The organism is Tabrizicola soli, assembly GCF_015999335.1.
GTDB lineage: Bacteria > Pseudomonadota > Alphaproteobacteria > Rhodobacterales > Rhodobacteraceae > Tabrizicola > Tabrizicola soli.
In genome coordinates this window covers 113,266-166,676 of record NZ_JAEACP010000002.1, presented here as the reverse complement: position 1 = coordinate 166,676, position 53,411 = coordinate 113,266, and the positions used below count along the sequence as shown (strand labels likewise).

55 protein-coding genes and 2 tRNA genes (2 of these 57 only partly in view) are annotated in these 53,411 nt (G+C 69.1%); 33 read left to right on the top strand and 24 right to left on the bottom strand.

Annotation, left to right across the window (positions count from 1 at the left end; genetic code table 11):
- Both I7S92_RS02765 and I7S92_RS02760 read right to left on the bottom strand, forming a co-directional pair.
- Positions 1-1,816: the 5' portion of a helicase-related protein gene (locus tag I7S92_RS02765; RefSeq protein ID WP_197641944.1), read on the bottom strand. Its footprint begins 1,031 nt before the window's first position; the window shows 1,816 of its 2,847 coding nt (coding positions 1-1,816); it begins with the start codon at positions 1,814-1,816; its stop codon lies beyond the left edge, outside the window.
- Positions 1,817-1,819: 3 nt separating this feature from the next.
- Entirely contained in the window at positions 1,820-2,383 is a 564-nt protein-coding gene (locus I7S92_RS02760; protein WP_197641943.1) for a tetratricopeptide repeat protein, read from the bottom strand.
- 64 nt (positions 2,384-2,447) lie between these two features.
- On the opposite strand from I7S92_RS02760, the gene I7S92_RS02755 reads away from it, so the two are divergent.
- Together I7S92_RS02755 and I7S92_RS02750 are read left to right on the top strand one after the other, a co-directional pair.
- Positions 2,448-2,735 (top strand): SCP2 sterol-binding domain-containing protein, encoded by a 288-nt coding sequence (locus I7S92_RS02755; RefSeq protein ID WP_197641942.1) that lies wholly within the window; start codon positions 2,448-2,450, stop codon positions 2,733-2,735.
- Positions 2,736-2,743: 8 nt separating this feature from the next.
- Positions 2,744-3,676 (top strand): alpha/beta fold hydrolase, encoded by a 933-nt coding sequence (locus tag I7S92_RS02750; RefSeq protein ID WP_197642031.1) that lies wholly within the window; start codon positions 2,744-2,746, stop codon positions 3,674-3,676.
- A 136-nt stretch (positions 3,677-3,812) separates the two neighbouring features.
- Here I7S92_RS02750 and I7S92_RS02745 read toward each other — a convergent pair whose 3' ends face one another.
- The 5 genes from I7S92_RS02745 to cobS form a co-directional block, all read right to left on the bottom strand.
- Positions 3,813-4,199, bottom strand: coding sequence for an META domain-containing protein (locus I7S92_RS02745; RefSeq protein WP_197641941.1), 387 nt, complete (start codon positions 4,197-4,199; stop codon positions 3,813-3,815).
- A gap of 42 nt (positions 4,200-4,241) precedes the next feature.
- A complete protein-coding gene (nusB, locus tag I7S92_RS02740) occupies positions 4,242-4,709 on the bottom strand; it encodes a transcription antitermination factor NusB (RefSeq protein WP_242070035.1) in 468 nt (155 codons plus the stop codon).
- Positions 4,706-5,206, bottom strand: a complete 501-nt coding sequence (locus tag I7S92_RS02735; RefSeq protein ID WP_197641940.1) for a 6,7-dimethyl-8-ribityllumazine synthase — start codon at positions 5,204-5,206, stop codon at positions 4,706-4,708. Before I7S92_RS02735 ends, nusB begins: the two co-directional genes overlap by 4 nt.
- Positions 5,207-5,210: 4 nt before the next feature.
- Positions 5,211-6,302, bottom strand: coding sequence for a 3,4-dihydroxy-2-butanone-4-phosphate synthase (ribB, locus tag I7S92_RS02730; protein ID WP_197641939.1), 1,092 nt, complete (start codon positions 6,300-6,302; stop codon positions 5,211-5,213).
- A 75-nt stretch (positions 6,303-6,377) separates the two neighbouring features.
- On the bottom strand, positions 6,378-7,106 hold the full coding sequence (cobS, locus tag I7S92_RS02725) for an adenosylcobinamide-GDP ribazoletransferase (protein ID WP_197641938.1): 729 nt from the start codon (positions 7,104-7,106) through the stop codon (positions 6,378-6,380).
- A gap of 132 nt (positions 7,107-7,238) precedes the next feature.
- Here cobS and cobT point away from each other — a divergent pair, with 132 nt between their 5' ends.
- Positions 7,239-8,249: a nicotinate-nucleotide--dimethylbenzimidazole phosphoribosyltransferase gene (gene cobT / locus I7S92_RS02720; RefSeq protein ID WP_197641937.1), complete on the top strand. Its 1,011-nt coding sequence runs from the start codon at positions 7,239-7,241 to the stop codon at positions 8,247-8,249.
- Positions 8,250-8,413: 164 nt separating this feature from the next.
- Here the strand turns inward: cobT and I7S92_RS02715 are convergent, their stop codons facing one another.
- Complete coding sequence (locus I7S92_RS02715; RefSeq protein ID WP_197641936.1) at positions 8,414-11,224, bottom strand: translation initiation factor 2; 2,811 nt, start codon at positions 11,222-11,224, stop codon at positions 8,414-8,416.
- A gap of 161 nt (positions 11,225-11,385) precedes the next feature.
- Here I7S92_RS02715 and I7S92_RS02710 point away from each other — a divergent pair, with 161 nt between their 5' ends.
- From I7S92_RS02710 to I7S92_RS02700, 3 genes are all read left to right on the top strand, one after another.
- Entirely contained in the window at positions 11,386-12,081 is a 696-nt protein-coding gene (locus I7S92_RS02710; RefSeq protein WP_197641935.1) for an SIMPL domain-containing protein, read from the top strand.
- Positions 12,082-12,178: 97 nt separating this feature from the next.
- On the top strand, positions 12,179-13,234 hold the full coding sequence (locus I7S92_RS02705) for a hypothetical protein (RefSeq protein ID WP_197641934.1): 1,056 nt from the start codon (positions 12,179-12,181) through the stop codon (positions 13,232-13,234).
- Positions 13,234-14,004: a hypothetical protein gene (locus I7S92_RS02700; RefSeq protein ID WP_197641933.1), complete on the top strand. Its 771-nt coding sequence runs from the start codon at positions 13,234-13,236 to the stop codon at positions 14,002-14,004. The genes I7S92_RS02705 and I7S92_RS02700 overlap by 1 nt, the downstream gene beginning before the upstream one ends.
- Positions 14,005-14,021: 17 nt before the next feature.
- Here I7S92_RS02700 and I7S92_RS02695 read toward each other — a convergent pair whose 3' ends face one another.
- Positions 14,022-15,305 (bottom strand): O-acetylhomoserine aminocarboxypropyltransferase/cysteine synthase family protein, encoded by a 1,284-nt coding sequence (locus I7S92_RS02695; protein ID WP_197641932.1) that lies wholly within the window; start codon positions 15,303-15,305, stop codon positions 14,022-14,024.
- Positions 15,306-15,552: 247 nt separating this feature from the next.
- Between I7S92_RS02695 and I7S92_RS02690 the strand changes: the two genes are divergently transcribed.
- A complete protein-coding gene (locus I7S92_RS02690; RefSeq protein ID WP_197641931.1) occupies positions 15,553-15,708 on the top strand; it encodes a hypothetical protein in 156 nt (51 codons plus the stop codon).
- A gap of 2 nt (positions 15,709-15,710) precedes the next feature.
- Here I7S92_RS02690 and I7S92_RS02685 read toward each other — a convergent pair whose 3' ends face one another.
- Positions 15,711-16,685 carry a GT-B fold glycosyltransferase domain-containing protein gene (locus I7S92_RS02685; protein ID WP_197641930.1) on the bottom strand — a complete coding sequence of 325 codons (975 nt, stop codon included), beginning with the start codon at positions 16,683-16,685 and terminating at the stop codon, positions 15,711-15,713.
- A complete protein-coding gene (locus tag I7S92_RS02680) occupies positions 16,682-17,476 on the bottom strand; it encodes a dimethylarginine dimethylaminohydrolase family protein (protein ID WP_197641929.1) in 795 nt (264 codons plus the stop codon). Before I7S92_RS02680 ends, I7S92_RS02685 begins: the two co-directional genes overlap by 4 nt.
- Before the next feature lie 138 nt (positions 17,477-17,614).
- Here I7S92_RS02680 and I7S92_RS02675 point away from each other — a divergent pair, with 138 nt between their 5' ends.
- On the top strand, positions 17,615-18,055 hold the full coding sequence (locus I7S92_RS02675) for a PACE efflux transporter (protein WP_386003232.1): 441 nt from the start codon (positions 17,615-17,617) through the stop codon (positions 18,053-18,055).
- A 65-nt stretch (positions 18,056-18,120) separates the two neighbouring features.
- Here I7S92_RS02675 and I7S92_RS02670 read toward each other — a convergent pair.
- A tRNA-Tyr gene (locus I7S92_RS02670) sits at positions 18,121-18,204 on the bottom strand.
- 119 nt (positions 18,205-18,323) lie between these two features.
- Here I7S92_RS02670 and rlmB point away from each other — a divergent pair.
- On the top strand, positions 18,324-19,112 hold the full coding sequence (rlmB, locus tag I7S92_RS02665; protein ID WP_197641928.1) for a 23S rRNA (guanosine(2251)-2'-O)-methyltransferase RlmB: 789 nt from the start codon (positions 18,324-18,326) through the stop codon (positions 19,110-19,112).
- Between the two features lie 158 nt (positions 19,113-19,270).
- Entirely contained in the window at positions 19,271-19,678 is a 408-nt protein-coding gene (locus tag I7S92_RS02660) for a CoA-binding protein (protein ID WP_197641927.1), read from the top strand.
- 69 nt (positions 19,679-19,747) lie between these two features.
- Here the strand turns inward: I7S92_RS02660 and I7S92_RS02655 are convergent, their stop codons facing one another.
- From I7S92_RS02655 to hisA, 3 genes are all read right to left on the bottom strand, one after another.
- Positions 19,748-20,053 (bottom strand): phosphoribosyl-ATP diphosphatase, encoded by a 306-nt coding sequence (locus I7S92_RS02655; protein ID WP_197641926.1) that lies wholly within the window; start codon positions 20,051-20,053, stop codon positions 19,748-19,750.
- Positions 20,050-20,811 (bottom strand): imidazole glycerol phosphate synthase subunit HisF, encoded by a 762-nt coding sequence (hisF, locus tag I7S92_RS02650; protein ID WP_197641925.1) that lies wholly within the window; start codon positions 20,809-20,811, stop codon positions 20,050-20,052. Before hisF ends, I7S92_RS02655 begins: the two co-directional genes overlap by 4 nt.
- Before the next feature lie 303 nt (positions 20,812-21,114).
- Positions 21,115-21,834, bottom strand: a complete 720-nt coding sequence (gene hisA / locus I7S92_RS02645; RefSeq protein ID WP_197641924.1) for a 1-(5-phosphoribosyl)-5-[(5-phosphoribosylamino)methylideneamino]imidazole-4-carboxamide isomerase — start codon at positions 21,832-21,834, stop codon at positions 21,115-21,117.
- Positions 21,835-21,978: 144 nt separating this feature from the next.
- On the opposite strand from hisA, the gene I7S92_RS02640 reads away from it, so the two are divergent.
- From I7S92_RS02640 to I7S92_RS02630, 3 genes are read left to right on the top strand one after another with little or no spacing between them, the layout of a single operon-like run.
- Positions 21,979-22,368, top strand: a complete 390-nt coding sequence (locus I7S92_RS02640; RefSeq protein WP_197641923.1) for a DUF2147 domain-containing protein — start codon at positions 21,979-21,981, stop codon at positions 22,366-22,368.
- Positions 22,369-22,417: 49 nt separating this feature from the next.
- Entirely contained in the window at positions 22,418-23,287 is an 870-nt protein-coding gene (locus tag I7S92_RS02635; RefSeq protein ID WP_197641922.1) for a DMT family transporter, read from the top strand.
- Positions 23,288-23,318: 31 nt separating this feature from the next.
- On the top strand, positions 23,319-23,726 hold the full coding sequence (locus I7S92_RS02630) for a VOC family protein (RefSeq protein ID WP_197641921.1): 408 nt from the start codon (positions 23,319-23,321) through the stop codon (positions 23,724-23,726).
- Here the strand turns inward: I7S92_RS02630 and I7S92_RS02625 are convergent.
- From I7S92_RS02625 to I7S92_RS02610, 4 genes are all read right to left on the bottom strand, one after another.
- Positions 23,723-24,631: a glutaminase gene (locus I7S92_RS02625; protein ID WP_197641920.1), complete on the bottom strand. Its 909-nt coding sequence runs from the start codon at positions 24,629-24,631 to the stop codon at positions 23,723-23,725. The genes I7S92_RS02630 and I7S92_RS02625 overlap by 4 nt on opposite strands.
- Complete coding sequence (gene hisH, locus I7S92_RS02620; RefSeq protein WP_197641919.1) at positions 24,628-25,269, bottom strand: imidazole glycerol phosphate synthase subunit HisH; 642 nt, start codon at positions 25,267-25,269, stop codon at positions 24,628-24,630. The genes I7S92_RS02625 and hisH overlap by 4 nt, the downstream gene beginning before the upstream one ends.
- A gap of 73 nt (positions 25,270-25,342) precedes the next feature.
- A complete protein-coding gene (hisB, locus tag I7S92_RS02615) occupies positions 25,343-25,930 on the bottom strand; it encodes an imidazoleglycerol-phosphate dehydratase HisB (protein WP_197641918.1) in 588 nt (195 codons plus the stop codon).
- Positions 25,931-26,040: 110 nt separating this feature from the next.
- Positions 26,041-26,115, bottom strand: a tRNA-Gly gene (locus tag I7S92_RS02610).
- A 298-nt stretch (positions 26,116-26,413) separates the two neighbouring features.
- On the opposite strand from I7S92_RS02610, the gene I7S92_RS02605 reads away from it, so the two are divergent.
- A complete protein-coding gene (locus I7S92_RS02605) occupies positions 26,414-26,662 on the top strand; it encodes an EF-hand domain-containing protein (RefSeq protein ID WP_197641917.1) in 249 nt (82 codons plus the stop codon).
- A gap of 164 nt (positions 26,663-26,826) precedes the next feature.
- A complete protein-coding gene (locus I7S92_RS02600; RefSeq protein ID WP_197641916.1) occupies positions 26,827-27,024 on the top strand; it encodes a CsbD family protein in 198 nt (65 codons plus the stop codon).
- Between the two features lie 46 nt (positions 27,025-27,070).
- On the opposite strand, the gene I7S92_RS02595 is transcribed toward I7S92_RS02600, so the two are convergent.
- Positions 27,071-30,532: a pyruvate carboxylase gene (locus I7S92_RS02595; RefSeq protein ID WP_197641915.1), complete on the bottom strand. Its 3,462-nt coding sequence runs from the start codon at positions 30,530-30,532 to the stop codon at positions 27,071-27,073.
- Positions 30,533-30,731: 199 nt separating this feature from the next.
- On the opposite strand from I7S92_RS02595, the gene I7S92_RS02590 reads away from it, so the two are divergent.
- A complete protein-coding gene (locus I7S92_RS02590; protein WP_197641914.1) occupies positions 30,732-33,134 on the top strand; it encodes an ATP-dependent helicase in 2,403 nt (800 codons plus the stop codon).
- A 51-nt stretch (positions 33,135-33,185) separates the two neighbouring features.
- On the opposite strand, the gene I7S92_RS02585 is transcribed toward I7S92_RS02590, so the two are convergent.
- Positions 33,186-34,331, bottom strand: a complete 1,146-nt coding sequence (locus I7S92_RS02585; protein ID WP_197641913.1) for a benzoate/H(+) symporter BenE family transporter — start codon at positions 34,329-34,331, stop codon at positions 33,186-33,188.
- 458 nt (positions 34,332-34,789) lie between these two features.
- The gene (locus tag I7S92_RS02580) at positions 34,790-35,005 is read right to left on the bottom strand and encodes a DUF1127 domain-containing protein (protein WP_197641912.1); all 216 of its coding nucleotides are present in this window, start codon (positions 35,003-35,005) and stop codon (positions 34,790-34,792) included.
- Between the two features lie 251 nt (positions 35,006-35,256).
- Between I7S92_RS02580 and I7S92_RS02575 the strand changes: the two genes are divergently transcribed.
- From I7S92_RS02575 to I7S92_RS02510, 14 genes are all read left to right on the top strand, one after another.
- Positions 35,257-36,330, top strand: coding sequence for an Mrp/NBP35 family ATP-binding protein (locus tag I7S92_RS02575; RefSeq protein WP_197641911.1), 1,074 nt, complete (start codon positions 35,257-35,259; stop codon positions 36,328-36,330).
- A 95-nt stretch (positions 36,331-36,425) separates the two neighbouring features.
- Positions 36,426-36,902 (top strand): VOC family protein, encoded by a 477-nt coding sequence (locus I7S92_RS02570; RefSeq protein WP_197641910.1) that lies wholly within the window; start codon positions 36,426-36,428, stop codon positions 36,900-36,902.
- Between the two features lie 9 nt (positions 36,903-36,911).
- Entirely contained in the window at positions 36,912-37,370 is a 459-nt protein-coding gene (locus I7S92_RS02565; protein ID WP_197641909.1) for a VOC family protein, read from the top strand.
- A gap of 65 nt (positions 37,371-37,435) precedes the next feature.
- Entirely contained in the window at positions 37,436-37,999 is a 564-nt protein-coding gene (locus tag I7S92_RS02560; RefSeq protein WP_354001296.1) for a TetR/AcrR family transcriptional regulator, read from the top strand.
- A gap of 606 nt (positions 38,000-38,605) precedes the next feature.
- Positions 38,606-39,112 carry a division/cell wall cluster transcriptional repressor MraZ gene (locus I7S92_RS02555; protein WP_197641907.1) on the top strand — a complete coding sequence of 169 codons (507 nt, stop codon included), beginning with the start codon at positions 38,606-38,608 and terminating at the stop codon, positions 39,110-39,112.
- Positions 39,113-39,115: 3 nt separating this feature from the next.
- Positions 39,116-40,120, top strand: a complete 1,005-nt coding sequence (rsmH, locus tag I7S92_RS02550) for a 16S rRNA (cytosine(1402)-N(4))-methyltransferase RsmH (protein ID WP_197641906.1) — start codon at positions 39,116-39,118, stop codon at positions 40,118-40,120.
- On the top strand, positions 40,120-40,473 hold the full coding sequence (gene ftsL / locus I7S92_RS02545) for a cell division protein FtsL (RefSeq protein WP_197641905.1): 354 nt from the start codon (positions 40,120-40,122) through the stop codon (positions 40,471-40,473). Before rsmH ends, ftsL begins: the two co-directional genes overlap by 1 nt.
- The gene (locus I7S92_RS02540; RefSeq protein WP_197641904.1) at positions 40,470-42,263 is read left to right on the top strand and encodes a peptidoglycan D,D-transpeptidase FtsI family protein; all 1,794 of its coding nucleotides are present in this window, start codon (positions 40,470-40,472) and stop codon (positions 42,261-42,263) included. Before ftsL ends, I7S92_RS02540 begins: the two co-directional genes overlap by 4 nt.
- Before the next feature lie 13 nt (positions 42,264-42,276).
- Positions 42,277-43,761, top strand: coding sequence for a UDP-N-acetylmuramoyl-L-alanyl-D-glutamate--2,6-diaminopimelate ligase (locus I7S92_RS02535; RefSeq protein WP_197641903.1), 1,485 nt, complete (start codon positions 42,277-42,279; stop codon positions 43,759-43,761).
- A 178-nt stretch (positions 43,762-43,939) separates the two neighbouring features.
- Positions 43,940-45,373 carry a UDP-N-acetylmuramoyl-tripeptide--D-alanyl-D-alanine ligase gene (locus tag I7S92_RS02530; RefSeq protein ID WP_197641902.1) on the top strand — a complete coding sequence of 478 codons (1,434 nt, stop codon included), beginning with the start codon at positions 43,940-43,942 and terminating at the stop codon, positions 45,371-45,373.
- Positions 45,374-46,456 carry a phospho-N-acetylmuramoyl-pentapeptide-transferase gene (mraY, locus tag I7S92_RS02525; protein ID WP_197641901.1) on the top strand — a complete coding sequence of 361 codons (1,083 nt, stop codon included), beginning with the start codon at positions 45,374-45,376 and terminating at the stop codon, positions 46,454-46,456. It begins immediately after the preceding gene.
- A 174-nt stretch (positions 46,457-46,630) separates the two neighbouring features.
- On the top strand, positions 46,631-47,725 hold the full coding sequence (locus I7S92_RS02520) for a transporter substrate-binding domain-containing protein (protein ID WP_197641900.1): 1,095 nt from the start codon (positions 46,631-46,633) through the stop codon (positions 47,723-47,725).
- A 57-nt stretch (positions 47,726-47,782) separates the two neighbouring features.
- A complete protein-coding gene (gene murD, locus I7S92_RS02515; protein ID WP_197641899.1) occupies positions 47,783-49,192 on the top strand; it encodes a UDP-N-acetylmuramoyl-L-alanine--D-glutamate ligase in 1,410 nt (469 codons plus the stop codon).
- Positions 49,193-49,210: 18 nt separating this feature from the next.
- Positions 49,211-49,789, top strand: a complete 579-nt coding sequence (locus I7S92_RS02510; protein WP_197641898.1) for an NYN domain-containing protein — start codon at positions 49,211-49,213, stop codon at positions 49,787-49,789.
- A gap of 1 nt (position 49,790) precedes the next feature.
- Here I7S92_RS02510 and I7S92_RS02505 read toward each other — a convergent pair whose 3' ends face one another.
- Together I7S92_RS02505 and I7S92_RS02500 are read right to left on the bottom strand one after the other, a co-directional pair.
- Positions 49,791-50,846: a Gfo/Idh/MocA family protein gene (locus I7S92_RS02505; RefSeq protein WP_197641897.1), complete on the bottom strand. Its 1,056-nt coding sequence runs from the start codon at positions 50,844-50,846 to the stop codon at positions 49,791-49,793.
- Positions 50,846-51,631 (bottom strand): ThuA domain-containing protein, encoded by a 786-nt coding sequence (locus I7S92_RS02500; protein WP_197641896.1) that lies wholly within the window; start codon positions 51,629-51,631, stop codon positions 50,846-50,848. Before I7S92_RS02500 ends, I7S92_RS02505 begins: the two co-directional genes overlap by 1 nt.
- Positions 51,632-51,745: 114 nt before the next feature.
- Between I7S92_RS02500 and I7S92_RS02495 the strand changes: the two genes are divergently transcribed.
- The 3 genes in view from I7S92_RS02495 to modB are tightly spaced (at most 58 nt apart) and all read left to right on the top strand, a layout consistent with a single transcriptional unit that may run on beyond the window.
- Positions 51,746-52,108 carry a winged helix-turn-helix domain-containing protein gene (locus I7S92_RS02495; RefSeq protein WP_197641895.1) on the top strand — a complete coding sequence of 121 codons (363 nt, stop codon included), beginning with the start codon at positions 51,746-51,748 and terminating at the stop codon, positions 52,106-52,108.
- 58 nt (positions 52,109-52,166) lie between these two features.
- Entirely contained in the window at positions 52,167-52,913 is a 747-nt protein-coding gene (gene modA / locus I7S92_RS02490; protein WP_197641894.1) for a molybdate ABC transporter substrate-binding protein, read from the top strand.
- Positions 52,914-52,925: 12 nt separating this feature from the next.
- Positions 52,926-53,411 carry the 5' portion of a molybdate ABC transporter permease subunit gene (modB, locus tag I7S92_RS02485; RefSeq protein WP_197641893.1) on the top strand. 213 nt of this gene lie beyond the right edge of the window, so only the first 486 of its 699 coding nucleotides appear in the window; its start codon is at positions 52,926-52,928; the stop codon falls past the right edge of the window.

Below are 53,411 nucleotides of genomic sequence, written 5' to 3'. Positions count from 1 at the left end.
AGTGCTGCAGGCGGCGGCGCACCTTTTCCGCGACCTCGGGACCGGCTTCCTCGTCCACGAAGGCCTCGACCGCCGGTTTCGCGGGCTCGGCGCCCTTGACCAGCTTGCCGACGGCATTGCTGCCCCACATCAGGCCGCCCTGTTCGGTGAAGTCCAGCTCGGTGTCCGGCGCGTTGTAGAAGCGGTCGGCGCGCAGGTGGAACTCGGGCTTCAGCGCCTGGAGCGCGGCCTGCGCCAGCGTGCGCGCGGCATCGCCCGTCGCGCTGGCATCCTGGCGGAAGCGGAATCCCTCCAGCCGGCCGGCGAATTCGCCCTCGACCGTCACTTCGCCCTTGTCGTTCACTTCGGCCACCAGAGCCTCCTTCTGCTTCAACCGGCGAAGCAGGACAGACGTCCGCCGGTCGACAAATCGTTGCGTCAATGCCGCATGCAGGGCATCCGACAGGCGGTCTTCTACAGCGCGGGTTTCCTCGCGCCAATGGCTTTCGTCCTGGACCCAGTTTTTCCGCTGACTGACATAGGTCCAGGTGCGGATATAGGCCAGCCGGCGCGAGAGCGCGTCGATGTCGCCCTCGGTCCGGTCGATGCGCTTGATCGCCTGCGCGAGCCAGTCCGAGGGGATGCGGCCGCCGCCAAGGCCCCTGCCGACCAGGAATTCGTAGATCCGCGCCAGCAGGGTGGCATGTTCCGTGCCGGAGGAGGAACGGAAGTCCGGAATGCGGCAGACGTCCCAGAGAAGCTGCACGCGCTTCGGTTCGGTCAGCCGGTCCCGCACCTCGGGCATGGCGGCCAGCGCCTTCAGGGCCAGAAGGTCGTCCGCCTCGCGCGCGCGGGTCAGCCAGTCGTTTGACGTGGGCTCCTCCAGGCTGCGGATCAGCCGCTCGGCGCTGCCGAATTCCAGCGATTCGTTGCGCCAGTGCAGTTTCTTCACCGGGGCGAAGCGGTGGGTCTCGATGGCCTCGACCAGGTCCTCGTCGAAGGGCCGCGCCTCGCCGGTGACGCCGAAGGTCCCGTCCTCGGTATGGCGGCCCGCCCGGCCCGCGATCTGCGCCAGCTCGTGCGGATAAAGCGCCCGCATCCGTCGCCCGTCGAACTTGGCCGTGGCCGAGAAGGCGACATGCTTGATGTCGAGGTTCAGCCCCATGCCGATGGCATCGGTCGCGACCAGGTAATCCACGTCGCCGTTCTGATAGAGCGCGACCTGAGCGTTCCGTGTCCGGGGGGAAAGCGCCCCCATCACCACCGCGCAGCCGCCCTTCTGCCGCCGGATCAATTCGGCGATGGCATAGACGTTTTCAACGGAGAAGCCGACGATGGCCGACCGGGGCGGCATCCGGCTGATCTTCTTCGACCCGGTGTAGGTCAGCGTCGAGAGCCGGTCGCGGCGCAGGAAGGTGACATGCGGCACCAGCGCCGCAATCGCCCCGCGCATGGTGTCCGACCCCAGGAACAGCGTCTCGTGCAGCCCGCGCGCCCGCAGGAGCCGGTCGGTGAAGACATGCCCCCGGTCGGCGTCGGCGCAAAGCTGGATCTCGTCCACCGCGACGAAATCCGCGCCGATCTCCAAGGGCATCGCCTCGGTGGTGCAGACCCAGTACTGCGTCCGCTCGGGCACGATCCGTTCCTCGCCGGTGACCAGGGCCACGACCGAGGGGCCGACGCGGGCCACGATCCGGTCATAGACCTCCCGCGCCAGCAGCCGCAACGGCAGGCCGATCACCCCGGTGCGGTGCGCCAGCATCCGCTCGATCGCATGGTGGGTCTTGCCGGTGTTGGTCGGCCCGAGGACCGCCGTCACCCGCCGCTGGGCGTCCATCGGTTAAAGCTCCTGCCCCTCGGCCTCGGTCTCCAGCCGCTCCACCGCCTCGGGGATGCCCTCCAGATGCGGATGGATCGCCAGCGCCGCCCGATAGGCCGCCAGCGCCTTGTCCGGCCGGTCGCTGTCCTCGAAGATCGCGCCCAGGCCCGCCAGCGCCCCGAAATGGCGCGGGTTCAGCGTCAGCACATGCGCGATGTCGGCAAGCGAGGGTCCGAACTCCCCCGCCTGGAAATAGGCCGTGGCCCGCCCGTTCCAGCCCTCGGCGAAATCGGGGTCATGGTCGATGACGGCTGTGAAATGCGCGATGGCCTGCCCGGTATCGCCCAGCTCCAGCGCATCGCGCCCGCGCTGCAGAAGAAGGTCGATCGCGGGCGAGCCGGATTTCGACCATTCGATCCAGATCTCGCTCTCGATCCGGGCGGCCTCTGCAGGCTCGGCGGTCTGCAGCCGGGTGAACAGATCGTCCAGCCGGGCACTGTCCCCGGCCGCAGCCAGGCCGCAAGTCAGGAAAAGCGGAACAAGTGCCGCAACGATACGATTGAGAATGGCGGCACGGACACCCATAACGTGAAGGTAACCGATCCGCGCGGGATTGCCAGTGTCGCCCGGGTCACGAAGGAGAGATGCGATGAGCGAACTGATCGATGCGGCGGTGAAGGCACTGTCGGCGAAACTGTCGGGCGGCTATGATGGGGTGGCCAAGTTCGTCATCCCGGGCGAGGGGACGATCATGCTGGACCACGCCGGCGTCCGCGCCGGGGATGAGGAGGCCGACGTGACCCTGACCGCTGAGGCCGATGTGTTCCGCGCGATCCTCGACGGCGCGATGAACCCGACCATGGCCTTCATGTCCGGCAAGCTGAAGGTGGACGGCAGCATGGGCCAGGCGATGAAGCTTGGCGCGGTGCTGGGGTGATCCAGGGACTGACGCCTGCGCCCTTTCACGAAGGGATCGCCGACTCCCCGCCGGGCGCGGTCGCGGTCTGGGCGCGGGCGGGTGCTGTGCGGATCCGGCTGGCCTGGTGGCAGGGCGGGGCGAAGGGGACGGTGTTCCTGCTGCCCGGCCGGACCGAATGCGTCGAGAAATACGGCCGCGCGGCGGGCGACCTCATCGCGCGGGGCTGGTCGGTCATCACGATAGACTGGCGCGGCCAGGGCCTGGCCGACCGGGCGCTGCCCGATCCGATGGCGGGCCATGTCGGCGATTTCTCCGAATACCAGCAGGATTTCGACGTGATGCTGGCCGCCGCGCGGCAGGCCGGCCTGCCCGAGCCCTGGCATATCCTGGCCCATTCCATGGGCGGCTGCATCGGCCTGCGCGGCCTGATGCGCGGCCTGCCTTTCCGCTCGGCGGTGTTCTCGGCGCCGATGTGGGGGATCTCGATGGCCGCCTGGCTGCGCCCGGTGGCGCATGTGGTCTCGGCGCTGGCCGGCCCCTTGCGCTATGCCCACCGCTATGCCCCGACGACGGGGGGCGAGTCCTACATCCTGACCGCGCCCTTCGAGGGCAATGTGCTGACCACGGACCGCGGGATGTGGGACTACATGGCCGCGCAGCTGCATGCGGTGCCGGGGCTGGCGCTGGGCGGGCCGTCGATCGCCTGGCTGCGCGCGGCGCTGCGCGAATGCGCGGCACTCGCGGCGCGGCCTGCGCCGGACCTGCCGGTGATCTGCGCCATGGGGTCGCGCGAGAAGGTGGTGGACCTGGCCCCGGTGCATCTGCGGATGGCCCACTGGCCGGGGGGAGAGCTGGACATCTATCCGGGGGCCGAGCACGAGATCATGATGGAAGGCCCCGAGGTCCGCCGCCGGTTCTTCGACCGCGCCGCCGCGCTTTTCGAGGCCTCCCGCCCGTAGGGTGGGCGAATCGCCCACCTTAACCCGCGCCCGGATTTCGCAGGGCAGGGTGGGTGAATCACCCACCTTACGACAGGGTCCGCACCCTGCCGTGGCCCGCGCAGGGTGGGCGATCCGCCCACCTTGCGGCCCAGGGTCACTCGGCCCCGACGCTTCCGAATTCCAGGCTCCGCCCTTCCGGCCCCGTCAGCACCAGTCTCCCGTCCTCCGACACCTCGGCCCGGGTCATCGCCTCCAGCGCCGCGAAGAAGGCCGCTTCCTCCCCCAGGCGGTCGCAGGCCATCCGGGTCGCCCGGATGCCCTGCACATCCAGTTCCGGCAGGGCTGCCCCGTTCAGGCTGGACCAGCTGTTGCACGGCGCCTGCCCGGACAGGCCGCCATCCGCCGCGATCCGCAAGGTGGCGGGATAGTCGACCGCCACCCCGTCGACCGAGACGAGCCGCCAGTCCACCCCGACAGGGTCCTGGGCGCAGGCTGCGGTGGTTGTCACGGCCAGAAGGGCGGCAAGGGAAAGCAGGCGCATGTCACGGGCTCCATCATCGGGTTTCGCCACCCCCTCGACGCGTCAGAAGGCCCCGGGCTTGGCCTCGCGCGCCATGTGGTCGAGCACGGCGTTGACGAACTTCGGCTCCTTGCCCTCGGGGAAGAAGGCCTTCGCCACGTCGACATATTCGGTGATAGTCACCTTGGGCGGCGTCGCCATGTCGACGAGTTCCGCCCCCGCCGCGCGAAAGAGCGCGCGCAGCACCGGGTCGATCCGGTCGATCGGCCAGGCCGCGACCAGCGCGCGGTCGGTCATCTGGTCGATCTTCGCCTGCCAGTTCACCGCCGCGCCCACGACGGCGCGGAAATGGTCGACGTCGCCCTCGGCGAACTCGCCCTCGTCATAGGTCGCGCCGAGGCGATGCGTCTCGAACTCGCGCGTCACCGCCTCGACCGTCTGGCCCGACACTTCCATCTGGAAAAGCGCCTGCACGGCGTAAAGCCGCGCGGCCGATTTCATCTGGCGCTTCTGCTGCCCCTTGTCCGTCATGCCCGGAAGCCGATCCCCTTGGATTTCCCGGCCCATTTGCGCGAAAGCGCGATCAGGTGCAAGGCCGCCGCGGCCGCCCCGCCGCCCTTGTCCTGGCCCGCGGGATCCGCCCGCACCTCGGCCTGGGCCCGGTTCTCGACCGTCAGGATGCCGTTGCCGATGCAGGCCCCCTGCAGGCCCAGAAGGCTGAGCGCGCGGGAGGAATCGTTGCAGACCGTGTCGTAATGCGTCGTCTCGCCCCGGATCACGCAGCCGAGCGCGACATAGCCGTCATATTCCGCCAGCCTTTGCGCCATGGCGATGGCCGAGGGCACCTCCAGCGCGCCGGGGACCTCGACCAGGTCGACCTCGGCCCCGCAGGCCGCGCCCACCGCACGCGCGCCCGCGATAAGGTTGTCGGCGATGTCCCTGTAATAGGGCGCCACCACGATCAGAAGCTTCACCGGCTTGTCGAACCCGGGCAGCGGCAGCGTGTAATGCGTCTCGGTCCCGGCCATGGGATTACTCCTTGATCGGGCGGGTGCCCGCGATCGTCAGCCCGTAGGCCTCCAGCCCCACGAACTTCGGCGCGGCGGAATTCGTCACCAGCGTGATCGACGACAGCCCCAGCGCGGAGAGGATCTGCGCCCCCACGCCATATTGCCGCAGCGTCTGCGGCGAATGTTCGCCCGGCGTGACCATCTTCATCGTCGTGTCGCGCAGCAGCACCACCACCCCGCGCCCCTCGGCCGCGATGATCCGCATCGCCGCCGGCAACTCGCCGCCGCCGCCCACGCCCAGCACATCCTCCAGCGGGTTCAGCGCATGGACCCGCACCAGCACCGGGCCGGGGGCGGCAAGATCGCCCTTCGACAGCACGATATGCTCGTCGCCATGGGTCTCGTCGGCAAAGACCCGCATCAGCCAGTCGCCGCCATGCGCCGAGGCGACCGACTTCACCGCCTTTTCCGTGATCAGGTTGTCATGCCGGCGGCGATAGGCGATCAGGTCGCTGATCGTGCCGATCTTCAGCCCGTGCTTCTGGGCGAAGGTGATCAGGTCCGGCAGCCGCGCCATGGTGCCGTCGTCGTTCATGATCTCGCAGATCACGCCCGAGGGGTTCAGCCCGGCCAGGCGGCTGACGTCGACCGCCGCCTCGGTATGGCCCGCGCGGATCAGGACGCCGCCCTCGCGGGCGCGCAGCGGGAAGATGTGGCCCGGCGTCGCGATGTCGGCCGCGCCCTTGGTCGGGTCGATCGCGACCGAGACCGTCCGCGCCCGGTCGGCGGCCGAGATCCCGGTCGTCACCCCCTCGCGCGCCTCGATCGAGAGCGTGAAGGCCGTCTCGTGCCGGCTGGAGTTCTTCGGGCTCATCAGCGGCAGGCCCAGGGCGTCGATCCGTTCCTTCGGCATCGCCAGGCAGATCAGGCCCCGGCCATGCGTCGCCATGAAGTTGATCGCATGGGGCGTGCACATCTGCGCCGGGATCACCAGGTCGCCCTCGTTCTCGCGGTCCTCGTGATCGACGAGGATGAACATCCGCCCGTTGCGGGCATCCTCGATGATGTCCTCGATCGAGGAAATGGCGTCGGAGTAATCTGACATGGGCGGCATCCTGCGTCTGGTTCCGCCGATGTATCGCGGCGCAGGCGCAAATGCCAGAGCTTCGGATGCGCGCGGAACGCAGACTTACCCCGCGCTGGCGGCAAGGACGGCCAGGCAGGCCACCTCGGCCAGTTGCTCCGCCGCGCCCAGGATATCGCCGGTCTGCCCGCCGATCCGCCGCAGCGCCAGCCGCGCCAGCCACAGCGAGGCCAGCACCACCAGCGCCGCCATGGGCAGCGCGGTGCCCCCGGTGAAGATCAGCGCGATCAGCACCGCGATCCCGATCCCGGCCAGCACCCGGTCCCGCGGCGGGCGGCCGGTCGCATGACTCAGCCCGGTGCCGCGCGCATTCGGCAGGCCCGCCATCAGCGCCGCCATCGGCGACCGCGCCAGCGCGCCCACCGCGACCAGCGCCCAGATCTCTCCGGCGGTGAGGATCGTCACCAGCGCCGACCAGCGCGCCAGGGTGACCAGCAGCAGCGCCAGCACGCCGTAGCTTCCGACCCGGCTGTCCTTCATGATTTCCAGCCGCCGCTCGCGCGTCCAGCCGCCGAACAACCCGTCGGCCGTATCCGACAGGCCGTCCTCATGCAGGCCCCCGGTCAGGATCGCCCCCAGCGCCAGCACCATGGCCGCCGTGACCCCCGGCGTGAAGCCCAGCCACAGCGCGATCCCCGCCAGCGCGGCGGCCAGCGCCCCCAGCGTCGCGCCGACCAGCGGCCAGGCCCAGGCCGAGGCCGCGCCCGTCCCCCGGTGCTCCGGCATCGGCAGCCGCGTCAGCAGCGCAAAGCCCGAGGCAAGATCATCCCACATTCCACTTCCCCCAGTTCACCCTGCGGCAATCCGACGCCATGTCGCGAAGCAGGCCCAAAGCGGCACATCCCGGCTGGCCCTGCCTTGGGCCATGGGGTAGCCCCAAGCCGTCTCAGGATCAATCGGGAGTAGATGATGCCGTTCCAGACCCTCGCCGAATTTCGCAGCCTCCTCGACCGCCTTCCCACGCCCGACGCGGCGGCGCTGGCCGGGGCCGGGGCGCGGAACGGCCAGTTGACCAAGCCGCCCGGCGCGCTTGGGCGACTCGAGCAGGTGGCGCTCTGGCTGGCGGGCTGGCAGGGCACCGACAAGCCGCATGCCGGCCGGCCGCAGATCGTGATCTTCGCGGGAAATCATGGCGTCACCGCGCAGGGGGTCTCGGCCTTCCCGCCCGAGGTCACGGTGCAGATGGTGGCGAACTTCGCCCATGGCGGGGCGGCGATCAACCAGCTGGCGAAGGCGTTTGGCGCGAAGCTGGATGTCGTCCCGCTGGAACTGGAGCGTCCGACCGCCGATTTCACCCAAGGCCCCGCGATGACCGAGGCCGAGGTCGTCGCGGCGCTGCGCGCGGGCTACGGCGCCGTCGATCCCGAGGCTGACCTGTTCGTTGCGGGCGAGATGGGGATCGGCAATACCACCGTCGCCGCCGCGCTGGCCGCGGCGCTTTACGGCGGCACGGGCTGGGCCGGGCGCGGCACCGGGGTGGACGATGCGGGACTTGGCCGGAAAGAGGCCGCCGTCGCCGCCGGTTTGGCGCGCCACGCCGCGGTTCTGGGCGATCCGCTCGAGGTCCTGCGCTGCCTCGGCGGGCGCGAACTGGCGGCGATGACCGGCGCGATCCTCGCCGCGCGGATGCACCGGGTGCCGGTGATTCTCGACGGTTTCGTCGTCTGCGCCGCGGCTGCGGTGCTGGAACGGTCGGTGCCCGGCGCGCTTGACCATTGCATCGCCGGGCATCAATCGGCCGAGGGCGCGCATCCCCGCCTGCTGGAGCGGCTGGGGAAAGAGCCGCTCCTGTCGCTTGGCCTGCGTCTGGGCGAAGGGTCCGGTGCGGCGCTGGCGATCGGGGTGGTGCAGGGCGCGGTCGCCTGCCATTCCGGCATGGCGACCTTCGCCGAGGCCGGGGTCGCGGCCGGTTCCTGACCGGACGCTCCTCGTTCGACTTCGTCTCCTCGTCGCCGGGCGGCGAGGAGCGACGAAGTCATCGACGAGCGGGTCCGGAGGCGGGGCCATTCCCTGACGAAAGGTAAATGTGCATCGTCAACCCGTTGATTTGAAACGAGACGGCTTGCCTGCCCGCGTGGCGCTCACGCCCGGGGCAGCTTCAGGCTGAGCAGCCGACCGCCCTTCTGGTAGCGGACCTCGGTCTCGGTGATCGCCTTGATCGTCCCTCCGTCGATCTTGTCGCCCACCGTGACCTTCTTGTAGCGCCCGTTCGACTGCCGGATCAGCGCATACCGGCGCGAGTCGGTGCCGTAGGTCCCGATCAGGTTCAGCTTCGACAGGTTGATCGCATCGGCAAAGGTCGCCTGCTTGGCCACGCTGGCCTTGGTCGGGATCGAGGGAGCCGCGCTGGCGGTCTCGGGCTCGTCCGCCTCGTCCAGTTCCTCGGGCTTGGCCTCCGGGGCCGGAGCGGCGGCGGCGACTTCCTGCGGTTCGGGCGCGCGCACGGCGGCGGCGACGGCGGCCTCGACCGCGCCGGCGAAGTCCTTCGGCCGGGCTGCAGGGCGCATCGAGATGGCGACGATGGAAGGATTCCGCGTCTCCAGCGCCTCGGCTGCGGCCAGGTTCGCCTCGGCCTGGGCGGCAAGCGAGGCGCCTTGTGCGCCAAGGTCGGCCGGCTTGGCGGCGGCGGCCGCAGCAAGAACGGTCTCGGGGCGGGGCAGGGGGCGGCGACCGGCGAATTCCGCCGCCGCGGCCGGATCGGGCGTGAGCGCGGCTCCATTGCCGTTGGCGGGGGGAACCAGCGTCTCGGGCCGGGGGCGGGGGCGGAATTCGGCGAGCGCCGGGTCGGCATAGGCGGGGGCAGTCGCAGGCTCGGCCGTTTCGGTGGCGGTCACCAGCGAGGCATCGGCGGCGGTGGCGGGAGCGGCCGGCGCGGGTTGCGCGGCGGCGGCCTGGGCGGCGGCGGCTTCGCTGCGCGAGGGCGGCAGGCGCGGCGGCTTGCCCGCGATCAGGAACACGCCTTCGGGGCTGACGATCCCCTCCTTCGTGGGCTTCAGAAGGCCGTTCGCATCGAACTGGTAGACGGTGCCGAAGGCCGGGGGCGGCATCGTGGGCGCGGGGGCAGCGTCGGCCCGGTCGACCGGGGCGGGCAGGGCCAGGGCATCCAGCGCCGGCGGCGGCGCGTCCATGGCGGAGAGGAAGATCTCGTCCTGATCCTCGGCCGGGGCGTCGGCCGCCGCCACCTCGGTCGCGACGGCGGTCTCGGGTGCGGGTTCGGCAACAACCGTCGCGGCCGCCTCGGGGGCAGCTTCCGGCACGGCTTCTTCCAGGGCCAGGTTCACCGCAGCGGGGTCGGCCTCCGGGGCGGCATCGGCCGCTTCCGCCAGCGGAGCCGTCTGACCCTCGGGGTCCTGCATGTCGGCCAGCATCTCGTCGTCGATACCGGCTTCGACGCCATCGCCCTCCACCACTGTGATCGCCTCGGACTGGGTGCTGTCGCTGCCCACGCGATAGAGCGAGGTCAAAGCCGCGATCACCGCGAGAAACAAGAGGAGCAGGGCCACCAGAACGGCAAGCATGGTCCCAGTCCGGCCGCGTGCGGGGGCTGCCGCGCCGAAGGTTCCGCCGGGGCGCGTGGGCGATTTCACCGTCACCGGGCCGGGCATCGCCGGACGCGGGATCTCGGTGCCGGGCTTCAGCTTCGGCTTGCTGCGGGTGCCGGGAATCGTGGGGGCGGTGACCAGGCCCTGAAAGCCCTTGGTGGCGGGCGCGGGCCGGCTGGCCGCCGGCGGCACGGCCCCGGGGCGCAGCGTGGCCTCGGCCCCACGGGGCGGGGCGGCGACCGGCGGGGCGGAGGAGGGCGCCGCGCCCTGGGTCCCGGAGCGGCGGCTGGCAAAGGCCATCAGCGCCGCCGAGGGCGGGGCGGGGGGGATTTCATCCTCCAGCTCCGGCGCGGTCACGCTGGGCTTCGGCACCACCGGGGGCGGCGCGGGGGGCGTGTCCTCGTCGGCCACCTCGGCGAAGGGGGCTTCCTCGACCTCGTCAACGCGCGGCGTTGCAGCTTCCGGGGCGGCGGGCGGCGCGGGCATTGCCGCGACGGGTTCTGCGGCCGGCGCGGGCTTGGACACGGGCTCGGGCTGGCGGACGGGTTCCGGCCGGGCGAGGTCTTCGACGACCGGCTCTGCCTCGGGTACGGGAGTCTCGGGCGCGGGGGTCTCGGGCAGGTCCGGTGCGGGCGGCTGGTCGGTGGTCCGCGCCTCGTCCAGATCGGACGGGCTGTCGTCCGCGGCAATCGCGGCTTCGGCCGGCGGGGCGGCAGGCTCCTCCACCACGGGCGGAGCCTCGGCCACGGGAGGCGCTTCGGCGGCGGCAGGCGCGTGCGCCGGGGGAGGGGCGGCGGGCAGGTCGCGTTGCAGGATCGAGACCGGCTCGCGGTCCTTCTCGACCGTCTCGCCTTCGGCAAGGATGTCGGCGGCGGCGGCGGTCTGGCCGAAGAAAGGCTCGCCCACGAAGGTGCCATCCTCGGGGATCGCGACGAAGCCGACCGGGTTCAGCCGGTGTCGGGTCGCGAAGCCCTCGGCCTCCTCCAGGGTCTCGCGCGCCACGACGGCGACCTTCACGGTCGCGCCCTTGCCGGACCAGTCGAACAGCAAGTCGTCCACGCCATAGGGCGTCCGCCCCTCGAGCGCGGCGGCGATCTGGCGGCGCTTCTCGTCGCGGCTGGGGCCGGGGGCGTTGACCTCGGTGTAGAGGATCTGGCTGTTGGGCAGGACGATCTTGGTGGCCATTCCCATCGGAGATAGACCGAGCGCAGTCTTGCGCAGATAGGCCAGCGCCTCGTCCAGGTCGGGGGCGTCGAAGGCCACCTCGCCGAGCGGGAGCCAGCCTTTCGGCGTCCGGTGCAGAAGGCCCACGACGTCGCGGGTGAGATCAAGTGCGAAAGTCGGTTTCATGCGGCGGGTCTAGCACGGAAAATGAAAGCGCGGGAACTTGCCGCGCGGGCGTGGCGCAGAACTACAGCAGCTTTTCGCCGAAAGAAAGGAAAAGGGCCAAGGATCGGCTTGCCTGCGACGTCACAAAACCGAAAACCTGCGTCGAACCAAGGAGAAACCCGATGCGCCAACTCTCTGCCCTCGCCCTTGCAGCCGCCCTTGCCCTGCCGCTCGCGGCCACCGCCATGGCCGAGGAGGCGCGGGTGCCGATGATCAACGTCACCGGCACCGGCACGGTCGAGGCGGCCCCCGACGTCGCCACCCTCTCGATCGGAGTGACCACGCAGGGCGAGACGGCGGTGGCCGCGCTGGCCGCCAATTCCGCCGCGATGGAGGCGGTGATGGCCCGGCTGGCCGCGGCCGGCGTCGAGGCGCGGGACATGCAGACCTCGAACCTGTCGGTCAATCCGAACTGGACCGGCTATGACAGCGGCACGCCGACGATCTCGGGCTATGTCGCGGCGAACCTGCTGACGGTGACGATCCGGGATCTGGCGGGGCTGGGCCCGGTGCTGGACGCGGCGGTGCAGGACGGGGCCAACACGCTGAACGGACTGAGCTTCGGCTTTGCCGATCCCGAGCCGCTTCTGGACGAGGCGCGCAAGGAGGCGGTGGCCGATGCCCGCGCACGGGCCGAGCTTCTGGCCGCGGCGGCGGGGGTGAAGCTGGGCCGCATCCTCTCGATAAGCGAGGGCGCGCCGGAGGGCGGGCCGGTGCCGATGTACAAGGCCGAGCTTGCGGCGGCCCCGGTGCCGGTGGCGGCGGGCGCGATGGACGTGGCGGCCTCGGTCACGATCTTCTACGAGATCGCCGAGTGACAGGATCGGGCCGAAACCGCAACTGCACCGCCGTTTCGGCCTGATTTTGCCCAAGTTTTCCGCAAGACAGCGCCGGAAGGTGGCAGGAGCGGGGTTAATGGTGCGTCGGATCAGCTTGGCCATCCTGGGCGCTGCCGCGCTTGCGGCGGTGGCTCTGGTGCTGGGCGGGCCCGGCCCGCTGGAGCGGATCCTGCCTCCGAGGGCGCTGGACTATCTGGAAAGCGCGGGCGTCTTCGGGGCCCATGGCCGCACGGGCCAGCTGCCGCAGGATTTCCTGGAGGAGGACGCCGGCGGCCTGCGCGCCATGGGGCCGATCGCGGCGGGGGCCGGCAACCGGCCGGTCTTCATCGGGGATGTGGTGGCCGGTTATACCACGCAGGCCGGAGCCGACATCCCGGCCGAGGTCACCACGATCCGTCCGATCATGGGTTGCCGCCCGACTCCGCCGCAGGAGGGGACGCATTTCGGACATGTCACAGCCGGGGCCAGCGGGATCGGGTTGGCGCTGTCCACCTACAACGACAGCGACCTTGCCGCCGGGGTGCAGCGTCTGGCCGATCACTACCGCCAGACCGGAAATGCCGCGATGCTGGACCTCTCCGGTCCCGCCTATGAGGCCTATGACGTCGCGGTGACCGAAACCTCGGCCCCGGTCTATCTGGTCCTCGAGACGGGCGCGGGCAACCGGATGTGGAACCTGCACCTCGCCCCCGGCGCCCGGATCGAGCGGGTGATCCTGCTGGGCGGCACCCAGGCCGGTATCGCCAACCTGGACCCGGTGGTGCCGGTCGAGGTCATCCTGGACTCGGGCCTGGCAAGCTGCGGCATCCATCCGGCCTATGGGCCCGAGGGCACATCGGACGGGGCCTATGACCGCTGGTTCCTGGATGTCTTCGGGGTGACGGCCTCCTCCAGCCGGATCGGCTTCGACCGGGGCACGATCTCGCTGGTCGGTCCGGTTCCGGGGGCCGAGGACCCGAAGGCCGGCTATGCCCCGGTCAACGGTGCGAAGATCCGCACGACCCAGGACCAGTTCTTCGAGATCCGCGGCCAGGCCGGCAAGGGCGAGAATTTCGCGGCGCGGGTGAAGGCCATTGCCCTGACCTTCGCCTTTGGCGATCTGGACTACCTTCGGCAGGGGGCAAGCTTCTGATGCCGCGCCTGTTGATCGCATCCGGCCTGCTGCTGATGGCCGTGGGCTTCGGCACGGCCGGCTGGAAGCATTTCCGCTCTCCCCCGCCGCGCGCCGAGGCCGAGCTGCCGCCGCCGCCGCCGGGGATGCCTCGGCAGGGCTGGCTGATCTCGCCCTCGGGCGGGCTGGTGCCACAGGACGAGGCGCTGGCCTTCCTGCGGCAGGATCGCTTCATGCCGGCCCGGACGGTCACCATCCTGCGCGATGCGCGCCTGGCCGAGCTGCTGGTCCAGGGCGAGAAACTGCCCGATGCGCCCTATCTGCAGGTTCTGGCCGACATCCGCGCCCCGATGCTGGCCGAGATGCTGTGCAAGGAAATGACCTCCACCCTGGCCGCCGATTGCGCGGTGAACCGGGCGCGGGTCGAGGCGGGCAGCGTCGATCCGCTGCAGGGCACGGCGCGGTTCCGTATCGAACTGGTGTTCCGCCTGAAGCCCGAGGCCGAGGAACTGCCGGACCTCGGCACCCATGTCCTGACCGGAGCCCGCCGGACCCTGGACCTCGACCCCGGCGCCGAGGGCACGGAATCCCCCGAGGCCGCGCTTGCCGCCGCCCTTGTCCAGGCGCAGGCCGCCTGCCCCGAGGAGGGACTGTTCTGCCGGATCCAGCGCCTTGCGGTGGACTGGTCCGAGGCGGCGCCGGTCAGGCTGACGGCCGAGGTCGCCTGGCTTGCGCCGCTGCCGAAGGGCGTCATCGCCCTGCCGCCGCTGGAGGCCGCCCCGGGGGGCTGACCTCCGTGCTGCGGGGTTCAGGCCTTGGACAGCGCCTGATCGAGATCGGCGATGATGTCCTCGACATTCTCGATCCCGATCGAGAGCCGCACCGAATCCGGCGCGGCGCCGGCCTTGATCTGCGCCTCTTCGGACAGTTGCCGGTGGGTGGTCGAGGCCGGATGGATGATCAGGCTGCGGGTGTCGCCCAGGTTCGCGACGTGGCTGAACAGCTTCACGTTGTCGATCAGCTTGACGCAGGCCTCATACCCGCCCTTCACCGTGAAGGTGAACAGCGCGCCCGGCCCCTTGGGCGTGATCTTCTGCGCCAGATGGTAGTAGGGCGAGGATTTCAGCCCCGGCCAGGTGACCGAGCCGACGCGCGGATCCTGCTCCAGCCACTCGGCCACGATCTTCGCGTTCTCGACATGGCGCTGCATCCGGAGCGCCAGCGTCTCGATCCCCATCAGCGTGTAATGCGCGCCCTGCGGGTTCATCGTCATGCCGAGGTCGCGCAGGCCGATGGCGATGGAGTGGAAGGTATAGGCCATGCCGCCCAGCGTCGGATGGAAGACAAGGCCGTGATAGGCCGGCTCGGGCTGCGAAAGCGAGGGGAACTTGTCCGAGGCCGACCAGTCGAACTTGCCCGAATCGACGATGATCCCGCCGGTGACGGTGCCGTTGCCGGTCAGGTATTTGGTGGCCGAGTGCACGACGATGGTCGCGCCCAGCTCGATCGGGCGGCAGAGGTAGGGGCTGGCGGTGGTGTTGTCGACGATCAGCGGGATGCCGGCCTGGTTCGCCACGCGGGCGATGGCGGGAATGTCCGAGATCGCGCCGCCGGGGTTGCAGATCGTCTCGCAGAACAGCGCGCGGGTGTCGCCGTCGATCGCGGCCTCGATCGCCTTGGGATCGTCGAAGTCGACGAATTTCGCCGACCAGCCGAACTTGCGGATCGTGTTCGAGAACTGCTGGATCGTGCCGCCGTAAAGCCGGGTCGAGGCGACGACGTTGCGCCCCGGCTGCATCAGCGGGAACAGCGCCATGATCTGCGCCGCATGGCCCGAGGAGCAGGCGATGGCGCCGGCCCCGCCTTCCAGCGCGCAGACCCGGTTCGCCAGCGCCGAGACGGTGGGATTGGTCAGGCGGGAATAGATGTTGCCGACTTCCTGCAGGTTGAACAGCCTGGCCGCGTGTTCGGCGTCGCGGAAGACATAGGCCGTGGTCTGGTAGATCGGAATCTGCCGGGCCCCGGTGGCGGGGTCGGGCTCGGCGCCAGCGTGGATGGCGAGGGTTTCGAAGCCAAGGGGTCTGTCGGTCATGGGGTCCTCCCGTATCTGGCGGCAGGGTATGCAAGGATGCGGGCAGGCGCAACGGGGGCGGGTCGTGAAGGATGATGATAGGGAAATCAATGGCTTGCTGCGGGGGATCGGAGGGAAATCCTTCCGGCTGCCGTCCGAGGTGCGCTGTAGCGCACCCTACGCTGCCGGGCGGTTGATTTGCGTCAAGGCGGCGGTGTGCCGGGCGGGGCAGTCTGGGCGGGCAATTCGGATGGGTCGGAGGGTGGCGATGAAAGGGATTGTGACGATCGGACTTCTTGCGGCGCTCCTTGGCCTGACGGCCTGCGCGGAGACCGGGCAGTATCCGGTCGGGGGCGACCAGTGCGGCCCGAGCGATCCGGTGCAGAAGCTGGATGCGGCCGATTGCGTGGTTCCGGGCAGCTGAGCCTAGCGCAGCCAGAAGCCCTCGCGTTTCAGCGTGTTGCGGATCGCCTGCTCGCGGTGCGGCAGGCGGTCGCGGTCGAAGAGCGCGCGCACCTTGCGGCCCCGGTTCTGGTAGACCATCACCCGCAGCGCCTCCCAGTCGCGCAAGGCGGGGCGCAGCGCCTTGTCGCGGGCGACCTCCTCCAGCACCGCGACAGCGCGGTCGCTTTCCCGCGCATAGAGGAGCGGCAGGGTGCGATAATGACAGGTGGCGGCGCCATCCAGCGCGGCCAGCTCCGGCCCCGGACGGCCGCCGCCGAAGGAATGGATCACCAACGGCAGGGTGATCTGGTCCAACCAGGGGAATAGCTCCTGGCAGACCAGTTCCGCAGGCGGGTTGTCGCGGATCTCTCTCGCCCAAGCGAGGAAACGGCCGCCGAAGCGGGATGGGCTTTCGTGGAAGAACCAGCCCGCGTTGAAGTAGAGGAAACGCTGCCAGTAGTCCTCGGGCTGGCTCGGGTCGAGCGAGCTGTCGAAGTCCAGGCCGAAGCGGTCGTAAAGCGATTTCCAGGTCTGGCTCGGGGTGGGGCCGTAAAGCTCCACCCCCGGCCAGGTGTTCTCGCGCCGCATCGAGGCCGAGGGGCGGGAGACGTCGAAGGCGATGCCCGAGACCGGCCCGGTGATCAGCGTATCGGTGTCCAGGAAGAGGAACGGCGCCTCGGGCAGGGCCGGCAGCGCCTCGATCTTGTTGCCCTGGGGATAGTCGGCGCCGAAGGCCCGCGCCTCAAAGGGCAGGATCTCGGCGCCAAGCCCGGTCAGGATCGCCCGGGCGCGGTCCGACAGGCGCGGGTCACCCGGCCATTTGCCGCCCGGCTGCGGCTCGGCGATGAAAAGCCTGCCCGAAAAACCGGGATCGGAATGGCGCAGCGAGGCCGCGAGCACGATCGCCTCGAACTCCAGCCGCCCGGCCTGCCCGACGGCGAGGATGTTGAAGCTCATTTCCGCGGGGTGAACCGCAGCGACAGGCAGGACATCCCGCCGTCCAGCTTGGCGCATTCCGAATTGCCGATCTCGCGCACGGTATAGCCCGCCGCCGCGATGGCGTCGCGGGTGCGGGGGAAGCCTGCCGGCATCAGCACCAGGTCGTTGAAGCGGATCGTGTTGGCCGCCGCCTCCTCGCCTTCGGCGACGTCGATCACCCGGTAGCCATCGAAGCAGCCCGAGGCCGAGAGGCGCGTGGTGGACAGGATCGTGTCCACGTCAAGGAGCGAGCAGTCGGTCTTGAAATGCAGCACACCGGGGGGCGTGTGGACCTCGCGCAGCTCGTGGCCCCAGGGGGCGACCAGCCGCGCCAGCTCGGCGATGCCCGCGGCATTGGTGCGCGCCGAGCGGCCGACGAGGATCTCGCGTTCGGTGACCAGGATGTCGCCGCCCTCGATGAAGCTCTCCGCGCCGGTGATCCCGACCACCTCGCCGTAAAGCGCGTGCAGATGCGGGGCCATTTCCGCCGCCTCGCCCAGCCGCGAGGGCGCGCCGGGGCGCATGACGACAGCGCCCTGCGGCAGGCAAAGCGCGGTATCCTCGACGAAGACGCTGTCGGGATAGGCGTCCAGGGGCGGCAGTTCGATCACCGTGGCCCCGGTCTCGCGCAGGGTGGCGATATAGCTGTCGTGGTGCGCCTGCATCAGCGCGAGGTCGGGGTTGCCGGTATCCACCGCGCGCAGGCCGCGCGTGATCGAGGCCGCCGGGCGGCGGGTGATGGCATGGGTGAATTGGATGGAGAAAGACATGGCGGACCCCGTAGTGTGACCGAGGGTGTCGCATTCCGGAGGCCGCGCCGCAAGAGGAAGCGCAGCGGGCTTGCGGCCCCGGCCGCAAGGGCTAGGGTACCGGACGGCGGGACGGACCCGTCGCTGGGGGCAGGAGTCATGGCCGGCAAGGTGCAGATGCGAAGCCCGCGCGACCGCCTGCGCCACGCGATCCTGTTCGAACTGATCGCGCTGGTCCTGGTCGCGCCCCTGGGCGGATCGGTCTTCGACGTGGATGTCGGACATTTCGGTGTGGTGGCCCTGGTCAGCACCGCGCTGGCGATGCTGTGGACCTATGGCTACAACTTGGTCTTCGACCTTGCACTGCTCCGCCTCGGCCTCGGCCTAAAGAAATCGCTGCGCCTTCGGGCCGCCCATGCGGTGCTGTTCGAGGCCGGACTACTGATTCTCCTGGTCCCGTTCATCGCCTGGTATCTGGCGGTGCCGCTGTGGGAAGCTTTCCTGATGGACGTCTCGCTGGCCGGTTTCTACCTGGTCTATGCCTTTGTCTTCAATTGGCTTTACGACCTGGCGGTACCGCTGCCGAGCCCGGACGGCTAAAGCACTTGCGCCCACGCAAGGCCCGTGGAGCGGGGCCGGAACTGTAGTACACCATTCGGATGGAATGGTGGGCGACCCTGGAATCGAACCAGGCGTGGGTCGCCCCGGGGGAGTTACAGTCCCCTGCCGCACCTTGCAGCTCGTCGCCCGCCGGGGGTGGGTCTACCCAAGGGGGAGGGGGGCGTCAAGGGTGGTCAGGCAAGTTTTCGGCTTGCATCGGGGGGCGGGCCCGCGCAAAGGTCCCGGCTGGTTTTCATGGGGTCGGGACATGGCGGCGGGTGGAAAGAAACCGGCCTGGGTGGTCGAGAAGGAACGCGGCGAGCGGCGCGAGGCGCGGGAGACCGTCTGGCTTTTCGGCCTCCATGCGGTGCGCGACGCGCTGATGAATCCGAAGCGCGAGAAGCTGCGCCTGGTGCTGACTAAGAACGCGCTCGATAAGCTGGAGGCGGCGGTTGCGGCCTCGGGGATGACCCCGGAAGTGGTCGAGCCGCGCCGCTTCGACGTGCCGATCGACGAAGGCTCGGTCCACCAGGGTGCGGCGGTCGAGGTGAAGCCCTTGAACTGGGGCAGGTTCGCCGATGTCTGTGCGGCGGGCGAGGGGCTGCCGCTGGTGGTCCTTCTCGACCGGGTGACGGACCCGCATAACGTCGGTGCGATCCTGCGCTCGGCCGAGGTGTTCGGCGCGCGCGCCGTGATCGCGCCGAAGCATCATTCGGCGCCCGAGACCGGGGCGCTGGCCAAGACCGCAAGCGGCGCGCTGGAGCGGCAGCCCTATCTGAAGGTGACGAACCTGGCCGAGGCGATGGAGGCGCTGCGCGACATGGGCTTCACCCTGATCGGGCTGGACGGCGAGGCTCCGGTGACGCTGGATCAGGCGGTGGCGGGCGCGAACGGCAGGCCGATCGCCCTTGTCCTCGGCGCGGAAGGGCCCGGGCTGCGGGAAAGGACGCGCGAGACCTGCGACGTGCTGGCCCGCATCCCCTTTGCCGGGGCCTTCGGCAGCCTCAACGTCTCGAACGCCGCCGCCGTATCGCTATACGCCGCGACGCGGGGATGATCACGACTCTGCGACGGGCCTTTAACCGGGCGTTCAGATTCCTAAATGACAGTAAGGAGGCACGGGACCGGAACCCCGTCCTTGACTTCACTGTCCCTCGTTCCGCGACTGGGTGCCTGGGGTGATCCCTTGGCACCCTTTTTCTTTCAGGGGGTATCATGCCGACCGATTCCGAGATCCGCGAGATCCTGACCTCGACCAAGACCATCGCGCTGGTGGGCTGGTCGCCGAAACCCGACCGGCCAAGCCACCGGGTCGCGGCCTTCCTGAAGGCGCGTGGGTACCGGGTGATTCCGGTCAACCCCGGCCAGGCAGGCCAGACGGCACTGGGCGAGACGGTGGTGGCCAGCCTGTCCGAGGCGGGGCCGGTCGACATGGTGGACATCTTCCGCCGCAGCGAGGAAGCGGGCGGCGTGGTGGATCAGGCGATCGCAGCCGGAGCCAAAGTGGTCTGGATGCAACTGGGCGTGGTGGACGAGGCGGCGGCCGCGCGGGCCAGGGCGGCGGGGCTCAGGGCGGTGATGGACCGCTGCCCGGCGATCGAGATCCCGCGGCTGGGGCTGTAGCGCCGGAATTTTCAAAAATTCCGGGTCGGAGCCTTGAAGGCTCCGGTCCGATTTCTTCGAAGAAATCGGTCAGCGTCCGGCTTTTTCGGCAATCCCCGAGGTGCCTTCGCGGCGGTCGAGTTCCGCCAGCACGTCGCCAAGGGTCACGTCGCGCGCGGCGAGCATGACGAGGAGGTGGTAAAGCACATCCGCGGCCTCGGCCGTCAGACGGGCGCGGTCGCCCTTGACGGCCTCGATGATCGCCTCGACCGCCTCTTCCCCGAACTTCTCGGCGCATTTCTCCGGCCCCTTGGCAAGAAGCTTGGCGGTCCAGGAGGTTTCCGGGTCGGCCCCCTTGCGGGCGGCGATGGTGGCGGCGAGGGCTTCCAGGCTCACGTCAGCCTCACGGGGATGCCGGCGGCGGCCATGTGGGCCTTGGCCTGGCCGATGGTGAAGGTGCCGAAGTGGAAGATCGAGGCGGCGAGGACGGCCGAGGCGTGGCCCTCGGTGATCCCCTCGACCAGGTGGTCCAGCGTGCCGACGCCTCCGCTGGCGATGACGGGAATGTCGACAGCGTCCGCGATGGCGCGGGTGAGGGGGATGTTGAAACCCTGTTTCGTGCCGTCGCGGTCCATCGAGGTCAGCAGGATCTCTCCCGCCCCCTTCGCGGCGACGGTGCGGGCGAAGTCGACCGCGTCGATTCCGGTGGCGCGGCGGCCGCCGTGGGTGAAGATCTCCCATTTGCCGGGCGAGACGGTCTTGGCGTCGATGGCCACCACGATGCACTGGCTGCCGAAACGGTCGGCGGCGCGGGCCACCACCTCGGGGTCGGCCACGGCGGCGGAGTTGAAGCTGACCTTGTCGGCCCCCGCAAGAAGAAGCTTGCGCACATCCTCGGGCGTCCGCACCCCGCCGCCGACGGTAAGGGGCATGAAGCACTGCTCGGCAGTGCGGGTCACGAGGTCGAGCATCGTGGCCCGGTTGTCCTCGGTCGCCATGATGTCGAGGAAGCACAGCTCGTCCGCACCGGCGGCGTCGTAGGCCTTCGCAGCCTCGACCGGGTCGCCGGCGTCGATCAGGTCGACGAAATTCACGCCTTTCACCACGCGACCGTCGGCCACGTCGAGGCAGGGGATGATGCGGGTCTTCAGCATGGGGCAGGAATGCCGCGTGGGGGCGGGAAAGGCAAGCGGGATTGGGGGGGGCAGCGCCACGCGTGGCGCAATTTCGACGGACAGAAAATCAAGGGGTTGGATGTGGGCGTTAAGCTTCTGGAAAGGAGTCGCGGGTGGGAGCGGTTTGCAGAACGAGCGCGTTCCGCGCAAGCCCTTGTCTCGTCGTCGGGCTTCGCCTCCTCCTCGGGCCGTCGGGGGTTTCACACCCCCGAACCCCCGTGGGATATTTATGAACAGGTGAATGTGCGGGTTGCGCGTCGCGAGCCAGAGCGGCCCGGGGGGTCAGGTCGCGAGAGCCTGCAGCGCCTCGGCCAGGTCGATCGCCCCGTCGTAGAGCGCGCGGCCGGAGATGGCGCCGGCGATGACCCGGGTGTCGCGCAGCGCGAGGAGGTCCGCCATGCGGGAGACGCCGCCGGAGGCGATCACCGGGATCGACACGGCGCGGGCGAGCGCCTCGGTCGCCTCGATGTTCGGGCCCTGCATCGCGCCGTCGCGGTCGATGTCGGTGTAGATGATCGCGGCGACGCCCGCGTCCTCGAACGAGCGGGCGAGGTCGGTGGCCATCACATCGGTCTCCTCGGCCCAGCCCTTCGTGGCGACGCGGCCCTTGCGGGCGTCGATGCCCACGGCGACCTTGCCGGGGAAGGCGCGGGCGGCCTCGCGCACCAGGGCGGGGTCTTCCACCGCCACGGTGCCGAGGATCACGCGGGAAAGCCCCTTTTCCAGCCACATGGAGATCGTCGCCATGTCGCGGATGCCGCCGCCGAGCTGGGCGGGCACGCGAACGGCCTTCAGGATGGACTCCACGGCGGCGGCGTTCACCGGCTGGCCGGCGAAGGCGCCGTTCAGGTCGACGAGGTGGAGCCACGCGCAGCCCGCGGCCTGGAACTTCAGCGCCTGGGCGGCGGGGTCGTCGCCGAAGACGGTGGCGGCCGACATCTCGCCGCGCAGGAGCCGGACGCACTGGCCGTCCTTCAGGTCGATGGCCGGGTAAAGGATCATGACAGCCTCTCCGCTTTCGGTCGGGCGGTCTTTGGCATGGGGCGCGGGGAATGAAAAGCCGCCAGACGCGACCCGACGTCACGCTTGATCGGTTTTGCAGGTGGCGCAAGGTCGCGGGCAGGGAGATTGCGAGGAGGATGCAACATGAAGGCTTTCGCTTTTGCCGCAGGTCTGGCGCTGCTGGCCGGGACGGCGGCCGCCGATCCGGTCGAGGGGGTCTGGCAGACCCGGAAGGACGACAACGGCAATTTCGGCCATGTCGAGATCAGGCCCTGCGGCCCGGCCTATTGCGGCACGCTCGTCTGTGCCTTCGACGGCGCGGGCGAGGAGATCGAGAGCCCGAATGTCGGCAAGCGCATCGTCTGGGATATGGTGGCCTATCCGGACGGGCTTTATGACGACGGCAAGATCTGGTCGCCGGACCGGGACAAGACCTATGGCGGCGACATGATGCTGGCGGGGGACAGCCTGAAGGTCAGGGGCTGCATGCTGGGGATCTGCCGCGACGGCGGGACCTGGGTGCGGGTGAAATAGCCGCAAGCTCCGGGTCGCGGCGGCGCGCGGCTTCTGGCATCAAGGCGCCATGCGCGCGATCGACTGGATACTTCTGTGGAGCTTGTCCCTGCTTTGGGGCGGGTCCTTCTTGTTCAACGAACTGGCCCTGGCCGGCTTGCCGCCGGTCAGCATCGTCTGGGGCCGGGTGGCGCTGGCGGCGGTGCTTCTGGTGCTGGCGGCAAGGCTTTCGGGCCAGGGGATGCCACCCCGGCGGGTCTGGGGCGCGCTGGCGGTGATGGGAGTGCTGAACAACCTGGTGCCGTTCAGCCTTTTCGTGCTGGCGCAGGGGCAGATCACCGGGGCGCTGGCCTCGGTTCTCAATGCGACGACGCCCTTGTTCACCGTGCTGGTGGCGCATCTGGCGACGCAGGATGAACGCTTGTCGCCGATGAAGGCGGCGGGCGTGGGGCTCGGGTTCGCCGGGGTGCTGGCGATGATGGCGGGCGAGGATCTGGGCGGGGCGCTGCCGGCGATGCTGGCCTGCCTGGTGGCGGCGCTGTTCTATGCCCTGGCCGGGGTCTGGGGGCGGCGGTTCCGGAGGGCAGGGGTGACGCCCCTGCAAACCGCGGCGGGGCTGGTGACGGCGAGCACGGTGATGCTGACCCCGATCTGGCTGGCGCTGGACCGGCCCTGGGCGCTGCCCTGGCCGGGTGCCGTGCCGGTCGCGGCGGTGCTGGGGCTGGCGTGGTTGTCCACGGCGCTGGCCTATCTCATCTACTTCCGCATCCTTGCGCGGGCCGGGGCGACGGCGATCTCGCTGGTCACCTTCCTGATCCCGTTCTCGGCGGCGGGCCTGGGCTGGCTGGTGCTGGACGAGCGGCTGGAGGCGCGGCATCTGGCGGGGCTGGCGCTGATCCTGGGCGGGCTGGCGCTGATCGAGCGGACGCGGGGCCGTTGACCTTCGGGGGCCGGGGGCGCAGGCTGGGGGGATGCAGCCGCAAGCCATCCTGGAGACCGCGATCTATGCCGCCGACCTTGGCGCGGCGGAGGCGTTCTATGGCGGGCTCCTGGGCCTGCCGGTGATCGTGAAGGTCCCGGGGCGGCATGTGTTCTTCCGGGTGGGGCAGGGAGTGCTGCTGGTCTTCGACCCGGACGCGACCGAGCATCCGTCCGGCAATCCCGCGCTGCCGGTGCCGGTGCATGGCGCGCGGGGGCCGGGGCATGTGTGCTTTTCCGCCAGCCGGGAGGAAATCGCGGCCTGGCGCGAGCGGTTCGGCGCTGCGGGCCTGACGGTGGAGGCCGAGTTCGACTGGCCGAACGGGGCACGCTCGCTTTACCTGCGCGATCCGGCCGGGAATTCGGTGGAATTCGCCGAGCCCCGGCTGTGGGAGGCCTAGCCGAAGATCGACCAGCCGGTGCGCCGCGCCAGCATCTCCAGCGCCTCGGTGCCCAGCCTGGAATTGCCCTGTGCGTTCAGCCCCGGCGACCAGACCGCGACCGAGGCGCGGCCGGGGGCGATGGCCAGGATGCCGCCGCCGACGCCGGACTTGCCGGGCAGGCCGACGCGGAAGGCGAACTCGCCCGAACCGTCGTAATGGCCGCAGGTCAGCATCAGCGCGTTGATCCGGCGCACGCGCTCGGGCGCGATCAGGTGCTGGATCCCGGCCAGGAAGCGGCCAGCGCGGGCCAGCTGCTCCACCGTCATGGCGATGGCGCATTGGTGGAAATAGGCGCCGAGGACGTGGTCGGGCGGGTTCGTCAGGTTGCCCTGCGCCTTCAGGAAATGCGCCATAGCGAAATTGCGGTGGCCGGTCTCGGTTTCCGAGCGGGCGACCTTGCGGTCGATGTGGATGTCGTCGGCCCCGGCGGCGGCGCGGACGAAGCCGAGAAGCTCGGCCAGGTATTCGCGCGGCGGGCGCTTGCCCAGGGCGGCGTCGGTGGTCACGATGGCGCCGGCGTTGACGAAGGGGTTGCGCGGGATGCCGCCCTCGTTCTCGAGCTGGAGGATCGAGTTGAAGGCGAGGCCCGAAGGCTCGCGCCGGACGCGGGTCCAGAGCTGGTCGCCAAGGCGGCCAAGCGCGATGGCCAGGCCGAAGACCTTGGAGATCGACTGGATCGAGAAAGCCGTGGCGCTGTCCCCGGCCGAGAGTTGGGTTCCGTCGGCCAGGCAGACCGAGATGCCGAACTGGTCCGGGTCGACGGCGGCAAGCTCGGGGATGTAGTCGGCCACGCGGCCCCGTTCGCTGCGCGCTGCCATCTCGGCCGCAATCTCGGCCAGATGCTGCGCCAGCGTCCCGGTCACGGCGTCCAGCGCAGGAAGTTGCCGATCAGGCGCAGGCCTGCGGCCTGGCTCTTTTCGGGGTGGAACTGGGTGCCGACGATGTTGTCGCGGCCGACGATGGCGGTGATCGGCCCGCCATAGTCGCAATGGGCTAGGAGATGCCCGGGGTCGGTGGCGCGGAAATGGTAGGAATGGACGAAATAGGCGTGGTCGCCGGTTTCGATACCTTCCAGAACCGGGTGCGGCCGGTCCAGGATCAGGTCGTTCCAGCCCATATGCGGGACCTTGAGCGCGCGGTCGGCGGGTTCGATCCTGACCACGTCGCCGGGGACCCAGCCGAAGCCCTCGGTCAGGCGGTATTCGTGGCCGCGGCTTGCCAGCATCTGCATGCCGACGCAGATGCCGAGAAAGGGGCGGGCCTTGCGGACGACGGCTTCCTCGATCGCCTCGAACAGCCCGCCATGGGCGCCGAGCGCCGCGCGGCAGGCGGGGAAGGCGCCGTCGCCCGGCAGGACGATGCGGTCGGCGCGGGCCACGTCCTCGGGCCGGGAGGTCACGAGGATCTCGCCGCCGCCCACCTCGGCCGCCATGCGCTGGAAGGCCTTTTCGGCGGAGTGCAGGTTGCCGGAATCATAGTCGACGAGGGCGGTCAGGGGCATCGGTCTGGTCTCTGGGTGCTGCAAGAATTTTCGAAAATTCTTGCAAATCTTTTCGAAAAGATTTGCGCGGCCGTCACAGGGCGCCCTTGGTCGAGGGAAGCGCGTCGCCAAGGCGGGGATCGGTCTCGACCGCCTCGCGCAGGGCGCGGGCGACGGATTTGAACGCGGCCTCGGCGATGTGGTGGCTGTTGAAGCCATGCAGCCGGTCCACATGCAGCGTGATGCCGCCATGGGTGGAGAGGGCCTGGAAGAACTCGCGCACCAGTTCGGTGTCGAAGGTGCCGATCTTCGGGGTCGGGAAATCGACGGTCCAGATCAGGAAGGGCCGGGCCGAGAGGTCGAGCGCGCAGGCGATCTGGGCGTCGTCCATCGCGAGGCGGAAATGGCCATAGCGGCGGATGCCGCGCTTGTCGCCAAGCGCCTTGGCCAGAGCCTGGCCGAGGGCGATGCCCACATCCTCGACCGTGTGGTGGTCGTCGATGTGCAGGTCGCCCTTCGCGCGCACCGTCAGGTCGATCAGGCTGTGCCGGGCAAGCTGGTCCAGCATGTGATCGAAGAAGCCCACGCCCGTCTGGCAGTCATGCCGGCCGGTGCCGTCGAGGTCGACCCTGACCGTGATCGCGGTCTCGGTGGTGGTGCGGGTGATCTCGGCCTGGCGCATCGGCAATCTCCGGCGGTTGCCAGATGGCTGGTAAACCCTTGGGCGGGCTGCGGCAAGACCTGCGGGAAAGCAAAAGGGCGCCCGGTTGGGCGCCCTCTGGCTGGTCCGACTGGAGCGGGCGATGAGATTCGAACTCACGACCCTAACCTTGGCAAGGTTATGCTCTACCCCTGAGCTACGCCCGCGCCGGTCTGGACGAGGGGGGATGTATAAAGACCTGCAGATGGCCGCAAGGGGAAAAGTGCGTCGGCTGCGAAAATTTCTGCGACTCAGGCGTCGGAGGGGCGGTTTGTGAAAGGGCAATCTGCCCACCAGCATCAGTGCGCGCGCAGCGTCAATGGGAGAAATGCGGCGGTAAAACCGGCGTGAAGATATTGCAACAGTCTGGTATCTGGCAATGATCCTAATAACTTGCGCCGCGAAGGCATCGGGCCTTCTTGCGCGGCCGCACTTCGCTGCGTTGCCGCATTCTGGAGAAAGTAAATGAAGAAGTTCGCTCTCGTTCTGGCCGCTTCGGCCCTGACCGCCGTCGCCGCTTTCGCTGAAGACGCCGCTCCGGCTGCGGAAGTTGTCGACACTGACGCTAACGGCACCTTCTCGCTGGCCGAAGTCCAGGCTGTCTACGCCGCCGTGACCGAAGAGACCTTCAAGGCCGCCGACACCGACGCTTCGGGCGAACTGTCGGCCGAAGAGCTGAAAGCCGCTGTGGACGCCGGCGCCTTCGCCGCCTGAGCCACATCCGGTTGATCGGACGAGGGGCCGTCCCGAGAGGGGCGGCCCCTTTCCTTTGGCCGGATGCCGCCGAGCGGGGGCAAGGGCCGGAACCGGGGGTGGGGCGCGCGCGTCAGTCTGGCATGGTGCCGCAAGGTCGCGGCGCGCAGCAAAGGAGACGCGAGATGAACAACGACCAGATCGCAGGCAAGTGGAAGCAGATCAAGGGCGAGGCCAAGGTCATGTGGGGCAAGCTGACCGATGACGAGCTCGACATCGCCGAGGGGCACAAGGACAAGCTGTCGGGCCTGATCCAGGAGCGGTACGGCCGCACCCGGGATGAGGCCGAGCGGGAAGTCCGCAACTTCTTCGACCGTTTCTGAGCCGGAACCCGGCAGGTGGGGTGGGTGAAACACCCACCCTACGCATTCACTCCAGTTCGACCAGCAGGTCCTTCGCCTCGATCTGCGCGCCGGGATGGACATGGATCGCCTTCACCAGCGCCTCGCGGTCGGCGTGAAGGCCGGTTTCCATCTTCATCGCCTCGATCGTCAGCAAGAGGTCGCCCGCGCGCACCTTCTGCCCCACCGACACCGCGACCGAGGCGATGGAGCCCGGCATCGGCGCGCCGACATGGGCCGGGTTGCCCTCGGCCGCCTTGGGCCGCGCCGCCGTCTTTGCCTTCACCGCACGGTTCGGCACCCGGATCACCCGGGGCTGGCCGTTCAGCTCGAAGAAGACGCGGACCTCGCCTTCGTCCGTGGTCTCGCTGACCGCCTGCAGGCGGATTTCCAGCGTCTTGCCTGGGTCGATCTCGGCGCTGATCTCGTCGCCGGGTTGCATCCCGTAGAAGAAGGTCCGTGTCGGCAGGACCCGCACCGGGCCATAGATCCGGTGCCGGGCGCGATAGTCCATGAAGACCTTGGGATACATCAGATAGCCGTTCAGGTCCTCTTCATCGACCTGGGCATCCTCGGCCTCTTCCGCGCCGGCCTTCATCTCGGCCGCGAGCTTCTGCCGCGCGGCGTCGAGGTTCACCGGGGCGAGCGAGGCGCCGGGACGCTCGCTGATCGGCTTGTCGCCCTTCAGCACCTTCTTCAGGATCCCGTCCGGCCAGCCGCCCGGCGGTTGGCCGAGGTTGCCCTTCAGCATGTCCACCACCGAATCGGGGAAGGCCACGTCCACGGCCGGATCCTCGACCTGGGCACGGGTCAGGCCCTGCGCGACCATCATCAGCGCCATGTCGCCCACGACCTTGGACGAGGGCGTGACCTTCACGATGTCGCCGAACATCCGGTTCGCATCGGCATAGGCCTGCGCCACCTCGTGCCAGCGTTCCTCGAGGCCGAGGCTGCGGGCCTGGGCCTTGAGGTTGGTGAACTGGCCGCCCGGCATCTCGTGCAGGTAGACCTCGGAGGCCGGGGCGGGCAGGCCCGATTCGAAGGCGGCGTATTGCTTGCGCACGCCTTCCCAGTAGTTCGAGACCTCGCGGATCGCGGCGATATCAAGGCCGGTGTCGCGTTCGGTATGGCGCAGCGCCTCGACGATCGATCCCAGGCAGGGCTGCGAGGTCCCGCCCGAGAAGGCGTCCATCGCCGCGTCCACCGCATCCACGCCCGCGTCGCAGGCGGCCAGGATCGTCGCCGCCCCCGCGCCCGAGGTGTCATGGGTGTGGAAGTGGATTGGCAGGCCCACCTCCTGCTTCAGCGCCTTGACCAGCACGCGGGCGGCGGCGGGTTTCAGAAGGCCCGCCATGTCCTTCAGCCCCAGCACATGCGCGCCGGCGGCCTTCAGTTCCTTGCCCATGGCAACGTAGTATTTCAGGTCGTACTTCGGCCGCGACGGATCGAGCAGGTCGCCGGTATAGCAGATCGTGCCCTCGCAGACCTTGCCGGCCTCGACCACGGCGTCCATCGCGACGCGCATGTTCTCGACCCAGTTCAGGCTGTCGAAGACGCGGAACACGTCCACGCCCGAGGCTGCGGCCTGTTTCACGAAGGCCTGCACCACGTTGTCGGGGTAGTTCGTGTAGCCCACCCCGTTCGAGGCGCGCAGCAGCATCTGCGTCATCAGGTTCGGCATGGCGGCGCGCAGGTCGCGCAGCCGCTGCCAGGGGCATTCCTGCAGGAAGCGGTAGGCCACGTCGAAGGTGGCCCCGCCCCAGCACTCGACCGAGAAGAGCTGCGGCAGGTTCGCGGCATAGGCGGGCGCCACGCGGATCATGTCGAAGGACCGCATCCGGGTGGCCAGCAGGGACTGGTGCCCGTCGCGCATCGTGGTGTCGGTGAGAAGGACCTTGGTCTGCGCCTTCATCCAGTCGGCGACGGCCTGCGGGCCCTTCTGTTCCAGGAGGTTGCGCGTGCCATAGGCGGGTTCGGCCTTCAGCGCCGGGGGCTTCGGCGCGCGGGCCTCGGCCGGGGGCAGGGCGCGGCCCGCCGTCTCGGGGTGACCGTTCACCGTGATGTCGGCGATATAGGTCAGGATCTTGGTCGCCCGGTCCTTGCGGCGCTTGAAGTTGAAGAGCTCGGGCGTCGTGTCGATGAACTTGGTCGTGTAGGTGTCGTCCAGGAAGGTCGGGTGCTTCAGGAGGTTGATCACGAACTCGATGTTCGTGGCCACGCCGCGGATGCGGAATTCGCGCAGCGCGCGGTCCATCCGGCTGATCGCCTTCTCGGGCGTCTGGGCATGGGCGGTGACCTTCACCAGCAGCGAGTCATAGTAGCGCGTGATGACCGAGCCGGCATAGGCGGTGCCGCCGTCCAGCCGGATGCCGTTGCCGGTGGCCGAGCGATAGGCGGTCAGGCGGCCATAATCCGGGATGAAGTTGTTCAGCGGGTCCTCGGTGGTGACGCGGCACTGCAGCGCATGGCCGTTCAGCTTCACCTCCGCCTGGGAGGCGACGCCCGTCGCCTCGGGCAGGGTCTTGCCTTCCTCGATCAGGATCTGGGCCTGGACGATGTCGATGCCGGTCACCTCCTCGGTGACGGTGTGTTCGACCTGGACGCGGGGGTTCACCTCGATGAAGTAGAACTTGCCCTCGTCCATATCCATCAGGAATTCGACGGTGCCGGCGCATTCGTAGTTCACATGGGAACAGATGCGCTTGGCCATCTCGCAGACTTCCTCGCGCTGTTCCTGCGTGAGGTAGGGCGCGGGGGCGCGTTCGACCACCTTCTGGTTGCGGCGCTGCACGGTGCAGTCCCGCTCCCACAGGTGCCAGACGTTGCCGGCCTTGTCGCCGAGGATCTGCACCTCGACATGGCGGGCGCGCAGGATCATCTTTTCCAGGTAGCCCTCGCCATTGCCGAAGGCGGCCTCGGCCTCGCGCCGGCCCTCGCGCACCTTGGCCTCGAGCTCGTCCTCGGAGAGGATCGGACGCATCCCGCGCCCGCCGCCGCCCCAGCTGGCCTTGAGCATCAAGGGATAGCCGATCTCTTTGGCCTGTTTCTTGATCTTCGCCATGTCGTCGCCCAGCACCTCGGTCGCCGGGATGACGGGCACGCCCGCCGCCACCGCGACGCGCCGGGCGCTGGCCTTGTCGCCGAGGGCGCGCATCGTCTCGGCCTGCGGACCGATGAAGGTGATTCCGGCCTGGTCGCAGGCCTCGACGAAATCCGGGTTCTCGGAGAGAAGGCCATAGCCCGGGTGCACCGCATCCGCGCCCGCCATCTTGGCGACCCGGATGATCTCGGGGATCGAGAGATAGGCGCCCACCGGCGACAGGCCCTCGCCGATGCGATAGGCCTCGTCGGCCTTGAAGCGGTGCAGGCCCAGCTTGTCCTCTTCGGCATAGACCGCGACGGTGCGTTTCCCAAGCTCGTTCGCGGCACGCATCACGCGGATGGCGATCTCGCCGCGGTTGGCGATCAGGATCTTCTTGAACTCAGGCATTGGCGGCCTCCCCGGGGCAGAACGGGGGCAGATTAGGGGCGCTGCGGTGCAGCACAAGGGGGTTTGCCGCCGTTTTCCGACAGAAATGCGACAGTCCGCCGCTGCGTGGTTTCGGCGCGGCCCTGCGACGGGATGCGGGGCCTGAACAATCGGTGAACGCGGGCCTTTCCCCGGCCGGGGATGCGTATATACTGGCGGGATGAACGGATGGGATGAAGACGAGGCATTCGCGGCTGCCGCCGCCCCGGTGCCGCTGTCGCAGCGGGCGATGGCGGGGCGCGCGCAGGCTGCGCAAAACTTTGACTATTTGAATGATCTTAATTCAGCCCAGCGTGCGGCTGTAGAAGCTTTGGACGGCCCGGTGCTAATGCTGGCAGGCGCGGGCACCGGCAAGACGAAAGCACTTATGGCGCGAGTAGCGCACCTGCTCACCTTGGGTAAGTGCACTTCACGCGAGATCCTTGCGGTGACATTCACAAATAAGGCGGCGCGGGAGATGAAGGACCGACTTCATCGCACGCCTTTTGTGCTGCAACACCTCTTGCGCGACCACGGCCTCCAGTGGATGGGCACTTTCCACGCCATATCGGTCAAGATCCTGCGGCGGCATGCCGAGCTGGTGGGTCTGAAGCCGAACTTCACCATTCTCGACACCGACGACCAGCTTCGGCTGTTAAAGCAGCTGGTGCTGGCGGCGAACATCGACGAGAAGCGCTGGCCCGCCCGGATGCTGGCTGGGCTGATCGACGGCTGGAAAAACCGCGCCTGGACGCCGGAGAAGGTGCCGTCGTCCGAAGCTTCCGCCTACAACAACCGGGGGACCGAGCTTTACGCCGCCTATCAGGACCGGCTGAAGACACTGAACGCCACCGATTTCGGCGACCTCCTGCTGCACTGCGTGATGATTTTCCAGAACTACCCGGACGTACTGCAACAGTATCAGCGCTGGTTCCGCTACATCCTCGTCGACGAATACCAGGACACCAACGTCGCCCAGTATCTCTGGCTGCGGCTCCTGGCACAGGCGCACAAGAACATCTGTTGTGTCGGCGACGACGACCAGTCGATCTACGGCTGGCGCGGCGCAGAGGTCGGCAACATCCTGCGGTTCGAGAAGGATTTCCCCAGCGCGCAGGTGATCCGGCTGGAGCAGAACTACCGCTCGACCGGCCATATCCTTGCGGCGGCTTCGGGGCTCATCGCAAAGAACGCGGGACGGCTGGGCAAGACGCTGTGGACGGCCGGGGCCCTGGGCGAGAAAGTCCGCCTCATCGGCCATTGGGACGGCGAGGAGGAAGCGCGCTGGATCGGCGAGGAGATCGAGGCGATCCAGCGCGGCACAAGGGGCATGGAGCCGGTGGACCTGAACCGGCAGGCGATCCTCGTTCGCGCCAGCCACCAGATGCGCGCCTTCGAGGACCGTTTCCTGACCATCGGCCTGCCCTACCGCGTGATCGGTGGGCCGCGCTTCTACGAACGCCAGGAAATCCGCGACGCGATGGCCTATTTCCGGCTTGCGGTCTCGCCCGACGACGACCTCGCCTTCGAACGGGTGGTGAACCTGCCGAAGCGAGGGCTGGGTGACACGGCGCAATCGAAGATCAACGTGCTGGCGCGGGCGGCGGGTGTGCCGCTTCTGGACGGCGCGCGGGAAGCCTTGGCCAAGGGCGTGATCCCCGGCAAGGGGGCGGCGCAGCTTCGCGCCTTCGTCGAAGGCGTGGACCGCTGGCACGCCGCGACCTTCCACCCCGAATACGACCATATCCGGCTGGCCGAGACGATCCTGGACGAATCGGGCTACACCGAGATGTGGCAGAACGACAAGACGCCCGAGGCTCCGGGGCGGCTCGACAACCTGAAGGAACTCGTGAAGGCGCTGGAGCAGTTCGACAACCTGCAGGGCTTCCTTGAACACGTCAGCCTCATCATGGACAACGACACCGAAGGGGCGGAGGAAAAGGTCACGATCATGACCCTCCACGCCGCCAAGGGGCTGGAGTTTCCGGTGGTCTTCCTGCCGGGCTGGGAGGATGGGCTTTTCCCCAGCCAGCGCAGCATGGACGAATCGGGCGTGAAGGGGCTGGAGGAGGAGCGGCGTCTGGCCTATGTCGGCATCACCCGGGCCGAGGAGTTGTGCACGATCAGCTTCGCCTCGAACCGGCGGGTCTATGGCCAGTGGCAAAGCCAGCTTCCCTCGCGCTTCATCGACGAGCTGCCGCCCGACCATGTCGAAGTGCTGACCGCGCCGGGCCTTTACGGCGGCGGCTATGGTGCGGCGGCACAGGTGGGCTTTGGCTCCAGCCTCGAGGACCGGGTGTCCAAGGCCGATGTCTACAATTCGCCCGGCTGGCGGCGGATGCAGGAGAATCAGTCGCATCGGCCGATCCGGCAGCCGGTGGAAGCGCGGCACGTGGTGATCGACGCCGAGGCGCTGTCGCCCTATGTGCTGGGCGACCGGGTGTTCCACCAGAAATTCGGCTATGGCGAGATCGTCGGGATCGAAGGCGACAAGCTGGACGTGGAATTCGACCGCGCCGGGCTGAAGAAGGTCGTCGCGCGCTGGGTGATTCCGGCCGATCAGGTGGACGACGTTCCCTTCTAGGCGCAACCGAATTCCGAACGGAATTCGGCACGATTTCCGTTCGGAAATCGTTCAGCGCCCGGATTTCAGCCGGTCCAGCCCCTGCGCGCCGATTCCGGCCACCAGCCCCCAGAACGCCGCGCCGATGCCGAAGGCCGCGACGCCCGAAGCGGTGACCGCCAGGGTCAGCACCGCCGCGAATCGCTGTTCGGGCAGGGCGAACCCCGCCGTCAGCGCGCCCATCAGCGGCGAGAGCAGCGCCAGCGCCACCAGCGCCAGCACCATCGGGCCGGGCAGCGCGGCCAGCAGTTGCAGCACCGCAGGGCTCAGCAGCCCCAGAATCACCCAGGCTCCGGCATAGGCCAGGCCCACGATCCAGCGGCGTTCCTTCTCGGGGTGGACGTCCGGCCCCAGGCAGATCGCCGCCGTGATCGCCGCCATGCTGACCGTATGCGCCCCGAACGGGGCCGTCACCGCCGACAGAAGCCCCGTCACCGTCAGCGCCGGCGTGACCGGCGGCTCGTATCCCGCCGCGCGCAGGGTGGCGAAGCCGGGCAGGTTCTGCGAGGCCATGGTGACAAGATAGAGCGGCAACCCGAGGCCGAGCAGGACCGAGAGCCGGAACTCGGGGGCGACCGGCTCCAGCACCGGCGCGGCAAGGGCGAGGGTCGAGACATCCGCCCCCGTGGCGAGCGCCAGCAGGATGCCGGTGGCAAAGGCCGCCAGCACCGCCAGAGCGGGGTTGAGCAGCCGCACCAGAAGAAAGACCGCGATCATCGGCAGGACCACGGCGGGAAGAGCCTCGGCCGCGCCAGCGCCCTTCAGGCAGAACGGCAGAAGCACGCCCGCCAGCATCCCGGCCGCGATTCCGTCGGGGATGCGCGCGACCAGCGCGCCCAGCGGCCGGATCAGGCCGGTGGCGGCGATCAGAAGGCCGGCGACGATGAAGGCGCCCACGCCCTCGGCCAGGGTGATGCCCTCGGTCGCGGCGATCAGCGCAGCGCCGGGAGTGGACCAGGCCAGCACCACCGGCACCCGGTAGCGGAAGGAGAGGAAGGCCGAGCCCGCCGCCTTGGCCAGCGACACCGCCAGCAGCCAGCTTGCCGCCTGCGCCTCCGTCGCCCCCAGCGCGTTGGCCGCGGCCAGCACGATGGCCACGCTGGCCGCGTAACCCACAAGGGCCGCGACCGTCGCCGCCGAAATCACCGAAACCCGCATGTCACCCCCGAACGCGTTCGGGGGACTATCCGGTGGCGGGGACAGGGCTGCAAGGGGGAGAGAGGCGGCGACCCCGAGGGAGGAGGAGAGGGGCCGCCGCTGGTCCAGATGCCCAAGGGAGGAGGAGAGGGCATCCGAAGCCGGTGGGGCACATGGCCCCGGATGGGGGCGGCAGCGCCCGGGAGGAGGAGGGGCGCTGCCGCGGTATCGAACGCCCCAGGGAGGAGGAGGGGGCATCCAATCTCTGGGCCACGACGGCCCGGATGGTTTGTGCGGCGACCCCGAGGGAGGAGGAGAGGGGCCGCCGCCGCCAGATGACCCAAGGGAGGAGGAGAGGGTCACCCGGATCTCTGGGGGCTGGTGCCCCCGAAGGGAAGGGACGGCGATGCCAGGGAGGAGGAGGGCATCGCCGCCGATCGTACAGGCCCCAGGGAGGAGGAGGGGGCCTTCACGAAACCTTACTTGCCGAAGGCGGCCTCGCGCGCCACTTCGACGATGCCGAGCCGGCTGATGCCGAGATCCGCGAGGTCGCGGTCGCTCAGGGCGTTCAGTTCAGCCACGGTCTGGGCATAGAGCCTGCGGGCCTGGATCGCGGCCAGGACGCGGTCCTTGAGGTCTGCCAGCCGGTCGAGAAGACCTTTCTGGGCGACGCGGGTGCTGTTGACGTATGCCATCTCGTATGAGCCTCTGTAGTGCTTCAGCGGCGTTCTGTTGCGCTGTTGAGGGCAAGATGGACCTTATGCTGCAACTGCACAATAGCCCCCGGCTGCAATGCTGCCATGCGGCATCCGCATGGCTCTCGTCGCGAAATATTCATGCTTTTTTAATGCCTTCGCCGAAATTTTGAGCAACTGGTCAACAGGTCTTGCCTCTCTGCGCGATAATCACGACGATAAGGGTCAGGAGTTCGATGGCGGGGGATGCAATGGCACTCGATCGGGAAGCGGTGACGCGGGTTCTGGCGGGGGTTCCGCTGCCCGGCGGGGGGGACCTGGTCGGACGCGACCTGATTCGCGCCCTGTCGGTCGAGGGCGGCGCGGTCCGCTTCGTGATCGAGGCGGCGACGCCGGACGAGGCCCGCACGCTGGGCCCCGTCCAGGCCGAGGCCGAGGCGCGGCTGAAGGCGCTGCCCGGCGTGACCTCGGTCCAGGTGGTGATGACGGCGCATGGTCCGGCGCCAAAGGCTGCCCCGCCCAGCCTGAAGATCGGCCAGCACCCGACGCCGCAGCAGGGCGGGCCGCAGCGGATCTCGGGGATCGACCGGATCATCGCCATCGCCAGCGGCAAGGGCGGCGTGGGGAAATCCACCGTCGCCTCGAACCTGGCCGTGGCGCTGGCGCGGGAGGGGCGGCGGGTCGGGCTGCTGGATGCCGACATCCACGGGCCGAGCCAGCCGAAGATGATGGGGGTGAACCAGCGTCCCGCCTCTCCCGATGGCAAGACCATCGAGCCTCTGGTCGCGCATGGCGTCACCATGATGTCGATCGGGCTGATGCTGAAGGAGAACGAGGCCGTGATCTGGCGCGGCCCGATGCTGATGGGGGCGCTGCAGCAGCTTCTGGGGCAGGTGGCCTGGGGCAAGCTGGATATCCTGATCATCGACCTGCCGCCGGGGACGGGGGATGTGCAGCTGACGCTGGCGCAGCGCACGCAGCTGACCGGGGCGCTGGTCGTCTCCACCCCGCAGGACGTGGCGCTGCTGGATGCGCGCAAGGCGTTGGACATGTTCTCCAAGCTGAAGACCCCGGTCCTGGGCCTGATCGAGAACATGTCCACCTTCTGCTGCCCGAACTGCGGCCATGTCACCCCGATCTTCGGCCATGGCGGCGTTGCGGCCGAGGCGAGGAAGCTGGACCTGCCCTTCCTGGGCGAGTTGCCGCTGGCGCTGGACGTGCGCGTGGCCGGCGACAGCGGCACCCCCATCGCCGCGACCGACAGCCCGCTGGCCGAGCCCTATCGCGCCCTTGCCCGCCGCCTGATCGCCGGCGGCATGGCCTGACCTGCCCCGGCCCCGGCAGCTTTCCGCTGCCGGGGTTTCTTTTGGTTTGTATGCATACCGACTGGTTGGTATCATTGTGGTTAGAGGAGGACCAGATGATGACCCAACCGATCCGTACCGTCCTGTGGTTCAACGGCCGTGGCCGCGAGGCCGCCGAGTTCTACTGTTCCCTGATCCCCGACAGCCGCGTCACCGGCTTCTATGCCAGCGACAACGGGGGCCCCGATGGCAACATGCATTTCGAGGTGGTGGATTTCATCCTGCGCGGCGTGCCCTACCAGATCCTCGACGCGGGCCCGACGTTCCCGCTCTCCGAATGCGTCTCGATCATGGTCGAGACCCCCGATCAGGCCGAGACCGACCGCCTATGGGAGGCGCTGGCCGCGGATGGGGGCAGCCACGGCCCCTGCGGCTGGCTGAAGGACCGCTATGGTCTGTCCTGGCAGGTGGTCCCGGCCGAGGTCTCGCGCCTGATGCTGCAGCCCGACCGCGCCCGGGCCGAGCGGGCGCTGGCGGCGGTGATGCAGATGGGCAAGATCGACCTGGCCGCCGTCCAGGCCGCAGCGGCATAGGGGGCCAGGATGAGCGACATTCCGCAAGAGCAACGCTATCGGCCCGGCGACCGTATCATGCAGGGCGTGATCCCGTATCTCGGCCTTGCCGGCCAATGCGGCGCGGCGGCCGCCTTCTACGAGAAGGCCTTCGCCGCCCGCGACATCGGCCGGATGCCGATGGAGGGAGAACCCGGCAAGTTCATGCACCTGCAGCTCGAGATCAACGGCGGCGCGCTGATGCTGACCGATTACAGCGACATGTCGGGCACCCGGGCCTCGGACAGCCCGATGCCGCGCGGGCATCTGCAACTGGTCGTGCCGGATGGGCAGATGTGGTGGGACCGGGCGGTCGCGGCAGGCTGCACGGTGCTCGCGCCCTATGAGCGGCAGTTCTGGGGCGATACCTGGGGCCTGCTGGCCGATCCCTTCGGGCTGAAATGGGCCGTGTTGACACCCGATCCCGCACTCTGGGACAAGGGGCCATGACGACAGGCGCGGCAGTGCCGTAACGGGCCGGGGTACCCGGGGGCGTGGGGGGCGGGGGGGGGTGCGTGGCCGCGCGCGCGCTGGTTCGCCACAAGGGCTTTGCGGCCACCAGCGTCGACGACCTCTGCGCCGCCGCCGGGGTGACCAAGGGCGCCTTCTTCCACCATTTCCCGTCGAAAGAGGCCCTGGGCGTCGCCCTGATCGAGGACTGGACCGAAACCACCGGCGCGATGTTCGCGGCCCATGCCTACAACAGTCTGCCCGATCCGCTGGACCGGGTGCTGGCCTATCTCGACCTGCGGCGCCAGCTTCTGGAGATGCCGATCCCCGAGTTTTCCTGCGTCGCCGGGACAACGGTGCAGGAGGCGTATGAAAGCTCGCCCCCGATCCGGGCGGCGGCGGCGGCCAGCATCCGCTCGGGCGTCGACCATGTCCGCGCCCACCTCGCCGCCGCGCTTGCCGCGCATCCGGTGGCGGGGGTGACGGCCGAAAGCCTGGGCCGGATGGTCCAGGTCGCGGTGCAGGGCGGCATCGTGCTGGCCAAGGCGCTGGACGATCCCGCCCCCGCGCGTGAGGCGTTCGACCATCTGGAGCGCTACCTGCGGCTTCTGTTCGGCCGTCCGGCCTGACGGGGGCCACTGGGGATTTCGAATCACAGCCTCCGGGATTTCATGGGAAAGGCCGGGCAAAGTACTAGTCGGGACGGGTGATTCCGGGCAGAAACGGCGGATGACCATGGTTTTTGCCCGAGGCTTCCATCCCCTCGGCCCGAATTCCGGGAAATCACGGGACCGTCATCCGCTGTGAGCGATCCACAATATCTAGCGGAGTTCTTGGGAGGTTCTTCCCACAGCTTGGATCTTTGCAGCGAAATCCAATACAAAATGCTGGACCCGGCCCCCCGCCAGCACAAGATGCAGGGCTGGTCGCCCAAATTTTCCCTTGCGTTCCCATGTAATCCCATGCACTTTGAGCTCACGACGATGCGATGGGCAGTGAATGGCAGGGGCGGCTAAAAGACCCCGAACCAAGGCGTAAGGCACCTTCATACAGGCAGCCCCTTTCATCGGCGACACAGATCCGGCGCGCGAGCGAGCAGACATCTCCCCCAGGTGGCGCGCGTAGCTGGACGCCCAGCGATGGGACAGCGGCGGATCGGGTAGTGGCAGCAACCCGATCCGCCTTTTTCATTCCATCGCCCCGGGCTCGACGGACATTTTGGAAGGCCGAAAGGCATGGCAGAGGCGTTCAGAGGCGAGTTCTACCAGAAGGTAGATGCCAAGGCCCGGGTTTCGATCCCGGCCGCCTTCCGCGCCATCCTGAATTCCGACGATCCCCAGAAGGGCGAGAAGGGCGGCGCGCGCCTCTACCTGGTCTACGGCGGCAAGGCGCGGACCTTCGTCGAATGCTATTCCAAGCACGGCGCCGACCGGCTGGCCGAGGATATCGAGGCGATGGAGATGGGCTCGCCCGAGCGCACCCGCGCCGAGCGCGACCTGATCAGCCGCTCCGTGATGGTCGAGATCGACGCCGACGGCCGCATCGTCCTGCCCCCGCGCGTGCGCGAGAAGATGGGCTTTGCGGGCGACCTGCCTTCGGACGCCGAGGCCGCCTTCGCCGGCTTCACCAACCGTTTCCGCCTCTATCGCCGCGAGGTCTATGACGCCGAGCTGGCCGAGGATGACGAGGATGACGACATCGACCCGCTGACCCTTGTCGGGCGGCACAAGCGGACGGGGTAGGCCATGCCGGGTCCGCTGCCAGGCCGCCCCTCCGACGATCCCCATATCCCGGTATTGATCGACGCGATCCTGCGGGAATGTTCTCCCGTGTCCGGCGTCTGGCTGGACGGGACGCTGGGGGCAGGAGGCTACACCCGCGCGCTTCTGGCCGCCGGGGCGGATCGGGTGATCGGCATCGACCGCGATCCGCTGGCGCTGGAGATGGCGGCCGGCTGGGCCACGGATCATGGCGACCGGCTGCGGCTGGTGGCGGGCACCTTCTCGGACCTCGACACGCTGGCGGGCGAGGCGCTGGATGGCGTCGTCCTCGACCTTGGCGTCAGCTCCATGCAACTGGATCAGGCCGAGCGGGGATTCTCGTTCCAGAAGGACGGGCCCCTGGACATGCGGATGAGCCAGTCCGGCCCCTCCGCCGCCGATCTGGTGAACACCACCGATGAGAGCGTGCTGGCCGACATCCTCTATCACTACGGCGAGGAGCGCGCCTCGCGCCGGATCGCCCATGCCATCGTCGCGGCCCGCAGCGTCGAGCCGATCACCACCACGGCGCGGCTGGCCGAGATCGTCGCCCGCTGTCTGCCTCGCCCGAAGCCGGGGCAAAGCCATCCCGCGACCCGCAGCTTCCAGGCGATCCGCATTGCGGTGAACACCGAGTTTTCCGAACTGGCCGAAGGGCTTGCCGCCGCCGAACGCGCGCTGAAACCCGGTGGGCTGCTTGCCGTCGTCACCTTCCACTCCCTCGAGGACCGGATCGTGAAACGGTTCTTCCAGCTGGCCAGCGGCCATGAGGCGAACGCCAACCGCTATGCCCCGGCGAAGGCCGACACCAGGGCCCGCTTCGACCTCGTGACCCGCAAGCCCGTGGCCCCGGACGAGGACGAGATCGCCCGCAACCCCCGCGCCCGGTCGGCGAAGCTGCGCGTCGCGCGGCGTACGGCCGCGCCCGCGCAAGCCATCGACCCGGCCGACCTCGGCGTGCCGCAGATCCGACCGAAAGGACGCCGCTGATGCGCCCCGTGCTTTATGTCCTCTCCTTCCTCGCCCTGATCGCGCTGGGCTTCTGGGCCTACCGCGAGAACTATGCGACCCAGGCCGCGCTGAAGGAGATGGCGGGCCTGCAACGCCAGATCGTCGGCCTGCGCGAGGCCCTGTCGGTCCAGCGCGCGGAATGGGCCTACCTCAACCGTCCCGATCGGTTGCGCGAACTGGCGACGGTGAACTTCGACCGCCTCGGCCTTTTGCCGATGGAGCCGGGCCAGTTCGGTACCGCGGCCCAGGTCGCCTATCCGCGGCAGACCCTGCCCGAGATCGACATGCCGGTGGACATTCAGGCACCCGAACCGATCGAGGAGGGCCTTTGATGCGCACGCCCCTGCGGCCGCTCGCCCGGATCCTGCAAGCCCGCGAGGACGGGCTGAACCCCGACCAGATCGAGAAGGAGAACCTGCGCCTGCGGCACGAGGCGATGCGCGAGAAATCCCGCTCGCGCGCCGAGTTCCGGCTGCTGCTCCTGTCTCTGGGCTTTGTCGTCGCCTTCGGCGCGATCGGCGCCCGCATGGGCCTGATGGCCGCGACCGAGCCGGTGGAGCCGCGCGCCTCCGCCCCCGGCGCCGAGATCATCGCGCAACGCGCCGACATCACCGACCGCAACGGCCGGATCCTGGCCACCAACATGACCACCCACGCGCTTTACGCGCATCCCAAGGTCATGGTGGACCCCAAGGGCGTGGCCGTGAAGCTGGCCGAAATCTTCCCCGACCTCGACGCCAAGGCGCTGGAGCGGCGGTTCACCGACGGGCGCAGCTTCGTCTGGATCAAGAAGGTCCTCAGCCCCGAACAGATGCAGCTCGTGCACGAGATCGGCGACCCCGGCCTTCTCTTCGGCCCGCGCGAGATGCGGCTTTATCCGAATGGCACGCTGGCCGCGCATGTCCTTGGCGGCACTTCCTTCGGGGCCGAGGGCGTGCATTCGGCCGAGGTGATCGGCACGGCGGGCGTCGAGAAGGCGCTGGACGCGCGGCTGCGCGACCCGGCCCAGGCGGGCAGGGCGCTGACGCTTTCGCTGGACCTCTCGCTGCAGGCCACGATCGAGGAGGTCCTCTTCGCCGGGATGCAGATGCTGAACGCCAAGGGTGCGGCGGCGATCCTGATGGACGTGCGCACCGGCGAGATCCTTGCCCTGGCCTCCTTGCCGAATTTCGATCCGAACGACCGGCCCAATCCCCTGGTCGACAAGAACGCCGAACCCGGCGACAGTCCGCTGTTCAACCGCGCGGTGCAGGGGGTCTACGAGTTGGGGTCCACCTTCAAGATCTTTGCCGTGGCCCAGGCGATGGAACTGGGCCTGGTCACGCCCGCCACCATGGTCGACGCCAATGCGCCGATGGTCTGGGGCAAGCACAAGATCAAGGAGTTCGAGGGCAAGAACTATGGCCCGCTCCTGTCGGTGACGGATGTCATCGCCAAGTCGTCGAACGTCGGCACGGCGCATATCGCGCTGATGATCGGTCCCTTGCGCCAGCAGGCCTTCCTGAAATCTTTGGGTTTCTTCGAGCCGACGCCGCTGGAACTGGTCGAGGCGCCGGGCGCGCGGCCGCTGATCCCGAAGAAATGGCCCGAGATCGTCACCATTACCACCTCTTACGGGCACGGCATGTCGGCCAGCCCGATGCACCTGGCCGCCGCCTATGCGGCGATCGCCAACGGCGGGGTGATGATCAAGCCCACGCTCCTGAAACGCGAGGGGCCGACCACCGGCGTCCGGGTGATGAGCGAGAAGACCGCCCATGATGCCGTCACCATGCTGCGCCGTGTGGTGACCGAAGGCACCGCCAGCCTTGGCGAGGTGCCGGGCTACGAGGTCGCGGGCAAGACCGGGACGGCGGACAAGCCGAAGAAGACCGGCGGCTACTACAAGGACAAGGTGGTCAACACCTTCGCCTCGGTGTTTCCGGCCTCGAACCCGCAATATGTGCTGATCGTGACCCTGGACGAGCCGATGGACACCACGCTGTCGCAGGCCCGCCGCACCGCCGGCTGGACCGCCGTTCCCGTCGCCTCCGAGATCATCCGTCGCGTCGCGCCGCTCATGGGGCTGCGTCCCAAGCTTGAACCCCCTGCTCCGGATGCGGTAACAGCCGCCAGCAACTGACAGGGGGCGGCGGATGACTTCGCGCGCGATACGGTTATCGGACCTGGGCCTGACCGCCCGGGCCGGACGCGACCCGGCGCTTTCCGGCGTGACCGCGGACAGCCGCGCGGTCCGGGCGGGAATGCTTTTCGCAGCACTGCCCGGCAGCGCGACCCATGGCGCCCGCTTCATCCCCGCTGCGCTGGAACAGGGCGCGGCCGCGATCCTGACCGATGCCGAGGGGGCGCGGCTTGCGGCCGCAGAACTGGCCGACAGCGACGCGGCCCTGGTCCTGGCCGAGGACCCCCGCGCCGCGCTGGCCTGTGCGGCCGCGCTCTGGTTCGGGCCGCAGCCGGAGTGCATGGTCGCGGTGACCGGCACCAACGGCAAGACCAGCGTCGCGACCTTCACCCGGCAGATCTGGGCCGCGCTGGGGCACGAGGCGATCAACATCGGCACCACCGGGATCGAGGGGGCATGGTCCGCGCCCTCCAGCCACACCACGCCGGATGCGATCGCATTGCAGAAGCTTCTGGCGGCGGCGGCTTCGGCCGGGGTGACCCATGCCGCGATGGAGGCCTCCTCGCACGGGATCGACCAGCGCCGGCTGGACGGGGTCCGGCTCTGCGCGGCGGGCTTCACCAACCTGACGCAGGATCACCTCGACTATCACGGCACGATGGCGGCCTATTTCCAGGCCAAGGCCCAGCTTTTCACCCGCCTCCTGCCCGAGGACGGGGTGGCCGTGGTCAACCTCGACGGCGCGCGCGGCGACGACATGGCGGAACTTGCGCTGGCACGCGGGTTGCGTGTGCTGACGGTGGGCAAGGGGCCGGGGGCCGACCTGCAGATCGCCGCGACGCGGCCTGATGCGACCGGGCAGGAGGTGCGCTACCTCTGGCAGGGCAGGGCGTTCCAGACCCGGCTGAACCTGATCGGCGCCTTCCAGGCCGAGAACGTCGCCGTGGCGGCAGGGCTGGCGATTGCCGCCGGCGATGCGCCCGACGCGGTGCTTGCCGTGCTGCCGCGCCTGACGGGGGTGCGGGGCCGGATGCAACTGGCCGCCACCCGCAGGAACGGGGCGGCGGTCTATGTCGATTACGCCCATACGCCGGATGCGCTGGAGACCGCGCTGCGCGCCTTGCGCCCGCATGTGATGGGCCGGATCGTCGTGGTCTTCGGCGCGGGCGGCGACCGGGATCGGACCAAGCGCCCGCTGATGGGGGCGGCGGCGAAGGCCAATGCCGATGTGCTCTACGTCACCGACGACAACCCCCGTACCGAGGACCCCGCCTCGATCCGCGCAGCGATCCTGGCGGCCTGCCCCGAGGCGCATGAGGTCGGCGACCGGGCCGAGGCGATCCTGCGGGCGGTGGATGCCCTGCTGCCGGGCGATGCCCTGCTGATCGCCGGCAAGGGCCATGAAAGCGGGCAGGTGGTCGGGACCGATGTCTATCCCTTTGATGACGTGGAACAGGCCAGCGTCGCCGTCGCCGCGCTGCCCGGGGAGAGGCCATGAGGAACGATCCGAGCGATGCGCCTCCCCTCCCCCTCGTGGGGTGGGGATGGGGGTGGGGGGCTCCCCGCCTGGCGTTCCGCGCCTGCAATGCGGCGCTCCCCCCCTCCCTCTCCCTCCCCCACGAGGGGGGAGGGAAGCGCCCACTGCAATCGCCGGTCGCCTGCGCCGAGGTCGCTCGATGACCCTCTGGACCTCAGCAGAGGCGGCCAAGGCCACCGGGGGCCGCCCGACCGCCGGCTGGCAGGCGTCCGGCGTCTCGATCGACACCCGCACGCTGCAGCCCGGCGACCTTTTCGTCGCGCTGAAGGACCTCCGCGACGGGCATGAATTCGTGGCGCAGGCGCTGGAGAAGGGGGCGGCGGCCGCCCTCGTCTCCCGCATCCCCGAGGGCCTGGCCCCGGACGCGCCGCTGCTGGTCGTCCCCGATGTGCTGCGGGCGCTGGAGGCGATGGGGGCCTTTGCCCGCGCGCGGACGAAGGCGAAGGTCGTCGGCATCACCGGCTCGGTCGGCAAGACCTCGACCAAGGAGATGCTGCGCGCGATCCTGTCCGGGCAGGGCCGGACCCATGCCGCGGAAGCCAGCTACAACAACCATTGGGGCGTGCCGCTGACCCTGGCCCGGATGCCCGCCGACGCCGATTTCGCCGTGATCGAGATCGGCATGAACCACCCCGGCGAGATCGCGCCGCTGGCGCGGCTGGCGCGGCAGGACGTGGCGCTGGTCACCACCGTCGCGCCGGCGCATCTGGAGGCCTTCGCCAGCGTCGAGGAGATCGCCCGCGAAAAGGCCGCGATCTTCCAGGGGCTCAAGCCCGGCGGCACCGCGATCGTCAACGCCGACCTGCCCACCACGCCGATCCTTCTGGCCGGGGCGCAGGGCGCCAAGCCTGTCACCTTCGGCGCCGCCGAGGCCGCCGACTACCGCCTGATCGAGGCGCGGATCGTGGATGAGACCACCGTCTGCCGCGCCACCCGCCGGGGCGAGCCGCTCCTCTACAAGGTCGCCTCGCCCGGTCGCCATTTCGCGCTGAATGCGCTGGGCGCCCTTGCCGCCGCCGAGGCGCTGGGGGCCGATCCGATGATCTCGGCGCATGACCTCGGCCGCTGGGCCCCGCCCGCCGGCCGGGGCCAGCGCGAAAGGATCGTGCTGGATCTGGTGGAAGAGACCTTCTTCGACCTGATCGACGACGCCTTCAACGCCAACCCGGCCTCGATGGCGGCGGCGCTGGACGTGCTCATCGCCGCGAAACCCACCGACGGGATCGGCCGGGTCGGCGGCGGGCGGCGCATCGCCATCCTCGGCGACATGCTGGAGCTGGGCCCGACCGAGGCCGAGCTGCACGCCGCCATCGCCCGTCATCCCGGCCTTTCGGCGGTCCATCTGATCCATTGCGTCGGCCCCCGGATGCGGGCGCTGCACGCGGCCTTGCCCCGCCAGATGCGCGGCGAATGGACCGAAGGCGCGGCCGAACTGGCGGCCCGCGCCCGCAGCCTGATCGACGCGGGGGATATCCTGCTCGTGAAGGGCTCCAAGGGATCGAAGGTCAGCCTTGTCGTTGACGCGCTGCGGAAAATGGGGCAGGCCGCAGCCCCGAAAGAAGGAACCCCGTAAATGTTCTACTGGCTGGCCGAATTCGCTGACGGCGGCGGCATCTTCAACCTGTTCCGCTACATCACCGTCCGGGCCGGCGGCGCCTTCGTGACCGCGCTGGTCTTCGGCTTCCTCTTCGGCCGCCCGCTGATCGACCTCTTGCGCCGCAAGCAGGGCAAGGGCCAGCCGATCCGCGACGACGGGCCGCAAAGCCACCTGTCCAAGGCGGGCACGCCGACGATGGGCGGGCTTCTGATCCTGTCGGCGCTGATGGTCTCGACGCTGCTCTGGGCGCGGCTCGACAATCCCTTCGTCTGGATCGTGATCCTGGTGACGCTGGCCTTCGGCCTGATCGGCTTCGCCGACGACTATGCCAAGGTGACGAAGCAGAACACCAAGGGCGTCTCGGGCAAGCTGCGCATGGGGCTGGGCCTCCTGATCGCGGCGCTGGCCAGCTATGCGGCCTCGATGTTCCATCCGGCCGCGCTGACCGACCAGCTGGCCTTCCCCTTCTTCAAGGACGCGCTTCTCGACCTTGGCATCTTCTTCGTGCCCTTCGGCATGGTGGTGATCGTCGGCGCGGCCAATGCGGTGAACCTGACCGACGGGCTGGACGGGCTGGCGATCATGCCGGTGATGATCGCGGGCGGCACGCTGGGGATCATCGCCTATGTGGTCGGCAACTCGAACTTCACCGAATACCTAGGCGTGCATTTCGTACCCGGCACCGGCGACCTTCTGGTCTTCACCGCCGCCCTTTTTGGTGCCGGGCTCGGCTTCCTGTGGTACAACGCGCCCCCGGCGGCGGTGTTCATGGGCGATACCGGCAGCCTGGCCCTGGGCGGCGCGCTGGGCGCGATCGCGGTCTGCACCAAGCACGAGATCGTGCTGGCCATCGTCGGCGGCCTCTTCGTGGTCGAGGCGCTGAGCGTGATCATCCAGGTGCTCTACTACAAGCGCACGAAGAAACGCATCTTCCTGATGGCGCCGATCCACCACCATTTCGAGAAGAAGGGCTGGGCCGAGCCGCAGATCGTGATCCGGTTCTGGATCATCAGCGTGATCCTGGCGCTGATCGGGCTGGCCACGCTGAAGGTCAGGTGAAGGCATTGGGTGGGTGAATCACCCACCCCACCCGGGCGCGCAACCCCGGCGTGATCAAAGTTCCCCCAGCGGAAACACTGACCGCAGTTTCCTTGGTTCTGCCACAAACTTGCAGCAGTAATGGCCCAATCCTGAAGGCTCCTACCTGCAAGAAACCGATCCCGGGGGTTCACCATGCCGACTGCCATCCGCAAGTTCCTGCGCCCCGCCCTGATCGCGCTCGGCGCGCTCGCCCCCTTCTCCGCCGCCGCGCAGGAGGCATGCACCACCTATACCGTCCAGGAGGGGGACACCCTGGGCGAGATCGCCTATGCCGCCTATGGCTCCTACAACTACCAGATGATCTTCAACGCCAACCGCGACGCGCTGGGGCAGAATTTCAACAACCTCCCCGCCGGGCTGCAACTGATCCTGCCCTGCGAGGACGGCCGCCTCACTGCCGACAGCGAGCTTTCCGCCGTCATCGCCGCCGAGACCGAGAAGCAGGAAACCACCCGCTCGGCCGACCGGCCCTATGCGCCCAAGCTGAAATTCGTCACCGCGAACGACTGGAAGCCCTTCACCGACCAAAGCCTGCCGGGCGGCGGGATCTATGTGCAGATGGCCGCCACCGCCATGCAGCGCGGCGGCAACGACCGCGACTATACCATCAACTATGTCGACGACTGGGGCTCGCATATCGAGACGCTCCTGCCGACCAACGCCTTCGACATGTCGATCGCCTGGTCGCGGCCCGATTGCTCGCGCATCGACCTTCTGGGCGAATTCGCGGTCAAGATGTGCACCGAGTTCGACTTCTCGCTGCCGATCTACGAGGTCGCCTATTCCTACCACACGCTGATCGACAGCAAATATGCCGAGGCCCGCAGTTTCGGCGATTATGCCGGGGCCCGGATCTGCCGTCCCGAAGGCTGGCCGACCTCGGATCTCGAGGTCGAGGGCCTGGCCGAGCCGACGGTGACCTTCCTTCATCCCAAGACGCCGATGGAATGTGCCAAGATGCTGCTGGCGGGTGAGGTCGACCTCTATTCGATCGAGATCGAGACCTCGACCGCGAATTTCGAGGCGCTGGGGGCGACCGACAAGGTGGCGCTGAACCCGGCGCTGGCCACGTTCAACACGCATCACATCGTGATCTCGAAGAAGAACCCGCGCGCGGCGGAATACATGGAAATGATCAACCGCGGCATCGCCGAGATGCGCGAGAGCGGCGAATGGTACGACCTCGTCGCCACGGGGCTTGCGGAATGGAACAAGTCGCAGGAGTAGCCTTCCCCTTTGCCGCGTCCTGACCTATCCCATGCGCAGGGCATTCAGGGGGCAGGCATGATCCCGGTCAAGGGTTACAGGGGCGCGAAGGTGGCGGTGCTGGGGCTGGGCCGGTCGGGCCTTGCCACCGCCGCCGCGTTGCGCGCCGGGGGGGCCGAACCGCTCCTCTGGGACGACAGCCCCGAGGCCCGCGCCGGGGCCGAGGCCGAGGGGTTCACCCTGACCGACCTGACCCGGAACACCGCGTTCGAGGGGCTGGCCTGCCTCGTCACCTCGCCCGGCATCCCGCATCTCTATCCCGCGCCGCATCCCGTCATCGCCCGCGCGCTGCAGGCCGGGGTCCCGGTCGACAACGACATCGGCCTCTTCTTCCAGAGCGCCGCCGACAGCAGCTGGGCCGAGATGGAGACCCCGCCCAAGGTCATCGCGGTCACCGGCTCGAACGGCAAGTCCACGACGACGGCGCTGATCCACCACATCCTCCAGGTCGCCGGCCGGCCCACGCAGATGGCGGGCAACATCGGTACCGGCGTCCTCTCCATCGCCCCACCGCAGGATGGCGAGGTCATCGTGCTGGAACTGTCCTCGTACCAGACCGAGCTTGCCCGCGCGCTGACCCCCGATGTCGCGGTCTTCACCAATCTCTCGCCCGACCACCTGGACCGCCACGGCGGCATGGGCGGCTATTTCGCCGCCAAGGCCCGGCTTTTCACCCTCGGCGGCCCCGACCGCGCGGTGATCGGCGTGGACGAGGCCGAGGGCCGTTTCCTGGCCGGGCAGCTGGGGCAGGGGCCGCAGGACGACCGGGTGATCCGCATCTCCTCGGGCACGAAGCTGGAGGATTTCGGCTGGTCGGTCTTCGCCCGCAAGGGCTTTCTCGCCGAATGGCGCAAGGGCCGCCAGGTCGCCTCGATCGACCTGCGCGAGGTCAAGGGTCTGCCCGGCGCGCACAACCACCAGAACGCCTGCGCCGCCTATGCCGCCTGCCGCGCGCTTGGCCTGGCGCCGAAGCTGATCGAGGGCGCGCTGCACAGCTTCGCGGGCCTGCCGCACCGCAGCCAGCTGGTGGGCGAAAGGGGCGGGGTGCGCTTCGTCAACGACTCGAAGGCCACCAATGTCGACAGCGCGGCCAAGGCGCTGCAGGCCTTCCCCCGCATCCGCTGGATCGCCGGGGGCCTGGGGAAAGAGGGCGGGATCGCCGCGCTCCGGCCGCTCCTCGGCCCGGTGGTCAAGGCCTATCTCATCGGCCATTCCGCCCGCGACTTCGCGCTGCAGCTGGGCGAGACCCCGCACGAGCTTTGCGAGACGATGGACCGCGCCGTCGCCCGCGCCGCGGCCGAGGCCGAGCCGGGCGAGGTCGTCCTGCTTGCCCCCGCGGCCGCCAGCTTCGACCAATATCCGAACTTCGAGAAGCGGGGCGAGGATTTCACCGCGCGGGTGCAGGCGCTTATCGGGCCGGGGGCCTGACATCGGAGAGAGTGACAGATGTTACCGCTTGCGGATTTCAAGACGATCACGGTCGAGCCGACACCCACCGAAGCGCCGGTGTCGCATCTGGGCACCGAACTGGCGGTCGCCGGGGGGGTGCTGCTGGTCCTCCTCCTCGTCTTCCTGCGCCCCCGCCCCAAGGCGAAGGCGGCGCCACAGAACTGGATCCTGATCGACGGTTCCAACGTGATGCACTGGCAGGACAACACTCCCCGGCTGGACCCGGTCCGCGCGGTGATCGCCGAGGTGCGGAAGAAGGGCTATCTGCCCGGCGTGGTGTTCGACGCCAATGCCGGGTGGAAGCTGGAAGGCCGTTACATGCACGACGGCGATTTCGCGCAGCTTCTGGATATCGAGCCTGCCCAGGTGCTTGTGGTGGAGGCGGGCAGCCCGGCCGACCCGTTCCTGTTGCAGACCGCGCGCGAGTTCGGGGCCCGGATCGTGACCAACGACCGTTTCCGCGACTGGGCGGCGGACCATCCCGAAGTCGAGGAGCCGGGCTTCCTGATCCCCGGCGCGATGCAGGGCGGCAAGCTCCGGCTGGAGGGGTTGCCGGTCCCCGCCCGCAAGGGCTGACTCACAGCGGCAGAAGGCAGCCCCCCTCGCGCGCCGAAGCCTCGGCCCGGTCCAGAAGCCGCTGCAGGCCCGCGCCACGGGCAAAGTCGGGCTCGCAGGGGCCCTCGCCCCGGATCGCCGCGATGAACCGCTGGTAGATCGTGGGCACCGGCGGGCAGTCGATTTCGGTCCAGGTCGCGGTCTGCGCATCCGGGCCAAGACAGGCGCGCAACCGGCTTTCCGCCTTCTCGAAGCTCACCTCCAGCCCTCCCGCCAGCCCGAAGATCCGCAGCCGCAGGTCGTTCAGATGGCCGGTCGCAAAGCGCGTCGCCGCCACCGTCCCCAGCGCGCCATTGGCTAGCCGCAGTTGCAGCGTGGCGCTGTCGTTGGCGTCCAGCACATATTCCCCGATCCGCCCCTCCGGCACCTTGTCGAAGGTTTGCAGCAGGCAGGACACCTCCCGCGCGTCCAGCCCGGCGATGAAGGTGGCGAAATCCAGGATATGGATACCCACATCCCCCAGCACCCCCTTGGAGCCATGCGCCGTCGACAGCCGCCAGAGCCATTGCGGCTCGCGGTCCCACTGGCCCCAGGCGGGCTGCGTCAGCCAGCTTTGCAGATATGAGGCCTCGAAATGCCGGACCTCGCCGATGGCCCCCTCGCGCACCATCGCCGCCGCCTTCTGCAGCGCCGCCACGTTGCGGTACGACAGGTTGACCATGTTCACCACAGCTGCCAGCCGTGCCGCCTCGGCCATCTCCTCGGCATGGGCGGCATTGGTGGCCAGGGGCTTTTCGCACAGCACATGCTTGCCCGCCGCCAGCAGCGGCAGGGTGGTGGCATGATGCGCCGCATCCGGCGTGACATTTGTCACCGCGTCGAACCCGCCCCAGGCCAGCGCCTCGCCCAGCGAGGCGAAGCCATGCGCGATGCCATGCGCCGCCTGGAAGGCCGCCAGCGGCTCGGGCCGCGTGTCGACGCCCGCGACCAGCGTCACGCCGGGGATCGCCGCGAAATGCGCGGCATGGTTCTTGGCCATGCCCCCCGTGCCCAGGATCAAAAGCCGTACCGGCTGCATCAGCGATAGCCCGCCTCGCCGTCCTGATGCAGGCGCGGCCCGCGTTCGACGATCGGTTCCAGCGCCTTGGCAACGGGTGTGTTCGGGGCCGCCGTCACGTTCGGAACCCGCGCCTCGGGGTTGTGCGCCCAGCGGACGGCATTGCAGATCACCTTCTGTACCAAGGGCTGGTGATAGGTCGGATAGGTCTCGTGCCCCGGCCGGAAGTAGAACACATTCCCCGCCCCCCGCCGCCATGTCAGGCCCGAGCGGAACACCTCGCCACCCTGGAACCAGCTGATGAACACCGTCTCCAGCGGTTCCGGCACGCCGAAGGGCTCCCCATACATCTCCTCGTATTCCAGCTCGAAATGGTCGGGGATGCCGTGCGCGATCGGATGCTGGCGCGCGGCGACCCAGATCCGCTCGCGCTCGCCCGCCTCGCGCCAGGTCAGGTTGCAGGGCGTGCCCATCAGCCGCTTGAAGGGTTTCGAGAAATGCGCCGAATGCAGGAAGATGATCCCCATGCCCGACCAGACCGCCTCGACCACACGCTCGGTCACCTTGTCCGAGACCTCGCCATGCGCGGCATGGCCCCACCAGACCAGCACATCCGTCTCGGCCAGCCGCGCCGCCGTCAACCCGTGCTCGGGGTCCTGCAGCGTGGCGGTGCCGGCCTGGATCCCGTGCTCGCGGTTCAAGGCCTCGGCGATCGTGCCATGCATGGTCTTCGGATAAACCCCTGCCACGATGCGGTTCTTCTGTTCATGGACGTTCTCGCCCCAGACGGTGACGCGGAGCTGCATGGCGGTCTCCCTTCCCTGATGCCGGAAGCCTGGGTTGCAAAAGGCCCCGAGTCAACGCGGCCCCCGCCCGCTTGTTCCCTTGCGCCTGCGGGCGGGGCAGGGGATGCTGGCGGGATGACGGAACAGGCGACATTGAAGCTGCGGCTTCTCATCGGCGACAGGCTGGTCTTCGGCCCCGGCAAGGCGGCACTTCTGGTCCGGATCGCCGAGACCGGCTCGATCGCCGCCGCGGGTCGCGCCATGGGGATGAGCTATCGCCGCGCCTGGGCCCTGGTCGAGGAGATGAACGCCGCCTTCCGCACCCCCCTCGTCACCAGCGTGCGGGGCGGGGCAGGGGGCGGCGGCGCCAGCCTGACCGACACCGGAGCCGAGGTCCTGTCGGCCTACCAGTCGATGCTGGCCCGCGCCGAGACCGCCGCCGCCCCCGAGATCGCGCGGATCGCGGCGCTGCTTTGCGATATGTCTGGAGGGAAATAACGCTTGCCTCGCGCGACCCTTCGGGCCATATGTTCCGCCAAACATATCGGAGCCCCCAATGCGTCTTGCCCTCTTCGCCCTGCTGCTCTCCGCCCACGCCGCCGCCGCCGAGGTCACCGTCTTCGCCGCCGCCAGCCTCAAGACCGCGCTGGACGAGATCGCGGCCGATTACACCGCCGAGACGGGCACCCCGGTGACCCTTTCCTATGGCGGCAGCTCGACGCTGGCCCGGCAGATCGCCGAGGGCGCGCCGGCCGACGTCTTCCTCTCCGCCTCGACCGCCTGGATGGACGATCTCGCCGACAAGGCGCTGATCCAGCCCGACAGCCGCCGCGACCTCCTGGGCAACCGGCTGATCCTCGTCGGCCCGCCCGATGCCGCCCCGGTCACCATCGACAAGACCCTCGACCTGGCGGCACTTCTGGCCGGGGGCAAGCTCGCGATGGCCATGGTCGATTCCGTCCCCGCCGGGCAATACGGCAAGGAGGCGCTGGAAAGCCTCGGCCTCTGGGCCGCGGTCGAACCCGGCGTCGTGCAGTCCGAGAACGTCCGCGCCGCGCTGCAACTGGTGGCGCTGGGCGAAGCACCCTACGGCATCGTCTACGCCTCTGATGCCGTGGCCGAGCCCGGCGTCAGTCTGGTCGGCACCTTCCCCGAGGACAGCCACCAGCCCATCACCTACCCCGGCGCGCTGACCCTGACCGCCTCGCCCGAGGCGGCGGACTTCCTCGACCATCTCGCCTCGCCCGAGGCGGCCGGTGTCTTTTCCGCCAACGGCTTCTTGCCCCTGACCGCCGCGCCGTGACACGATCGGCGCATGTTTGACGGACTGTCGCCCGCCGAGACCCAGGCGCTCCTGCTTTCGCTGCGGGTCTCGTTCTGGGCCACGCTCACCAGCCTGCCTCTCGGGCTTCTGGCGGCCCATGCCCTTGCGCGCTGGCGCTTTCCCGGCCATGGCCTGCTGAACCTGATCGTCCACCTGCCGCTGATCCTGCCGCCGGTGGTCACCGGCTACCTGCTTCTGCTCAGCTTCGGGCGGCAGGGCTGGGCCGGCGCGGCGCTCTGGGACTGGTTCGGCTTCACCTTCGCCTTCCGCTGGACTGGCGCCGCCCTCGCCGCCGCCGTCATGGCCTTCCCGCTCCTCGTCCGCGCCATCCGCCTCGCGCTCGAGGCGGTGGATCCCCGCCTTGAAGAGGCCGCCGCCACCCTCGGCGCCTCGCGCGGCATGGTTTACCTGACCGTGACCCTGCCGCTGATCCTGCCCGGCCTCCTCGCGGGCGCGGTCCTCGCCTTCGCCAAGGCG

Excerpts from the sequence above, each read along its gene's own strand:
- nusB (WP_242070035.1), bottom strand. The coding sequence starts at position 4,709 with ATGACGGACAAGGGGCAGCAGAAGCGCCAGATGAAATCGGCCGCGCGG.
- ribB (WP_197641939.1), bottom strand. The coding sequence starts at position 6,302 with ATGCCGCCCATGTCAGATTACTCCGACGCCATTTCCTCGATCGAGGAC.
- I7S92_RS02555 (WP_197641907.1), top strand. The coding sequence starts at position 38,606 with ATGGCAGAGGCGTTCAGAGGCGAGTTCTACCAGAAGGTAGATGCCAAG.
- I7S92_RS02640 (WP_197641923.1), top strand. The coding sequence starts at position 21,979 with ATGAAGGCTTTCGCTTTTGCCGCAGGTCTGGCGCTGCTGGCCGGGACG.
- cobS (WP_197641938.1), bottom strand. The coding sequence starts at position 7,106 with ATGTGGGATGATCTTGCCTCGGGCTTTGCGCTGCTGACGCGGCTGCCG.
- hisF (WP_197641925.1), bottom strand. The coding sequence starts at position 20,811 with ATGCTGAAGACCCGCATCATCCCCTGCCTCGACGTGGCCGACGGTCGC.
- I7S92_RS02520 (WP_197641900.1), top strand. The coding sequence starts at position 46,631 with ATGCCGACTGCCATCCGCAAGTTCCTGCGCCCCGCCCTGATCGCGCTC.
- rsmH (WP_197641906.1), top strand. The coding sequence starts at position 39,116 with ATGCCGGGTCCGCTGCCAGGCCGCCCCTCCGACGATCCCCATATCCCG.
- I7S92_RS02700 (WP_197641933.1), top strand. The coding sequence starts at position 13,234 with ATGCCGCGCCTGTTGATCGCATCCGGCCTGCTGCTGATGGCCGTGGGC.
- I7S92_RS02575 (WP_197641911.1), top strand. The coding sequence starts at position 35,257 with ATGGCACTCGATCGGGAAGCGGTGACGCGGGTTCTGGCGGGGGTTCCG.
- I7S92_RS02495 (WP_197641895.1), top strand. The coding sequence starts at position 51,746 with ATGACGGAACAGGCGACATTGAAGCTGCGGCTTCTCATCGGCGACAGG.
- I7S92_RS02715 (WP_197641936.1), bottom strand. The coding sequence starts at position 11,224 with ATGAAACCGACTTTCGCACTTGATCTCACCCGCGACGTCGTGGGCCTT.
- I7S92_RS02600 (WP_197641916.1), top strand. The coding sequence starts at position 26,827 with ATGAACAACGACCAGATCGCAGGCAAGTGGAAGCAGATCAAGGGCGAG.
- I7S92_RS02580 (WP_197641912.1), bottom strand. The coding sequence starts at position 35,005 with ATGGCATACGTCAACAGCACCCGCGTCGCCCAGAAAGGTCTTCTCGAC.
- ftsL (WP_197641905.1), top strand. The coding sequence starts at position 40,120 with ATGCGCCCCGTGCTTTATGTCCTCTCCTTCCTCGCCCTGATCGCGCTG.
- cobT (WP_197641937.1), top strand. The coding sequence starts at position 7,239 with ATGATGCCGTTCCAGACCCTCGCCGAATTTCGCAGCCTCCTCGACCGC.
- I7S92_RS02630 (WP_197641921.1), top strand. The coding sequence starts at position 23,319 with ATGCAGCCGCAAGCCATCCTGGAGACCGCGATCTATGCCGCCGACCTT.
- I7S92_RS02505 (WP_197641897.1), bottom strand. The coding sequence starts at position 50,846 with ATGCAGCCGGTACGGCTTTTGATCCTGGGCACGGGGGGCATGGCCAAG.
- I7S92_RS02680 (WP_197641929.1), bottom strand. The coding sequence starts at position 17,476 with ATGTCTTTCTCCATCCAATTCACCCATGCCATCACCCGCCGCCCGGCG.
- I7S92_RS02760 (WP_197641943.1), bottom strand. The coding sequence starts at position 2,383 with ATGGGTGTCCGTGCCGCCATTCTCAATCGTATCGTTGCGGCACTTGTT.
- I7S92_RS02530 (WP_197641902.1), top strand. The coding sequence starts at position 43,940 with ATGACCCTCTGGACCTCAGCAGAGGCGGCCAAGGCCACCGGGGGCCGC.
- I7S92_RS02500 (WP_197641896.1), bottom strand. The coding sequence starts at position 51,631 with ATGCAGCTCCGCGTCACCGTCTGGGGCGAGAACGTCCATGAACAGAAG.
- I7S92_RS02690 (WP_197641931.1), top strand. The coding sequence starts at position 15,553 with ATGAAAGGGATTGTGACGATCGGACTTCTTGCGGCGCTCCTTGGCCTG.
- I7S92_RS02675 (WP_386003232.1), top strand. The coding sequence starts at position 17,615 with ATGGCCGGCAAGGTGCAGATGCGAAGCCCGCGCGACCGCCTGCGCCAC.
- I7S92_RS02565 (WP_197641909.1), top strand. The coding sequence starts at position 36,912 with ATGAGCGACATTCCGCAAGAGCAACGCTATCGGCCCGGCGACCGTATC.
- I7S92_RS02635 (WP_197641922.1), top strand. The coding sequence starts at position 22,418 with ATGCGCGCGATCGACTGGATACTTCTGTGGAGCTTGTCCCTGCTTTGG.
- modA (WP_197641894.1), top strand. The coding sequence starts at position 52,167 with ATGCGTCTTGCCCTCTTCGCCCTGCTGCTCTCCGCCCACGCCGCCGCC.
- I7S92_RS02510 (WP_197641898.1), top strand. The coding sequence starts at position 49,211 with ATGTTACCGCTTGCGGATTTCAAGACGATCACGGTCGAGCCGACACCC.
- murD (WP_197641899.1), top strand. The coding sequence starts at position 47,783 with ATGATCCCGGTCAAGGGTTACAGGGGCGCGAAGGTGGCGGTGCTGGGG.
- I7S92_RS02755 (WP_197641942.1), top strand. The coding sequence starts at position 2,448 with ATGAGCGAACTGATCGATGCGGCGGTGAAGGCACTGTCGGCGAAACTG.
- hisH (WP_197641919.1), bottom strand. The coding sequence starts at position 25,269 with ATGCCCCTGACCGCCCTCGTCGACTATGATTCCGGCAACCTGCACTCC.
- I7S92_RS02735 (WP_197641940.1), bottom strand. The coding sequence starts at position 5,206 with ATGGCCGGGACCGAGACGCATTACACGCTGCCGCTGCCCGGGTTCGAC.
- mraY (WP_197641901.1), top strand. The coding sequence starts at position 45,374 with ATGTTCTACTGGCTGGCCGAATTCGCTGACGGCGGCGGCATCTTCAAC.
- I7S92_RS02685 (WP_197641930.1), bottom strand. The coding sequence starts at position 16,685 with ATGAGCTTCAACATCCTCGCCGTCGGGCAGGCCGGGCGGCTGGAGTTC.
- I7S92_RS02745 (WP_197641941.1), bottom strand. The coding sequence starts at position 4,199 with ATGCGCCTGCTTTCCCTTGCCGCCCTTCTGGCCGTGACAACCACCGCA.
- I7S92_RS02695 (WP_197641932.1), bottom strand. The coding sequence starts at position 15,305 with ATGACCGACAGACCCCTTGGCTTCGAAACCCTCGCCATCCACGCTGGC.
- I7S92_RS02535 (WP_197641903.1), top strand. The coding sequence starts at position 42,277 with ATGACTTCGCGCGCGATACGGTTATCGGACCTGGGCCTGACCGCCCGG.
- I7S92_RS02595 (WP_197641915.1), bottom strand. The coding sequence starts at position 30,532 with ATGCCTGAGTTCAAGAAGATCCTGATCGCCAACCGCGGCGAGATCGCC.
- I7S92_RS02605 (WP_197641917.1), top strand. The coding sequence starts at position 26,414 with ATGAAGAAGTTCGCTCTCGTTCTGGCCGCTTCGGCCCTGACCGCCGTC.
- hisA (WP_197641924.1), bottom strand. The coding sequence starts at position 21,834 with ATGATCCTTTACCCGGCCATCGACCTGAAGGACGGCCAGTGCGTCCGG.
- I7S92_RS02585 (WP_197641913.1), bottom strand. The coding sequence starts at position 34,331 with ATGCGGGTTTCGGTGATTTCGGCGGCGACGGTCGCGGCCCTTGTGGGT.
- I7S92_RS02660 (WP_197641927.1), top strand. The coding sequence starts at position 19,271 with ATGCCGACCGATTCCGAGATCCGCGAGATCCTGACCTCGACCAAGACC.
- I7S92_RS02570 (WP_197641910.1), top strand. The coding sequence starts at position 36,426 with ATGATGACCCAACCGATCCGTACCGTCCTGTGGTTCAACGGCCGTGGC.
- I7S92_RS02705 (WP_197641934.1), top strand. The coding sequence starts at position 12,179 with ATGGTGCGTCGGATCAGCTTGGCCATCCTGGGCGCTGCCGCGCTTGCG.
- I7S92_RS02590 (WP_197641914.1), top strand. The coding sequence starts at position 30,732 with ATGAACGGATGGGATGAAGACGAGGCATTCGCGGCTGCCGCCGCCCCG.
- rlmB (WP_197641928.1), top strand. The coding sequence starts at position 18,324 with ATGGCGGCGGGTGGAAAGAAACCGGCCTGGGTGGTCGAGAAGGAACGC.
- hisB (WP_197641918.1), bottom strand. The coding sequence starts at position 25,930 with ATGCGCCAGGCCGAGATCACCCGCACCACCACCGAGACCGCGATCACG.
- I7S92_RS02710 (WP_197641935.1), top strand. The coding sequence starts at position 11,386 with ATGCGCCAACTCTCTGCCCTCGCCCTTGCAGCCGCCCTTGCCCTGCCG.